Annotated in this window: 39 protein-coding genes and 2 riboswitches (2 of these 41 cut by a window edge); of the genes, 16 read left to right on the top strand and 23 right to left on the bottom strand. The window is 65.0% G+C overall.

What is annotated here, in order from left to right:
• The 3 genes from cobN to ACZ1II_RS05500 form a co-directional block, all read right to left on the bottom strand.
• A protein-coding gene (gene cobN, locus ACZ1II_RS05510) for a cobaltochelatase subunit CobN (protein ID WP_465143413.1) crosses the window boundary here: on the bottom strand, positions 1 to 1,799 show its beginning. It extends 1,996 nt beyond the left edge of the window; only the first 1,799 of its 3,795 coding nucleotides appear in the window; the start codon lies at positions 1,797 to 1,799; its stop codon lies off the left edge, out of view.
• Positions 1,799 to 2,848, bottom strand: coding sequence for a cobalamin biosynthesis protein CobW (gene cobW / locus ACZ1II_RS05505; protein ID WP_465143412.1), 1,050 nt, complete (start codon positions 2,846 to 2,848; stop codon positions 1,799 to 1,801). The genes cobN and cobW overlap by 1 nt, the downstream gene beginning before the upstream one ends.
• 189 nt (positions 2,849 to 3,037) lie before the next feature.
• Positions 3,038 to 3,279: riboswitch (cobalamin riboswitch) on the bottom strand.
• A gap of 31 nt (positions 3,280 to 3,310) precedes the next feature.
• Positions 3,311 to 3,892 carry a histidine phosphatase family protein gene (locus ACZ1II_RS05500; protein WP_465143411.1) on the bottom strand — a complete coding sequence of 194 codons (582 nt, stop codon included), beginning with the start codon at positions 3,890 to 3,892 and terminating at the stop codon, positions 3,311 to 3,313.
• Between the two features lie 196 nt (positions 3,893 to 4,088).
• On the opposite strand from ACZ1II_RS05500, the gene ACZ1II_RS05495 reads away from it, so the two are divergent.
• Positions 4,089 to 4,316: a CbtB domain-containing protein gene (locus ACZ1II_RS05495; RefSeq protein ID WP_465143410.1), complete on the top strand. Its 228-nt coding sequence runs from the start codon at positions 4,089 to 4,091 to the stop codon at positions 4,314 to 4,316.
• Between the two features lie 7 nt (positions 4,317 to 4,323).
• Positions 4,324 to 5,082 carry a CbtA family protein gene (locus tag ACZ1II_RS05490; protein WP_465143409.1) on the top strand — a complete coding sequence of 253 codons (759 nt, stop codon included), beginning with the start codon at positions 4,324 to 4,326 and terminating at the stop codon, positions 5,080 to 5,082.
• Between the two features lie 34 nt (positions 5,083 to 5,116).
• Here the strand turns inward: ACZ1II_RS05490 and ACZ1II_RS05485 are convergent, their stop codons facing one another.
• The 5 genes from ACZ1II_RS05485 to ACZ1II_RS05465 all read right to left on the bottom strand — a co-directional run bounded on the left by ACZ1II_RS05485 (position 5,117) and on the right by ACZ1II_RS05465 (position 11,349).
• Positions 5,117 to 5,593, bottom strand: a complete 477-nt coding sequence (locus ACZ1II_RS05485; RefSeq protein ID WP_465143408.1) for a MarR family winged helix-turn-helix transcriptional regulator — start codon at positions 5,591 to 5,593, stop codon at positions 5,117 to 5,119.
• A 42-nt stretch (positions 5,594 to 5,635) separates the two neighbouring features.
• The gene (locus ACZ1II_RS05480) at positions 5,636 to 7,576 is read right to left on the bottom strand and encodes an FAD-binding monooxygenase (protein ID WP_465143407.1); all 1,941 of its coding nucleotides are present in this window, start codon (positions 7,574 to 7,576) and stop codon (positions 5,636 to 5,638) included.
• A gap of 144 nt (positions 7,577 to 7,720) precedes the next feature.
• A complete protein-coding gene (locus ACZ1II_RS05475; protein ID WP_465143406.1) occupies positions 7,721 to 8,089 on the bottom strand; it encodes a hypothetical protein in 369 nt (122 codons plus the stop codon).
• A 91-nt stretch (positions 8,090 to 8,180) separates the two neighbouring features.
• Positions 8,181 to 9,347, bottom strand: coding sequence for a winged helix-turn-helix domain-containing protein (locus tag ACZ1II_RS05470; protein WP_465143405.1), 1,167 nt, complete (start codon positions 9,345 to 9,347; stop codon positions 8,181 to 8,183).
• Between the two features lie 46 nt (positions 9,348 to 9,393).
• A complete protein-coding gene (locus tag ACZ1II_RS05465) occupies positions 9,394 to 11,349 on the bottom strand; it encodes a beta-N-acetylhexosaminidase family protein (protein ID WP_465143404.1) in 1,956 nt (651 codons plus the stop codon).
• A gap of 249 nt (positions 11,350 to 11,598) precedes the next feature.
• Between ACZ1II_RS05465 and ACZ1II_RS05460 the strand changes: the two genes are divergently transcribed.
• Positions 11,599 to 12,135, top strand: coding sequence for a DUF6438 domain-containing protein (locus ACZ1II_RS05460; RefSeq protein ID WP_465143403.1), 537 nt, complete (start codon positions 11,599 to 11,601; stop codon positions 12,133 to 12,135).
• A 56-nt stretch (positions 12,136 to 12,191) separates the two neighbouring features.
• Here the strand turns inward: ACZ1II_RS05460 and ACZ1II_RS05455 are convergent, their stop codons facing one another.
• The 7 genes from ACZ1II_RS05455 to ACZ1II_RS05425 form a co-directional block, all read right to left on the bottom strand.
• Positions 12,192 to 12,716 carry a hypothetical protein gene (locus ACZ1II_RS05455; RefSeq protein WP_465143402.1) on the bottom strand — a complete coding sequence of 175 codons (525 nt, stop codon included), beginning with the start codon at positions 12,714 to 12,716 and terminating at the stop codon, positions 12,192 to 12,194.
• Positions 12,717 to 12,761: 45 nt separating this feature from the next.
• Positions 12,762 to 13,379 (bottom strand): hypothetical protein, encoded by a 618-nt coding sequence (locus tag ACZ1II_RS05450; protein WP_465143401.1) that lies wholly within the window; start codon positions 13,377 to 13,379, stop codon positions 12,762 to 12,764.
• A gap of 146 nt (positions 13,380 to 13,525) precedes the next feature.
• Entirely contained in the window at positions 13,526 to 13,678 is a 153-nt protein-coding gene (locus tag ACZ1II_RS05445; protein WP_465143400.1) for a YezD family protein, read from the bottom strand.
• Complete coding sequence (locus ACZ1II_RS05440; RefSeq protein ID WP_465143399.1) at positions 13,678 to 14,643, bottom strand: sulfate/molybdate ABC transporter ATP-binding protein; 966 nt, start codon at positions 14,641 to 14,643, stop codon at positions 13,678 to 13,680. The genes ACZ1II_RS05445 and ACZ1II_RS05440 overlap by 1 nt, the downstream gene beginning before the upstream one ends.
• Complete coding sequence (gene cysW / locus ACZ1II_RS05435; protein WP_465143398.1) at positions 14,640 to 15,491, bottom strand: sulfate ABC transporter permease subunit CysW; 852 nt, start codon at positions 15,489 to 15,491, stop codon at positions 14,640 to 14,642. Before cysW ends, ACZ1II_RS05440 begins: the two co-directional genes overlap by 4 nt.
• Positions 15,488 to 16,330: a sulfate ABC transporter permease subunit CysT gene (gene cysT / locus ACZ1II_RS05430; protein ID WP_465143397.1), complete on the bottom strand. Its 843-nt coding sequence runs from the start codon at positions 16,328 to 16,330 to the stop codon at positions 15,488 to 15,490. The genes cysW and cysT overlap by 4 nt, the downstream gene beginning before the upstream one ends.
• Positions 16,331 to 16,376: 46 nt before the next feature.
• A complete protein-coding gene (locus ACZ1II_RS05425; RefSeq protein ID WP_465143396.1) occupies positions 16,377 to 17,411 on the bottom strand; it encodes a sulfate ABC transporter substrate-binding protein in 1,035 nt (344 codons plus the stop codon).
• Positions 17,412 to 17,843: 432 nt separating this feature from the next.
• On the opposite strand from ACZ1II_RS05425, the gene ACZ1II_RS05420 reads away from it, so the two are divergent.
• Complete coding sequence (locus ACZ1II_RS05420; RefSeq protein ID WP_465143395.1) at positions 17,844 to 18,464, top strand: YceI family protein; 621 nt, start codon at positions 17,844 to 17,846, stop codon at positions 18,462 to 18,464.
• A 45-nt stretch (positions 18,465 to 18,509) separates the two neighbouring features.
• Here the strand turns inward: ACZ1II_RS05420 and ACZ1II_RS05415 are convergent, their stop codons facing one another.
• Together ACZ1II_RS05415 and ybaK are read right to left on the bottom strand one after the other, a co-directional pair.
• A complete protein-coding gene (locus ACZ1II_RS05415; protein ID WP_465143394.1) occupies positions 18,510 to 19,361 on the bottom strand; it encodes a TauD/TfdA dioxygenase family protein in 852 nt (283 codons plus the stop codon).
• Positions 19,362 to 19,576: 215 nt separating this feature from the next.
• Entirely contained in the window at positions 19,577 to 20,050 is a 474-nt protein-coding gene (gene ybaK / locus ACZ1II_RS05410; protein ID WP_465143393.1) for a Cys-tRNA(Pro) deacylase, read from the bottom strand.
• A 171-nt stretch (positions 20,051 to 20,221) separates the two neighbouring features.
• Between ybaK and ACZ1II_RS05405 the strand changes: the two genes are divergently transcribed.
• Positions 20,222 to 20,743: a Dps family protein gene (locus ACZ1II_RS05405; RefSeq protein WP_465143392.1), complete on the top strand. Its 522-nt coding sequence runs from the start codon at positions 20,222 to 20,224 to the stop codon at positions 20,741 to 20,743.
• A 58-nt stretch (positions 20,744 to 20,801) separates the two neighbouring features.
• Here the strand turns inward: ACZ1II_RS05405 and ACZ1II_RS05400 are convergent, their stop codons facing one another.
• Positions 20,802 to 21,491 (bottom strand): response regulator transcription factor, encoded by a 690-nt coding sequence (locus ACZ1II_RS05400; protein ID WP_465143391.1) that lies wholly within the window; start codon positions 21,489 to 21,491, stop codon positions 20,802 to 20,804.
• A gap of 241 nt (positions 21,492 to 21,732) precedes the next feature.
• Between ACZ1II_RS05400 and ACZ1II_RS05395 the strand changes: the two genes are divergently transcribed.
• Complete coding sequence (locus ACZ1II_RS05395) at positions 21,733 to 24,123, top strand: TonB-dependent receptor (protein ID WP_465143390.1); 2,391 nt, start codon at positions 21,733 to 21,735, stop codon at positions 24,121 to 24,123.
• Between the two features lie 111 nt (positions 24,124 to 24,234).
• Here ACZ1II_RS05395 and ACZ1II_RS05390 read toward each other — a convergent pair whose 3' ends face one another.
• Entirely contained in the window at positions 24,235 to 24,624 is a 390-nt protein-coding gene (locus ACZ1II_RS05390; protein WP_465143389.1) for a glycine zipper 2TM domain-containing protein, read from the bottom strand.
• 239 nt (positions 24,625 to 24,863) lie between these two features.
• On the opposite strand from ACZ1II_RS05390, the gene ACZ1II_RS05385 reads away from it, so the two are divergent.
• The 5 genes from ACZ1II_RS05385 (at position 24,864) to ACZ1II_RS05365 (ending at position 45,445) form a co-directional block, all read left to right on the top strand.
• Complete coding sequence (locus tag ACZ1II_RS05385; RefSeq protein ID WP_465143388.1) at positions 24,864 to 26,831, top strand: OPT family oligopeptide transporter; 1,968 nt, start codon at positions 24,864 to 24,866, stop codon at positions 26,829 to 26,831.
• Positions 26,832 to 27,555: 724 nt separating this feature from the next.
• Entirely contained in the window at positions 27,556 to 40,575 is a 13,020-nt protein-coding gene (locus tag ACZ1II_RS05380; protein ID WP_465143387.1) for an Ig-like domain-containing protein, read from the top strand.
• Positions 40,576 to 40,795: 220 nt separating this feature from the next.
• Positions 40,796 to 42,094: a TolC family protein gene (locus ACZ1II_RS05375; protein WP_465143386.1), complete on the top strand. Its 1,299-nt coding sequence runs from the start codon at positions 40,796 to 40,798 to the stop codon at positions 42,092 to 42,094.
• Positions 42,087 to 44,231, top strand: coding sequence for a type I secretion system permease/ATPase (locus tag ACZ1II_RS05370; RefSeq protein ID WP_465143385.1), 2,145 nt, complete (start codon positions 42,087 to 42,089; stop codon positions 44,229 to 44,231). The genes ACZ1II_RS05375 and ACZ1II_RS05370 overlap by 8 nt, the downstream gene beginning before the upstream one ends.
• Complete coding sequence (locus tag ACZ1II_RS05365) at positions 44,228 to 45,445, top strand: HlyD family type I secretion periplasmic adaptor subunit (RefSeq protein ID WP_465143384.1); 1,218 nt, start codon at positions 44,228 to 44,230, stop codon at positions 45,443 to 45,445. Before ACZ1II_RS05370 ends, ACZ1II_RS05365 begins: the two co-directional genes overlap by 4 nt.
• Before the next feature lie 4 nt (positions 45,446 to 45,449).
• Here the strand turns inward: ACZ1II_RS05365 and ACZ1II_RS05360 are convergent, their stop codons facing one another.
• The 3 genes from ACZ1II_RS05360 to ACZ1II_RS05350 all read right to left on the bottom strand — a co-directional run bounded on the left by ACZ1II_RS05360 (position 45,450) and on the right by ACZ1II_RS05350 (position 50,657).
• Positions 45,450 to 45,863, bottom strand: coding sequence for a hypothetical protein (locus tag ACZ1II_RS05360; RefSeq protein ID WP_465143383.1), 414 nt, complete (start codon positions 45,861 to 45,863; stop codon positions 45,450 to 45,452).
• 327 nt (positions 45,864 to 46,190) lie between these two features.
• Positions 46,191 to 47,852 carry a cation:proton antiporter domain-containing protein gene (locus ACZ1II_RS05355; protein ID WP_465143382.1) on the bottom strand — a complete coding sequence of 554 codons (1,662 nt, stop codon included), beginning with the start codon at positions 47,850 to 47,852 and terminating at the stop codon, positions 46,191 to 46,193.
• Between the two features lie 276 nt (positions 47,853 to 48,128).
• The gene (locus tag ACZ1II_RS05350; RefSeq protein WP_465143381.1) at positions 48,129 to 50,657 is read right to left on the bottom strand and encodes a PepSY domain-containing protein; all 2,529 of its coding nucleotides are present in this window, start codon (positions 50,655 to 50,657) and stop codon (positions 48,129 to 48,131) included.
• A 329-nt stretch (positions 50,658 to 50,986) separates the two neighbouring features.
• Between ACZ1II_RS05350 and ACZ1II_RS05345 the strand changes: the two genes are divergently transcribed.
• Positions 50,987 to 52,357: an IS1380 family transposase gene (locus ACZ1II_RS05345; protein ID WP_465143380.1), complete on the top strand. Its 1,371-nt coding sequence runs from the start codon at positions 50,987 to 50,989 to the stop codon at positions 52,355 to 52,357.
• 196 nt (positions 52,358 to 52,553) lie between these two features.
• Here the strand turns inward: ACZ1II_RS05345 and ACZ1II_RS05340 are convergent, their stop codons facing one another.
• Positions 52,554 to 53,621 (bottom strand): threonine aldolase family protein, encoded by a 1,068-nt coding sequence (locus tag ACZ1II_RS05340; RefSeq protein WP_465143379.1) that lies wholly within the window; start codon positions 53,619 to 53,621, stop codon positions 52,554 to 52,556.
• Positions 53,622 to 53,675: 54 nt separating this feature from the next.
• A riboswitch (SAM-I-IV-variant riboswitch) is annotated at positions 53,676 to 53,788 on the bottom strand.
• A 164-nt stretch (positions 53,789 to 53,952) separates the two neighbouring features.
• Between ACZ1II_RS05340 and ACZ1II_RS05335 the strand changes: the two genes are divergently transcribed.
• The 4 genes from ACZ1II_RS05335 to ACZ1II_RS05320 form a co-directional block, all read left to right on the top strand.
• Positions 53,953 to 55,608: a sensor histidine kinase gene (locus ACZ1II_RS05335; RefSeq protein ID WP_465143378.1), complete on the top strand. Its 1,656-nt coding sequence runs from the start codon at positions 53,953 to 53,955 to the stop codon at positions 55,606 to 55,608.
• Positions 55,605 to 56,267 carry a response regulator gene (locus ACZ1II_RS05330; RefSeq protein WP_465143377.1) on the top strand — a complete coding sequence of 221 codons (663 nt, stop codon included), beginning with the start codon at positions 55,605 to 55,607 and terminating at the stop codon, positions 56,265 to 56,267. Before ACZ1II_RS05335 ends, ACZ1II_RS05330 begins: the two co-directional genes overlap by 4 nt.
• Position 56,268: 1 nt before the next feature.
• Positions 56,269 to 57,273: a lysylphosphatidylglycerol synthase transmembrane domain-containing protein gene (locus ACZ1II_RS05325; protein WP_465143376.1), complete on the top strand. Its 1,005-nt coding sequence runs from the start codon at positions 56,269 to 56,271 to the stop codon at positions 57,271 to 57,273.
• A 128-nt stretch (positions 57,274 to 57,401) separates the two neighbouring features.
• A protein-coding gene (locus tag ACZ1II_RS05320; RefSeq protein ID WP_465143375.1) for a hypothetical protein crosses the window boundary here: on the top strand, positions 57,402 to 57,671 show its 5' portion. Its footprint extends 234 nt past the window's final position; 270 of the gene's 504 nt are visible here — the first part of the coding sequence; it begins with the start codon at positions 57,402 to 57,404; its stop codon lies beyond the right edge, outside the window.

Below are 57,671 nucleotides of genomic sequence, written 5' to 3'. Positions count from 1 at the left end.
CGGCGCTTGGCCTGCGTGCCTTCGCCGGGGTCGTTGACGATGAAGGGGTAGAGTTGCGGCAGCGGCCCGGCGCAGATCTCCGGGAAGCACTCGCGTGAGAGCGAGATGGCCTTGCCGGGCAGCCATTCCAGATTGCCGTGCTTGCCGACATGGACCACCGCCTGCGCGCCGAAGTCCTGCGCCAGCCAGACGTGGAAGGCGAGGTAGGCGTGCGGCGGCGGCAGGGCCGGATCGTGATGGCTGGCCTTGGGGTCGATGTTGTAGCCGCGCGCGGGCTGCACGGCGACGGCGAGATTGCCGAAGCGGTGCACCGACAGGCGGAAGGCGCCGTCCCGCACGAAGGGATCAGCCGGGGGTTCGCCCCAGCGTTCGGACATGGCCTCCCGCGCGCTTTCGGGCACCATTGCGAAGGCGGCTTCGTAGGCCGAAAGCGGCAGCGCAACCTCGCCCGGTCGTTCGAGCGATGTCAGGTCGTTGGTCACGCCGCCGGTCATCACGCGCATCAGCGCGGCGCCGTCCTCTGGCGCATCGCCGGTGTCATAGCCTGCCTTGGTTAAAGCGGCGATGATCGCGGCAGTGCTCGCAGGGGTGTCGAGGCCGACGCCGTTGCCGATGCGCCCGTCGCGGTTGGGATAGTTCGCCAGTACCAGCGCCACGCGGCGCTCGGGCGGCGCAGTCCGGCGCAGGTTCGCCCAGTTCGCGGCAAGGTCTGCGACGAAGGTCACCCGGTCCGGCGCGACGCGCGGGACGACGATGCCGCACTGGGTCACTTCGTCGAAGCGCGCGGCGGCCTTGAAGGCGACGGCGCGCGTGAACAGGCGGCCGTCCACTTCGGGCAGTGCTACGTTCATGGCAAGATCGCGCGGACCAAGGCCGCGTGCGGCGTTCTGCCAATCGCTTTCCTCGACGCCCGCGAAAGCGACTTGCAGGATCGGGCAGTCCGCCTTTTCGAGAATGCCCGGCTTGCGGTCGTCGCCTGCGGAGGAGGAGGCGAAACTGGTGGCATTGACGATCACATCGGGCGCGATCTCTCCCAGCAGTCCGCCCAGCCAGTCCACGGCGAAAGGCTCCCGCAAGGCGCGAACGTGAACGGCGGCGACGTTGAAGCCGCGCTCCTGCAGCGCCGCGATCATGGCGTCCACGGCGTCCGTCGTGCCCGCGATCATCAGCGCGCGGTAGAACACCAGCAACGCGAGTGGGCGGCCTTGGGCCCAGCCTGCCTGCACTTCGGCAAGCCCGGCGCGCTCGGTGCCCGCAAGGTAAAGCCCGGCATCTGCCACCGGCACCGGATCGTCCGGCTCGCCCGCGTCATGGCCGATGGTCCGCGCAGCGGTGCGCAGGAACGACAGCGCATTGGCCACGCCGCCCTGCCGCAGATAGTCGCGCATCCGCTCGCGCAGATCAGCAGGCAGGGTGGAAGCGCGGTCGAGCGCCGGGTCGGCCTCTCGCCCGTCGGCAATGGCGGCGAAGGCAATGCCGTTCTCGCGCGCGACGCGGGCGATCTCGTCGATGCCGTAGCCCCAGTAGCTCTTGCCGCCGAGCAGGATCACGCAGACGAATTTGGCATGCGCGATCACCTTCTCGACATAGAGGTCGATCGAATAGGGGTGACGCAATTGCATAAGGTTCGCGAGGCGAATGCTGGGCGCGCCTTCAGGCATGCGCGCCGCCGCGCCCGCAAAGCAGGCGAGTTCGCTGTCCGCCACGGTGAGGATCACCATGTCGCCGGGAGACTGATCCAGGTCGATTGCCTCCTCGCCGTTGGAGATCGTCCCCGGCGTGGCGGACAGCAGGTGCATCAGGCGTCTACAGTACCGAGAACCTCGGCAAGCCCCGCCTCGATGGCAGCGCGGTCCAGTCCCTTCTGGCCGATGATGACGAGCTGGGTGCGGCGGCCTTCCTGCGGCAGCCAGGTGCGGTCGTAGAAGTGCTGGATGCGCGGGCCGACGGCCTGCACGACCAGGCGGCTGGGCTTGCCGCCAACGGCAACCATGCCCTTTACGCGCAGAATGTCGTGCTCTGCGATCAGGTCCTTAAAACGAGCGAGCAGGGCGTCGAGATCGGCCACATCGCTGCCGGAGACCACGAAACTGTCGAAGTCGTCATGGTCGTGATCCTCGTCCAGCCCGTCTATGTGCGAGGGGCGGGAATCGAGGTCGTCCTCGGCCGCGGCAGTGATGCCCAGCAGCGCGGCGATATCGACGGCGCCGTGATCGGCGCGCACGATCTTCACGCCGGGACGCGTTTCGGCCAGCACCAGCGTCTCGACATGGGCGAGCGCTTGCGGGTCGACGAGGTCGGTCTTGTTGAGCACGACCATGTCGGCGCAGCCCAGTTGTTCCTCGAACAGTTCTTCCAGCGGGCTTTCGTGGTCCAGCATCGGGTCTGCCGCGCGGGCAGCGGCCAGCGCCGCCTCGTCGGCGGCGAAACGGCCCGCCGCGACGGCATCGGCGTCGATCAGCGCGACCACACCGTCAACCGTGGCGCGGGTGCGGATGTCGGGCCATTGGAAGGCCTTCACCAGCGGCTTGGGCAGGGCAAGGCCGCTGGTTTCGATGATGATGTGATCGGGCTTGTTCTCGCGGTCGAGCAGCTTCTGCATGGTTGGCAGGAAGTCGTCGGCGACGGTGCAGCAGATGCAGCCGTTGGCCAGTTCGACGATGTCGTCCTCCGGGCAGGCTTCGTCGTTGCAGCCCTTCACCAGTTCGCCGTCCACGCCGACATCGCCGAATTCGTTGATGATGAGGGCAAGGCGGCGGCCCTTGGCGTTTTGCAGCAGGTGGCGGATCAGCGTGGTCTTGCCGGCGCCGAGGAAGCCGGTGATGACGGTGGTGGGAACTTTGCTCATATGTCGTCTCCCGCGCGCCAGCGACCTGAAACGGCGGGGCTTCCCGCCGCACAAGCGGCGATGGCGACGCGCCTTGTCGGACCGGCGCACGGGCGCCCGACACGGCATGCCGCTGCGGCCCCGGCCGCATGCATCACGTCGCTCAGACGGAAGAGTTACCGTGCCTTGGCCATCCCCTGGACCCGGGCAAGAGCGACATCGACGCAGGCAGGTTTCCTGGCTCGCGGGTCAGGGCGTGATGCACGGCCTTCCCAGGCCTCGCAGGATTTAGCGTCCGGCCCAGTGGCTGCGTCGGGAGCACTTGCCCCGCCGCGAATGTGCATCGCGCTCGCCGCTTACAGTTGCAGGGACAGCCCGGTCCGGATGGCGAACCATCCTTGCCGTGTTCCCGTATTAAGCCCCTTGCGGGGCACCGGCGCGATCTTTGCCGAGGCACAACCTGTCCCTCAAACCCGGAGGCGATTAGCCGGGCGCGTGCCCGCTCGCAAGCCCCAGCGACTGCAATCGCCACGAGCGGTTGAACGAGAGCATGGCGTGCGAGAGCGGCGCCACGTCGATGGCGAGCGTTGCCCGCAGCGGCAGGTCCAGCGCATGGGCAAGGGCGGCGCGGACGATCATCGGGTGAGTGATGGCGCAGACCGGCCGATCCTGAGCCACGATCCGGTCCATCCACGCGCCGACGCGGTTTCGCGCCTGCTCCATGGATTCACCATCCGCCGCGCCCTGTGTCGGGTCGGCGAGCCAGGAGCCGAGCGCGCCGGGTTCGCTGGCTCCAAGCTCGGCGAAAGAGCGGCCGGTCCAGCGCCCATGGTCGAGATCGGCAAGTGCGGCGTCCTCTCCTGCGGTCAGCGCCATTGCGGAAGCGGTTTCGGCGGCGGCGCGGGAAGGGCTGCGGTAGGCCGCCGCGCGGAAGCGATCCGGCAGCGCGGCGCGCGCGGCAGCGCGGGACCCGGCGGGATCGATCGGTTCAGCCGGGTCGGGAAAACGGCCCTCCCGGCTCGATGCCGTAGCGGTGATACAGATCAGCAGGAGGGAGGTCGCCAAGCGTAAATTCCGTGAAGTCGTTGACGCCGCTGCCCGCGCGGTCCTAAGGAAGCGGCGTCGAGTATCGAAGAAGCCGGTGAAAATCCGGCGCGGTCGCGCCACTGTAATCGCACGGGAGCCATCCCGTCGAGAGCCAGACCTTCCTTCTCGGCAGCAGGTTTTCCGGGGACGCGCAATCCCGCCAAGGAGCATGACAATGGCTGTTTCCGCCGCAGTATTCGATGACGCCTTCATTCCGGTCGAGGGCGGCAATGCCATTCCGATCGAGGATATCGCTCCCTGGGCCGTGCTCGGCACGCTGCTGGCGGTGATCTTCATCTACTTCGTGAGCACCGAACAGGGTGCCTTCTCGCTGTTCCAGGGCATGTACGTGCATGAATTCGTGCACGACGGACGCCACCTGCTCGGCTTCCCCTGCCACTGATCCGGCGATGACAAGAGACCTGCTCTGGCGCGGGATGCTTGCCGGCATCCTGGGCGCGCTGCTTGCCACGCTTTTCGCACGCGGTTTCGCCGAACCGCAGATCGACCTCGCGATCGGTTACGAGGAAAGCCACTCGGCCCATGCTGCGCCTGAACATGCTGTTCCCGAACACGCCAGAATGGCGCATACCGAGCCGCAGGAAGAGGAACTCGTCAGCCGCGATACCCAGAAAGGTGCGGGACTGGTGACGGCGCTGGCGCTCTATGGCGCGGCGGTCGGCGGGATATTCTCGCTCGTCTTCGCTTACGGCTATGGACGGATGGGGCACCTCGGCCCGCGCAGTTTCGCACTGCTGCTGGCGGCGCTGACTTTCGTGCTCGTGGTGGTGGTGCCTGCGATCAAATATCCGCAGACCCCACCCGCGGTAGGCAAGCATGAGACGGTGGCACTGCGCACCGCCGCTTACTTCGGGATGTTAGCGCTTTCGCTCGGCGCTGCGGTCATCGCGGCGCGCATCCGTGTCACCCTGGCGCGTCCGGGGCGCGGGTTCGACGCGACCTTGCTGGGTTTCGTCGTCTATCTCGGAATCGTGGGTCTCGGCCAGTTCCTGCTGCCGACGATCGACGAAGTGCCCGGCGATTTGCCCGCGGTGCTGCTGTGGAATTTCCGCGTGGCCTCGATCGGCACCCAACTGGTCCTCTGGGCGACGATCGGACTCGCCTTCGGGCTATGGGCGGAGCGCGTTCTCAAGCGCACGAAAGCCTGATTACCAAGAAGTTGAAGTGCAAAGCTCCGAATGTTCAGGAGCCTTGCACCTTCGCTGCCCGCCGGAGCGGGGCGCGGCTCATCTCATTGCCCGCCTGGGTGGTTTTCTGAAGGAGTTTCAGGAAAATATCGCTTTCTTCTGCCGTCAGATGCGAAACGAGGTCGGCCTGGACCTTGTCCACCCACGGCGTGGCGATATCCAGCGTTTCCTGCCCCTGACCGTTCAACATGAGCACGCGGGCACGCCTGTCAGTCGGGCTGATTTCGCGGTCGACGAGCCCCTTTTGCACCAGCCTGTCGATCACGCCGCCGATCGTTACGCGGTCGTAGGCGATCAGGCCGGCAAGGGTTTGCTGGTCCAGCCCCGGATGATCGCGGAGCGTCAGGAGAGCTGCATATTGGACCGAGGTGAGGTCAAGACCCGCCTCGGCCATGCGCACCGCGAAACGGGCAACGGAAATCTGTTGCAGGCGGCGGATCAGGTGTCCGGGTATGGTCTCTAGGTCGCTCATGGCGCCACCTAGCGTGAGAACCGCCGTCTGCTCAAGATGATGTTACGCGGGAACGGCTTCCAGCTGTTCTTTTGTAACGATTTTAACAGTCTGATCGTTCAAAATTGCTGCAAAGAAGGTGCAGAGACGGTCGTTGCCATCGAGCGGAAGAACCTCGGCGATATACTGGTCGGGGCGGACGAACACCATGCAGCCCCGGTCCCGGTCGATTCCGCGCATGGCGAAGATGTCTCCGGCGGAGGGATCGGCGCAGAAGGCCTTCTCGTAATCGCGCAGACCGAGCGCGCCCTTGCGCGGCCATAGCAGATCGGGAAGCGCGCCCATCGACAGCGAGCGGTGCGACTGCTGGAACACCGCGCGAAGGTCGAACACGGTATCGCTGTCGGCGCCGGGCGGGGTATGGCGGCGCAGCGGCGAGGCGGGGTCGCTTTCGAGGAAGCGGCAGAGCGAGCTGACAGCGCCATCCGCAGCGAGGGCGTCCTTGCCTGCGAACAGGTAAATCCGCCAGCGCCCGTCCGCTTCGGCGACATGCCCGAGGTGCATCGGCTTGGCATCGGCGAGACGAACGACGGGCGCGGAATGGAAGCGCATGCCGATCCGGAAGCCTTCTGCCAGATGCTGGTGCTCGCCATCGCCGGTGAGCGACGAGGGGCGATACCGGGTGGCGGTCCCGGCGGTGAAGCGGCCCTGCTTGATGAAATAGCGCTGGAATTCGGCAGGATCGACGCCGTTTTCGTCTTCGGCGGTCTTCGGCTTGGCGCTGAACATGGCTGCGAATTCGCGGTCGAAGTCGATCAGTTCCTTGGCGATCGCCTGGCGCTCGGCCGAATAGCTGTGCAGCAGATCGGCTGCGGCCTGTCCCTGAAGCACGGCAGCGAGTTTCCAGCCGAGATTGAAGGTATCCTGCATCGACACGTTCATGCCCTGGCCCGCCTTGGGGCTGTGGGTGTGGCAGGCGTCTCCGGCGATGAAGACGCGGGGCGCGCGAAGCGTTTCCTCGCCCGCAGGCACATCATCGAACTTGTCGCAGAGGCGCTGGCCGATCTCGTAGACCGACCACCAGGCCACTTCCTTCACGTCGAGCACGTAAGGATGAAGGATGCGCTGGGCAGCGGCGATCAGCTGGTCCTGGGTGATGTTCTTCGCGGCGACGCGCTCGTCCTGCCCGAGCTTGTCGAGTTCGATGTAGAGCCGGACCAGATAGCCGCCCTCGCGCGGGATGATGAGGATATTGCCCTCGTTCGCCGAGTGGATGGCGGTCTTGAGGCGGATATCAGGGAAGTCGCTATAGGCGAGCACGTCCATGACGCCCCAGGCCTGGTTGGCGGATTCGCCGCTGAGCTGGCGGCCCATGGCCTTGCGGACCTGGCTGCGCGCCCCGTCGCAGCCGATGACGTAGCGGGCGCGGACCTGCTCGATCCCGTCATCACCTTCCGCGCCGACCGGCTGGAGACGTACCAGCACCGGCGCCTCGGAATCTTCCGGAACAGTGAGGTCCACGAGCTGCAAGCCATAGTCGGGCACAAGGCGGCTCGGCGAATTGCGCATGGCTTCGAGGTAGAAGTCGTGGACGCGGGCTTGGTTGAGGATCACATGGGGGAATTCCGAAAGGCCTTCCTCGGTATCGGCGATGCGGCCGTGGCGGGCGATCCGGCGGGCTTCGCTGTCGTCGGGCTTCCAGAAGGTGGTCTCGTTGACCCAATACGCCTCCTTGGCGACGCGATCAGCAAAGCCGAAGGCATTGAACATTTCCATCGTGCGGCATGCGATGCCGTCGGCCTGACCGAGCGAGAGCGGGCCGTCCTTTCGCTCGACGATACGGGTGCGGATTGCAGGGAAGCGGGCCAATTGCGCCGCCAGCGTCAGACCGGCGGGGCCGCAGCCGACGATGAGCACGTCCACTTCGTCCGTCGGGCGGGTAGAGGGGGCGGGGTCGGAAATGGCCGGGTCGCCGGTGCGGAATCCGTTCAGGTGAAATTGCATCGTCTCGTCCTCTCCTCGACGCGTCGTGATATATATGTAGTATGCTACATAAAAAGAGGAGTCAAACCGGGGTGGATCGAGTAAGAAAAAAGGGGCGCCAAAACGCCCCTTCTCTACTTGTAGCAATGGGTTGCAAACTGCCGGTCAGCGTGGGCATTTCACCGGGTCGTTGCGCTTGCAATAGGGATTACTGGCTTCCCATTTCGCGTGAGCCGCTTCGTAGTCGCGCACGGCGGCCTCGTGGCTGCGTACGGCTTCGTTGTAGGCGGTTTCCTCGCGCTGGCGCCGTGCGGCTTCGGTGGCGATGGTCGCTTCGCGGGCCTGTTCGCGGGCGACATTGTCTTCGACTTGCGCCCGTGCGGCGCGGGCCTGTTCCTCGTTGAGCGTCTTGCGCTGCTGCTCCGGATTTCCGGCTTCTGGCCGGTTCGCTTGCGCGGCATCTTGCGCGACGGCAGGCAGGGGGCTCAGCGCCAGGGCGGCGGTGACGAGCGAAAGTGTGTGCAGGCGTTTCATGGGGCGGTTCCTTGCGGGTTCGATGGCGTGAAAGGGCCGGGATAGCAGCAAGAACTATCGAAAACGGTTTCGGCTCCGTCCATGATCGAGATCACATTTGCACGAAGTGAACGCCGTCGAGTTCGAGCCAGCGCGCCATTTCATCCAGTTCCGCGTTCAGGGCTTCGCGGGTATGCGAAGGGGCCTCGGCTTCCAGATGTATGGACTGGACGATCAGTCGGGATGCCGCCCGGTCCGCCTTGAGATCGACCCGCGCCGCCAGCCGGTCCCCGAGCAGGAAGGGCAGGACGTAATAACCGTGCCTGCGCCTTTCGGCAGGAACGTAGATTTCGATCCGGTAATGGAAGCCAAAGAGACGCTCGGTGCGGTCCCGCTCCCAGATCAGCGGATCGAACGGGGCGAGCAGGGCGCGGGCCTCGATGCGGCGAGGACGGCGAGCCTCGCGGTGAAGCCAGGCGTGGCGCTTTCCCTCGATGGAGACCGGCACCAGCACGCCTTCCTCGGCGAGCGCGGCGATGGCCGGGCGGGCATGTTCGGGCGACTGGCGGAAGTAGTCGCGCAGTTCCTTGTCGGTGGCGATGCCGTGGGCACGGGCGGCGCGCTCGATCAGGGCGCGGTGGGCATCGGCTTCGGAAGGTGTCGGAACCGCCAGCACGGCGCCGGGAAGAACCCGTTCGGTGAGATCGTAGACCCGCTCGAAGCCGCGCCTGCGGGTGGCCGTGGTGATATGGCCCGCCCAGAACAGCCATTCGAGCGCGCGCTTGGTGTCGCTCCATTCCCACCAGCCGGTTTGCCCCTTGTGCGCCTCGAAATCGGAGGCCGCGAGCGGGCCTTCCTGCCGGATGCGCTCCAACAGCGCCATGGCTTCCGCGCGGCGATCGGTGGCATAGAGGCGCATCCGGCCCCAGCCGGTCTCGCCGCGATCGGCGCTCGCCATGCGCCAGCGCAGCAGCGGGTGGATGTCGAAAGGCAGCAGCGAGGCTTCGTGCGCCCAGTATTCGAACAATTTGCGCTGGCGCTTCGGCCCCCAGGACAGAGTGTCGAGGTCGGTCCTGTCGTAGCTGCCGAGCCGCGAAAAGGCAGGCAGGTAATGCGCGCGGGAAAGGACATTGACGCTGTCGATCTGATGCAGGTGCACCCGCTCGACCGTGCGTCGCAGATGGCTGATATCCGGCATTTCCGGCCTGCTGCGGCCAAACCCCTGCGCGGCGAGGGCGATCCGCCGCGCCAGGGATAGTCCAATCCGTTCGATCTCCATCGCGCGGAGACTAGGCGATGCCCTGGTCTCCGCAAGCGATAACGCGTTAGTTAGCAGAGCCGATCAGCGTGGGTGCGTCGGCCACGAAGCGGTCCAGCACGCCGTCGGCGATTTTGATCGGGCCGTCGAAGCGGGTCGCACCGGGAATCGACTGCACCGCCGAGGCATCCGCCGCGAGCTTCTTTGCCTCAGCGAAGTAGCGCGCAGCAGCAGCATTGCCACTGTCCGCAGCGTCGAGGCCTGCCGCCGTCAACTGGAGCGCGCGGCCCCAGAGCTGCAAGGCATCGAGCCAGGGCCGTGCCTGCTCCGCAAAGGCCGGATCGACGGTGCCGGAACGGATCACGTCAGGCGCGCCCGCCAGTTCATCGGCGCGGTGCCCGAGATCGGTGAGGGCAGCCTTGCGCGCGGCACCATCGCCGTCTGCAAGGGCTTCGCGGACCCGGTCGAGCGCGGCCTTCAGCTTCGGTGCCTGTTCCTGCCAGGGCTGGCTGCCGAACGTGGGCGCCATGTGTTGGGTGTCGAAGAAGGTCAGCAGCGCTTGAGTTGCCCTTTCGTCGCCGCCTGCAAGGTCGTGGGCGGCGGCGCGCCAGGTCAGGTCGGCGTCGTAGCCCTTGTCGTTCCAGGCGAAAGCGGCAAGGCCGGTCACGGCGACGCGGCTCGGCGCTTCCTGGTTCATCGGGTTGGAGAGGATGCCGCTCAGTTCCGAGGAAAGCCCGGCCTCGCGGCGCGCATAAGGCGCCATCAGCAGGCGGCCGGTGGTCTGGGCATAGTCATTGACCGGATAATTGTCCCAGAGCAGGGTCTTGCGCCCGAAAGCCTTGGTAGCCTGCTTGCCGTCGGGGATCGAGATGGCGGGCGGCACCACGTCGGTGCCGGTCCACTGCACGACGACGCGCGGATCGAGGTGTTCGCGCAGGGCCGCCTTGTAGGGGGTTTCCTTGGCGTCGTAATATTCGGTCGGCACCATGATGAGCGGGCGCGACTTCGGGTCCTTGCGCAGCAGGTCGGCCTGCACCGCGTTCAGCAGCTTGGCCTGCGCGACACCGGCGGCTTCCGCGCCGGAGGGGCCGAAGGCGGCCTTGTCTCCCTCGCAGTTCCACTTGGTGTATTCGATGTCGTCGAGCGCGACGTAGAAGCTGTTGACGCCGATCGCGCGCACCGCATCGAGCTTGGCTTCCAGCGCCTTGCGGTCGGCGGGGTCGGAGAAGCAGATCGAGGGGCCGGGCGAGACGGCGTAGACGAAATCGACGTGGTTGCGCCGCGCCGTCTCCGCCAGCGTGCCGAGCTGCGAGAGCGTGGCGGCGGGGTAGGCCTCGCGCCAGCGGTCGCGCGCGTAGGGATCGTCCTTGGGGCTGTAGACGTAAGTGTTCGCCTTTACGGTGGCGAGAAAATCGAGGTGCTTCGTGCGGTCCGCCATCGTCCATGGGGCGCCGTAGAAGCCTTCGATCGTGCCCCGGATCGGCATGGCCGGGTGGTCCTGGATGACCAGAGCCGGGAATTGCGGGCGGCGCGCGAGCTGGCGGAAGGTCTGCGCGGCATGAAACAGGCCGTCGCCGTCCTGACCGGCCAGCGTGACGAGGGCGCCAGTATCCGTGGCCTTGGAGGCGATCGTATAGCCCTCGGCATGGGTGTCGAGCGTGGTTTTGCTACGCTTCAGCCCCTCGCGCACAACTGCTGAATTGCCGGTGCCGATCACGATGTAGGTCTGCCGCAGCGTGGCGGGCAGGCTGCGGGCGGTCTCGATAGTGTCGACCCCCGAGGACTTCAGGATGTCGCGGATCAGGGAAACGGTTTCAGGCTCGCTGCCCGGGGCGGCGACGAGCACGACCGAGGTTCCGAGCGCGATGGTGCCCCGGCCCAGTGCGATCGACGCGGGGGCGGGATAGATCGCGGGGAGGGTGGGCACTTGTGCCGCGGCGCTCCCGACCAGTGCGCAGGTCAGTCCGGCGCTCGCCAGCAGTATCGAAAGGAAGGTGCCGGATCGGCCCGTACGTCGCGTCATCCCAAATCCCCGGTATCATAGTGGTATTATCGATAGGGCGTAACGCCTTTGCAGGATTACCACAAGATAGCGATTATAACGGAACAGAATGTTTCGGATGATGGGTCCAAATTGTATCCAATTTGACGTTCTGTCAGGAAGGATGTCGGAGCTAGCGAAAAATTTCCGAGGTTCTCGGCGATCCGCTCCGTCTTGGGTTCAGCTTCGCGATGCTATTGGCGGAAGTCGGAACGAACGGGAGCCTTTCAGGTGCATAAATCGAATCTGTTTTCATCGAGCTTGCTGGCGGTTGCAGGCGTTTTCTCTCTCGCGGCCTGCTCCCAGCAATCTGCCGGGCCGGTATCCGCACCGCCGCCTGCTGCCGCGCCGGAAACCATTGCGATCGCGGTCGGGCCGTGTTTCGGTTTCTGCCCGGTTTACGATGTACGGGTGGCTCCTGCCGGTTCCGTGACGTTCGAAGGGCAGCGTCACACGGCGGTGCTGGGGGTGAAGGAGCGGGAGGCGGGAGAAAAGACTTACCGCGCTCTGGCCGAGGCGCTGGCCCCGTTCCGACCCGCTGACGGAACTACTGCCCGTGTCGAATGCGACGCGGCGATCAGCGATACGTCCTCCTACACCATTACCTGGACCGACGCGGCGGGACGCACGACCATCGCCACGCACCAGCGCGGCTGCTCCGGCGGCCCCGGTCAGGCGCTGGACGGTGTGCTGAAGAACCTTCCCGAGCGCCTCGGGATCGAAGGCTGGGCCGCGCAAGTCACGCGTCCGGGCACCTCGCGAGGCTGATTGAACAGGCCAGACCTGACCGGAAGGCCTGCAGGCCTTCCGGTCAGGGTTTCGCGTTACTGACCCGCGTTTTCGTAAGCTTCCAAGGCCTTGCGATCCTCGTCCGAGACGAATTCGCAGGCAAGCAGGGTCTTGCCTTCCATGGCCGGTCCTTCCCGGGCGACGATGGAAATGAGGCCGAGGTCTTTTAGCGCCTGCTGGTCGTCTGGCAGGACGCGCGCGAAGCCGAGGGTGGAGGCGCCGAGCAAGTGGCTCTCTTCCGGCGAAAGGCCATAGCGGCGGGCGAGTTCGGATGCGACGGGACCGTCGAGCAACACGCCGACCGACATGCCCGCGAAAACCACCTCTTGCGTGGTAAACCCGTCCCTCTCGATGGGCTGCGGCAGGCGATAGATCGCGGCGCCCAGCGTGGAGGTATCCGGCTCGGCGAGTTTTTCGGCGGCTTCGTAAAGCTCCGTCGCATTGGCGGTCGTGTAAGGCGGCTGGCACAAGGCCGCAGCGAAGAAGTCGGGAGCGGCGGCCATGGCCGGTGCGCTGCCGGATGCCATGGCGGCGGCGATGAGAGCAATCTTACGGATCATGGCCGGGGTATGCTGGAAAAATTCACGCTTATCAATCGATTGAGGTCAGCGTTTCGGAGCCTTGGGCTTCTGCGAGCGGACTTCTCCGAGCAGAATGCCGAGATGCTTTTCCGCTTCCGCCGCGTCTTTCTGCGGGAAGGCGGCGGTCATTCGGCCGCTCCAGTATCCGTAGTTCACGGTGGTCAGGCTGAACAGCCAGGGCTGGTTGTCGCGATAGCCGCTGAAGGTGCCGCGATAGGCTTCGAGGCGCCGGTTGGTCGGGATTTTCGCCGGGCCTTCCGACGCGATCGACGGGGCGGCGAAGTGCGACATCGCCGCCTGCCGCATGATCATATAGTGATCGCGTGCCGACATCTGGTCGATATGGACAATCGCCATGCGGACCACGAGGTGGTCTTGGCCGGAGGCTAGCGGGCGATCGTAGCCAATGGCGATATATTCGCCGCTTGGGTCGAAGGTCTTTTCGCTCAGGCGCTTGAACCCGTCGAACTCGGCGGGAAAGTGCAGCCCGCTGGCGGTGTGGATCAGCGTGGTGCCGTCCGGCGCGAGGGTGAAGCCTTCGGGGACCTCGCTCGATGCCGAGAGGGTGGCGGTTTCCGGAGCTTGTGCCGATGCGGGGGTGACGGAAAGCAAGGCCATTGCCGCGACTGGGCCGAAAATCATCGACGATTTCATGGTATGTCCCCCGTTATCGATCGTGATGCGCAACTTTGCGCAGTATCGATGCCAATTCTAGGACTAACGGGAGACCCGGATCAATAACTGAATTTGCTGGAAATTCGTCCGAAACGTTCCAGCGTACGACAGGACTAGAAGCGCTTCTTCTCCGTTACGTCGATCTGCACGACGCGGCCGTCGTGGACGGTCAGGGCAATCTGGCCGTAGCGCAGTTCCTGAAGCGCCTCGCGCACTCTGGCGAGGCTTTCCTCAAGATTGCGGAGCGCCTGGGTATCGTTGGACATCACTGAGTTCCTGCGATGGAGAAGGTTCTGGCCCGCTTTGCGGCAATTGCGACGGTCTCGCCGATAGCGGGCGGGGTATCGTGGGAGTCGACGTCGATTTCCACCACCGTCCCGCTTTCATGGAGGCGGCCTTCCACGCGCCACGAACCGCCCTTGCGGAACACGTTGTCGACGATCACCCGGTCGCGGCTTTCGGCGACGATCTCGATGTCGTGCGGGCGGATATGGCGGCCGTCGGGCAGGCGGTTGGTTTCCCCCACGAAGTGCGAGACGAAGGCCGTGGCCGGTTCCATGTAGACCTGCTCGGGCGTGCCGATCTGGTCGATGCGGCCGTGGTCCATCACCACCACCCGGTCGGCGAGTTCGAGCGCTTCTTCCTGGTCGTGGGTGACGAAGATCGAGGTCAGGCCCATCTGCTTGTGCAAGTCGCGCAGCCAGCGGCGTAGGTCCTTGCGGACTTTGGCGTCGAGTGCGCCGAAGGGTTCGTCGAGCAAGAGCAGGCTCGGTTCGATGGCGAGCGCGCGGGCGAGCGCGACGCGCTGGCGCTGGCCGCCCGAGAGCTGGCCGGGGTAGCGATCTCCCAGGCCTTCGAGCTGGACCACCCGCAGCAGTTCCTGCGCGCGCGCCTTGATCTCGGCCTTGGGCGGGCGGTTGCGGGCCTTGCGCACGGCGAGGCCGAAGGCGATGTTATCGGCCACGGTCATGTGGCGGAACAGCGCATATTGCTGGAACACGAAGCCGACGTTGCGCTTGCCGACCGGGATGTCGGACACGTCGTCGCCGTTGAAGTAGACCTGGCCCTCGTCCTGGAATTCGAGACCTGCGATGATACGCAGCAGCGTCGTCTTGCCCGAGCCGGAGGGGCCGAGCAGGGCGATGAATTCGCCGGGCTGGATTTCCAGGTCGATGCCGTGGAGTGCCGGGTAGTTGCCGAAGCGCTTGGTGATGTTTTCTACGCGGATCAATGTTTTGCTCCCGAGTGAAGGTCGAAGCGCCATTCGAGCACGGTCTTTAGGACGAGTGTGACAAGGGCGAGGGCGGCCAGCAGCGAGGCCACCGCGAAAGCGCCGACGAAATCGTATTCGTTGTAGAGAATCTCGACATGGAGCGGCATCGTGTTGGTTTCGCCGCGAATGTGGCCGGAGACGACCGAGACCGCGCCGAACTCGCCCATGGCGCGCGCATTGCAGAGCAGCACGCCGTAAAGCAGCCCCCAGCGGATGTTCGGCAGGGTGACGTGCCAGAAGGTCTGCCAGCCATTGGCGCCGAGCGATACCGCGGCTTCCTCGTCATCCTTGCCCTGCTCCATCATCAGCGGGATCAGCTCGCGCGCGACGAAGGGGAACGTGATGAAGACGGTGGCGAGGATGATGCCCGGCACCGCGAAGATGATCTTGAGGCCATGGGCGGAGAGCCACGGTCCCAGCAGGCCCTGCGCGCCGAACAGCAGCACGAAGATCAGGCCCGAGACAACCGGCGAGACCGAGAAGGGCAGGTCGATCAGCGTCAGCAGCAGGTTCTTGCCGGGGAAGCTGAACTTGGTGATCGCCCAGCTCGCGGCAAGGCCGAAGACCATGTTGAGCGGCACGCTGATCGCGGCGATGATGAGCGTCAGGCGGATCGCCGAGAAGGCGTCGGGGTTGGCAACGGCGTCGAGGAAGGGGCCGATGCCCTGCTTGAGGGCTTCGCTGAACACCGCGATCAGCGGCAGCATCAGGAAGAACGCCAGGAAGGCGAGCGCGAGGGTGATGAGCAGGACCTGAGCGGTCCGGCTTTCCGTACCCGGTGTGATCTTGCGGGTTTTCCGGGTCATGCGCCGAGCCTCTTGCGACGGATGGACTGGACGGCGTTCAGCGTGAACAGCACCGCGAAGGACACCAGCATCATCACCATCGCGATCGCGGTGGCGCCGTCGTAGTTGTACTGTTCGAGCTGGGTGACGATCAGCAGCGGCGCGATCTCGGTGCGGCCGGGCATGTTGCCCGAGATGAAGATCACCGAGCCATATTCTCCCACGCCGCGGGCGAAGGCCAGCGCGAAGCCGGTGAACAGGGCGGGCAGGATCGCCGGGAAGATCACCCGCGCGAAAGTCTGCGCGCGGCCCGCGCCGAGCGTCGCGGCGGCTTCCTCCACGTCCTTGCCGAGGTCGGCGAGCACCGGCTCCACCGAGCGCACCACGAAAGGGAGGCCGATGAAGACGAGCGCCACGGTGATGCCGATCGGGGTGAAGGCGACCTTGATGCCCAGCGGGTCGAGATATTGCCCCACCCAGCCGCTCGGCGCGTAAAGCGCGGTGAGCGCGATGCCGGCAACGGCGGTCGGCAGCGCGAAGGGCAGGTCCACCAGTGCCGAGATCACCCGCTTGCCGGGAAAAGCATAGCGCACCAGCACCCAGGCGACGAGCAGGCCGAACACCGCGTTCACGAAAGCTGCGGCCAGCGCCGTGCCGAAGCTCAGGCGATAGGCGGTGAGGGCGCGCTCCGAAAAGCCGACCTCCACGAAGGCCTGCCAGCCCATGCCTGCCGACTTGATGAACAGCATGGAGAGCGGGATCAGCACGATCAGGGAAAGCCAGGCCAGGCTGAACCCGAAGGTCAGCCCGAAGCCCGGCAGAACGGAGGGCGCACGCCATGTGGTCTTGCGCGTCGTCATGGATGGCATCTGCAGTGGCCTGCTCGATCTTGGCGCGGGGCGCGGTTTACTTCTTGGTGTGGATGCGGTCGAATACGCCGCCGTCGTCGAAGTAGGTCTTCTGCGCCTTGGTCCAGCCGCCGAAATCCTTGTCGATGGTGGTGAGGTTCAGCTTGGGGAACTGACCGGCGAACTGCTCGGCGATCTTGGGATCGCTCGGGCGGTAGAAGTTGCGGGCGATCGCGACCTGGGCTTCGGGAGTGTAGAGATATTCGAGGTAGGCCTTGGAGACCGCCTCGGTGCCGTGCTTCTTCGCATTGGCGGCAACCACCGCCACCGGCGGTTCGGCAAGGATCGAGATCGAGGGCACGACGATCTCGAACTTGCCCGCGCCCAGCTTCTTCTCGGCCAGCAGCGCCTCGTTTTCCCAGGCGAGCAGGACATCGCCGATGCCGCGTTCCACGAAAGTCGTGGTCGCGCCGCGCGCGCCGCTGTCGAGCACGGGAACCTGGCTGAAGAGCCGTTTCACGTAAGTCTCGGCTGCCGCATCCGACCCGCCCGCCTTGCGGCCATAGGCCCAGGCGGCGAGGAAGTTCCAGCGCGCGCCGCCGCTGGTCTTGGGGTTCGGAGTGATGACCTGCACGCCCGGCTTCACCAGATCGTTCCAGTCGTGAATGCCCTTGGGATTGCCCTTGCGGACGAGGAAAACGATCGTCGAGGTGTAGGGCGAGCTGTTGTCGGGCAGGGCCTTCTGCCAGTCGGCGGGGAGCAGCTTCGCCTTGCTGGAGATCACGTCGATATCGTAGGCCAGCGCCAGCGTGGCGACATCGGCTTCGAGGCCGTCGATGATGGCGCGGCTCTGCTTGCCCGAGCCGCCGTGGCTCATGCGGAAGGTCACGTCCTGCCCGGTCTTCTTCTTCCAGTAGGCAGCGAAAGCCGGGTTCACGGCCTGATAGAGTTCGCGCGTCGGATCGTAGGAGACATTGGTGATCTCGACCGAATTGCCGGACTTCCCGCCCGAGCATCCCGCAAGCGACACCGCCAGCGCGCTGGCGGCGGCCATCGATAGGAACAGGCGGCGATTGAGGATTCCGGCATTCATCGTGTCTTGTCTCCCGTCGGGTGGCTAGTGCCTAAACTCAATCGATTTTGTTGACATTAAATATGTAATTGCAGGGCGGCAAGCATACCTTTTGGCGAAAGGTCGATACCCCGGTTCGCCTCACCTTTGGAGCGCGCTGCAGCCGGTGATCCTGCATTATTCCGATGCTGAGAGCCGCATTTTCAAAAGGATAATGGGCCATTCGCGGTTGCGGTTCCATCCTCCAAAGGGGGCAGCAATCTATTGTCACGCAAAGCATGGCCGCTTTCAAGCGTGAGGCGGTCTTCTGGCAGAAAGTTCGAATTGCATGGCGACGTTCGATCCACTTTCAACTCAGGGTTGAAAGATATTCACCTCGATGATGGATTATCGAAAGATGGGGAGGAATGCATAAGCCGTTGGATTTCAGTCTGTTTTGCTCCGGAGCTTTCCATGAAGAAGACCGTTTCGATCGCCGCCATCGCCCTTGCCGCCGCCACGCTGGTCGGCGTTCCCTCGCTCGTCGTCGCGCAGGCTTCGGTCGCACCCGAAGCGGTCCAGGCCGGAACCTATAAGGTCGAGAGCAACCACACGCTTGCGCAGTTCGGCGTCAACCACTTCGGTTTCAACGATTTCTTCGGCACGATCCCCGGCGCCACCGGCTCGCTGGTGCTGAACCCGAAGGCTCTGGGCAAGTCCAGCCTCGACGTTTCGCTGCCGGTTTCGCGCATTTCCACCACCAATGCGACGCTCGACAGCGAACTCGTCAGCGCGGACTGGTTCGACGCGGCGACGTATCCGACGATCCGCTTCGTTTCGCAGAAGGTGGAGCAGACCGGCCCGCGCACCGCGCGCATTTACGGCACGGTGACGATGCACGGCGTCAGCAAGCCGATGGTGCTCGACGCGACTTTCGGCGGCGCGGGCGTGAACCCGATGGACAAGGCTTATACCGTGGGATTCAGCGCGACCGGTTCGCTCAAGCGCTCGGAATTCGGCGTTTCCAAGTACGTCCCGGCGGTCAGCGACGAAGTGCAGATACGCATCACCGCTGCCTTCGAAAAGGTGAACTGAGCACTTGGAAATCCGACGCGGGAGATCTTTCGAAGGTCTCCCGTTTCAGGTGAGCGCAACGCCTTCGATGGTGATGCGGTGCATTTCGCGGCGGTGGCCGTGATAGTCGTTATAGGCATAGTGCCAGGTGGCGCGATTGTCCCAGAACGCGATCGAGCCGTCCCGCCAGTGGAAGTCTTCCTGGAACTCCGGCGCGCGGCAATGGGCGTAGAGTTCCTGGAGCAGGTCCTGCGAATGGGCTTCGGGCAGACCCTGGATATGCAGGGTGAAACTGGGATTGACGTAGATCGCCCGCTTGCCGCTGAGCGGGTGGGTGATGACCACCGGATGGACCGGATCGTCTAGCAGGTCCGCCGCGCCCGAATTGCCGATGCGTCCATCGCTACGGGTGTCCTGCAGGGCTTCGTAGGCCACCGCCTTGCTGCCGAAGATATGGCGGGCCGAGTGCACTGCCTTGCGGCCTTCCACTTGCGCTTTCAGCCTTTCCGGCAAGGCGTCGTAGGCAGCGTACATCGAGGCGAAAGCGGTCGCGCCGCCCTCCGGCGGAAGCTCGCGGGCGACGAGGATCGAGCCCAGCGCCGGTTCGAAGTCGTAGGAATGGTCGGTGTGCCAGCCGCCGCCGATATTGTGCTGCTGATCGGCCTCCTTCACCACGAGCGCGATTTCCGGATAGGCGGGATGGGCCGCGAAGAAGCGATTGATGTTGATCCGGCCCCATTGGCGCGCGAAGGCAATGTGCTGCGCTTCGGTGATCGACTGGTCGCGGAAGAAGATCACGCCGTGCTCCGCGAAAGCGGCGCGGGTCTTCGCAAGATCGTCGGCAGAGAGGGGCTGGGAGAGGTCGATCCCGAGGATTTCGGCGCCGACACGGCCGTGCTTGCGGATATCAATCGTCATGCGGGACCTCCTTTTGGAAACTCAACTTATTTACTTGAGTTTGTGCGGTCAAGGCAGGCGAGGATCATGAACCGCGTGCCGATCGCAAGCAAATCTATGTCGGCGCAAACGACTGCTAGAGCAGTTGATCCGATTGCATCGGATCAACTGCTCTAAGTTTTTGGATTGCCGCATTTTCCGAGTCATCAGGTGATTCCACCTGATTAGAAAATGCTCTAGGTGGCGATATCGGCGAATTTGGCATCCAACGCCTGCCGGGCATCCTCCCCGGCCAGCCTGACCTGCAAGCCGCGCTGCCCACCGTTGATGTAGATCGCATCCCAGAGGATCGCGGTCTCGTCGATCACCGCCGGAACCTTGCGCATCTGGCCAAAGGGGCTGATACCGCCGATCTTGTAGCCGGTCAGCCGCTCGGCATCGGCGGGCTTCATCATTGCCGCGCTCTTGGCTCCGAGGGCCGCTGCGGCTTTCTTCATCGAGACTTCGCCGCTGCTCGGCGCGATCACGCAGGCAGGCTTGCCATCGGCGAGCACCATCAGCGTCTTGAACACCTGCCCCGGATCGGCTCCGATCGCTGCTGCTGCGGCAAGTCCGATGCTTTCGGCGGAAGGGTCGTAGTCATAAGCGTGAAGGCCGAAGGCCACGCCGGACAGTTCGAGCATTTTCGTCGCGCGGGTCGATAGCGCCATTCCGGTTCTCCTGCGGCGTGCCTAGCCCAAGGCCGGTCCTCGGCCAAGGTCCTTGCCTGTCGATCCCGCCCTAAGACTTATACTTATGTCTAGATGGGTTCACCGCCGGGCGAGCACTACCTGAGGGAACACGGCACCATCACGTCGCCGCATTCCTGCCAGGAGCAGTCCATGTCCGACCATTCGATCATCTCGCCCGCCCAGCGCCAGCTCGGCACGCCCACCGACCTCGGCGCCGATGCCACCCGCGACATCTCCGGCGGCCTCAAGGCCCTGCTGGCCGATGTCTTCTCGCTCTACCTGAAGACCAAGAACTTCCACTGGCACATGAGCGGCCCGAATTTCCGCGATTATCATCTGCTGCTCGACGAGCAGGGCGACCAGATCTTCGCGATGACCGACCCCATCGCCGAGCGCGCGCGCAAGCTGGGCGGGACCACGATCCGTTCGATCTCGGACATTTCGAGCCATCAGCGCCTGCTCGACAACAATGCCGATTATGTCGATCCGCAGGGCATGCTGGCTGAACTGCACGGCGACAACAAGCAGCTGGTGGCAGAAATGCGCGCCGTTCATGCGCTCTGCGACGAATATGGCGATATCGCCACGGCCAGCCTGATCGAAGTCTGGATCGACGAGACTGAGCGCCGCGCCTGGTTCCTCTACGAAAGCTGCCGCACCGGCCGTATGTGACGGAGGCGCCGCGAAGGCGGGGGAAGCGGCAGCATCTGCCGCTTCCCCCGCCTTCGCTTTATCCGGCCTCCGCGTGGTCGAAGACGTAGCCGAACGAGCGCACCGTGCGGGGCAGGTGGGGGACCTGCATCGAGCGCAGCTTGCGGCGCAGGCGGCTGACCCAGGAATCCACGGTCCGCTCGTCGCAGACGTCGACGCTCTTGCCGAGCACCCCGATCAGCTCCCCGCGCGTGAACACGCGATTGGGATTGCGGGCGAAGTGGTTGAGCAGCCGCTGTTCGTTCGATTGCAGCGGCACCACCAGCCCCTTGTACCGCGTCAGATGCGAGTCGGGCTGGATCGTGAGTTCGCCGATCTGGATTGCCGGCGCTTCCTTTCGTGCGGCGGCGGTCGGCTGGTAGATTCGCAGCCGCTGGACCAGCGCGGTCGGGGTGAGGAGGCCGACAAGGTAATCGTTCGCCCCGGCGTCGAGGGCGCGGGCCTGCGATCTCGGGTCGGCCTCGGGCAGCACCATCGTGACGTGCAGGGGGTGGTCGTTGATGCGATCCTGCAGCAGGCCGCAGAGCTGAAGTCCCGACATTTCTGGCAGAATCCAGTCCACGAAGACCCAGGTCGGCGCTTTGGCGGCGCGCATGCAGAGATCGGTCGCATTCATCACTTCCACCTCGAAGGAGAGGAAGGCGTCGCGAACGGCGCTGATATGGGCAAGCTCGCCCGACGTCAGCACGATGTCTCCGGATTTGATCATTGTCTCCACCATTTCGGCACGAACGATCAGGTCACATAGTACCCCATTCGCTGCCATGCACATGTCAAATTTGTCATGTTTGCTCTGTGCCCGCCCTTGCCACAATTGCGTCAAGAAAATTACAAAAAAGCAACACGGATGTGACGCGGGCCACGCCTAGTGAGCCTCCCTGTCGCCCCGACGGGCGATCCTCTTGCTGCGACTGCAAGGAGGAAAGTGTAGTTTTCCAGGGAGTTTTCGCATGATTCGCCACGCCATCCGTCTGGCGGCCACTTGCAGCATCGTTGCGTTGAGCCAGGCCCCGGTTGCCGCCTTCGCTGACGAAGCAGCAACAAATGCAGCAGCTGCCGACAGCGGGGAATCCGCGCCGATCGTCGTCACCGCTACCAAGCGCGAGACCGATCTTCAGAAGACCCCGATCGCGATTGCCGTCATCGGCAGCGCCGATATCGAAAAGCAGCATGTCCAGAGCCTGATCGACCTCGCCAGCGGCAGCGTTCCTTCGCTGCGCGTGGCGACGTTCGAGGCACGCCAGTCGGCCCTCACGGTAGGCATTCGCGGCATCGTTCCCTTCGACGCCAACCAGACCGCGCGCGACCAGGGCGTCGGCGTCTATCTCGACGGCGTCTATCTCGGCCGCCAACAGGGCCTGAACGCCGCGCTGTTCGACGTGCAGCGCATCGAAGTGCTGCGCGGTCCGCAGGGCACGCTGTTCGGCCGCAATACCGAAGGCGGCGCGCTTTCGATCGTTACCAAGGCACCGACCGGCCAATTCGGTGGCCGCGTGGAAACGGGCATTGGCAACTACGGCCAGCGCACCGGCGAAGCCCACATCGACCTGCCCGAGTTCCACAACATCTCGTTCAAGGTCGACGGCGTCTACCAGCATCAGGACGCCACCACCAAGAACCCGCTCGCGGGCCAGACCGGCTTCAACTATTACGACCGCGTCGGCGGCCGCATCCAGGCCCAGTGGAAGCCGGTCGAAGGCTTCACGGCGAATATCTCGTTCGACAAGTCGCGCGACGACAATACGCCGATGTACAGCCAGCTCATCAATTACAACCCCAAGGGCCTGCCGGTCGCGACCCTGGCGCAGATCGCCGCGAACGGCGGCAAGCTGCCGAGCGGCATGATCGCCCCGCTTTCCCCGCTGGTCCAGGTCAGCGGCGACAAGCGCATGAAGACCGCCGACATCGGCGTGCCGCAGCAGCCGAGCGTGGATCGCACGCAGGGTATCATGGGCAACCTGAGCTATGACCTCAGCCCCGACCTGACGGTCCGCTCGATCACTGCCTGGCGTCAGGTCGATACCGACCAGTACGACAACTCGGGCGGCGCACACCGCACCGTGTTCCTGCCGAACACCAAGTTCAGCCGCTACTCGCTGTCGTTCCTCGACCAGCACCAGTTCAGCCAGGAACTCCAGCTCGTCGGCAGCCTGCCGCATCTCGATTTCGTGGCGGGCGCCTACTACTATAACGAGCACGCCAGCGAGAATGCCGCGACGCCCAGTTCCAACCTCTGGAATGCGGACGGCAGTGGCTACACCACGCTTAGCCCCAACGTGACCGGCGCGGTGACGTCCGGCAACCAGGGCTGGGCCGACGATTCGCTGTTCCTTCAGCGCGACAGCCACGCCAAGGCGCAGAGCATCGCCGCCTTCGCCCAGGCCACTTATACTCCGGCGGGTCTCGACCAGGTGCACCTGACCGCAGGCGGTCGCTATACGCACGACAAGCGCGACGGCGTGCTGGACATGGTCAATGGCGCGACGGTGAATTACGGCTTCCGCTATCGCAAGGACCGGTTCGACCCGATGGTCACACTGGCCTGGGACGCGACAGACGACGTGAACCTTTACGCCAAGTATGCGACCGGATACCGCGCCGGCGGCGCCAACGACCGTTCGCAGACCTTCGACGCCTTCGGTCCGGAAACCGTCAAGTCCTACGAAGTCGGTGCGAAGATGATGTTCCTCGACCGCAAGGTTCGCCTGAACCTGGCGGGCTACATCATGGATCGTGACGGCACGCAGGTCGATTTCGACAACGTCAACACCGACCCGAGCAGCCCCTACTTCAACCTGCACACGCAGGAGACGTTGAACGCGCCCGGCACGACCAAGATCCGCGGTATCGAAGCGGAACTGAACGTCCACCCGACCGACAACCTGAGCTTCGGCGCCTCTTACGCCTATACCTACACCCACGTTCCCAAGACGCTGAACCCGTTCCTCAGCACCGCCGCCAACCCGGTCTATCAGAACGTCTTCATCGTCTACACGCCGCCCCATGCGGCCTCGGCCTTCATCGACTACTCGGTGCCGGTGGGCAGCGGCGACGAGAGCGTGCAGTTCCACCTCGATGCGGCCTATTCGGACCGCCAGTACAGCTTCGTGGATGAGAACGTGAAGGCGCAGAGCAGCTTTATCGTCAATGGCCGCATCGCGCTGGCCGATATCCCGATGAGCGATGCCGGAACCTCACTGACGGTTTCGGTCTGGAGCCGCAATCTGCTCAACGAGACGCATATCTATCGTCTCTCGTATGCCAATGCGAGCACGCTGGGTGCCTATGGCAACTTCAACCCGCCGCGTACTTTCGGCGTGGAAGGCGTGGTTCACTTCTGATCGCGATTTCCGGTGGCGCCTCTCCTGCGAGGGGCCGCCGGCAGGTTCCTGCCTGAACACTGCACGCGGCGAGACTTCGGTCCCGCCGCGTATTTTTTCATCTTACCGGGATCAACGGCACTTCACGCCGCCGCGATCGATCTGGCGGCCCAGCAGGGCACCGCCCGCACCGCCGGCCAGGGTGCCGAGCGTGTTGCCGCCGACCAGCTTGGCGAGCAGCGCACCGCCCACCGCACCGACCACGAGGCCGGTGGTGCCGTCCGAACGGCGGCAATAGGCGCGGCCGTCCTTGCCGCGATAGATGCGGTCGTTGCGGCTCAGGCGGCGATCCTTGTAATTGCCCTTGTGATAGCTGCGCGAGGGTTCCCAGTTACGATCGTCGCCGTGCCAGGCATGGGCCGATCGGTCGTCGCGGTCGCCCGGACGCGCTTCGGCGGGGAGAGTGACGGTTGCCGAAGCGACGGCGATAAGGGCGCCGAGGCCGATTGCACGTTTGAACATCTTGATGGACCTTCCGACAAGGTTGAGGATGGGAGCGAGCGGATCTCCGCTAACGGGCCTTTTCAACGGTTTGCAGGCTTAACGGTTCCTGAAATTCCCTAGCGGGCAATCGAGGATGCACTTGTCCGGTAGACGGCAGACGGCCGATATGGCAGCGAGCCTCCACCATCGATGCGATTTGACCGCAGCCGTCTCGGCAAGCGGAATAATGCATCGGCAAAGTTTATGATCGAGGTTTCATGGCAAAGGATAATGGCAGTGCGCGCGCGGGCTCTCCGCTCGAACTGACCTTGCGCGGGGTGCTGCTGGGCGGTGTGATCACGCTGTTGTTCACGGCGGCCAACGTCTATCTCGGCCTCAAGGTCGGTCTGACCTTTGCAACCTCGATTCCGGCAGCCGTGATCTCGATGGCGATCCTGCGCGGGTTCAAGGACTCGACGATCTTCGAGAACAATATCGTCCAGACCGTGGCCAGCGCGGCGGGGACCCTGGCGGCGATCATCTTCGTGCTGCCGGGTCTCGTCATGATCGGCTGGTGGCAGGGCTTCCCCTACTGGACCACGGCGGCGATCACCGGCACCGGCGGCATTCTCGGCGTGCTGTTTTCCGTGCCGCTGCGCCGCGCGCTCGTGATCGACACCCCGCTGCCTTATCCCGAGGGCCATGCCGCCGCCGAAGTCCTGCGCGTCGGCTCGGAATCGCGCGAGGGCGGGGCGGAGAGCGCCAAGGGCCTGTCGGTGCTTTTGTGGAACGCGCTGGCCTCGGCCGGGTTCGCCATTCTCACGCAGACGCGGCTCGCCGTGGCGGAAGCCTCGGTCTGGTTCCGTGCGGGACCAGGCGCGACTGGCATTTCCGGCGGCCTGTCCTTCGCACTGATGGGCGTCGGCCATCTCGTCGGCATTTCCGTGGGCATGGCGATGTTCCTCGGTCTCGTCGTCGGCTGGTGGGTGCTCCTGCCGATCCTGACCGCGCAGAACCCGCTGCCGGGCGGCGCGGAGGTTTGGGCGACGACCGTGTTCGCAGATAATGTCCGCTTCTTCGGCGCGGGCGTGATTGGCGTGGCGGCAGTCTGGACCCTGCTGCGCATTGCCGGACCGGTGATCGGCGGCGTTCGCTCCGCTATGGCCGCGAGCCGCGCGCGCCAGTCCGGCGCGACCCTTGCGGTCGAGGAGCAGGACCTGCCGATCTCGATCGTCTTCATCGGCACTCTGGCCATGCTGGTGCCGATCGCGATCCTGCTCTGGAGCGTCGTCGGTAGCGGTCCGCTGGCCGGATCGGAAATGCTGCTGATCTCCGGCGCGCTGCTGTTCATCCTCGTGATCGGGCTGCTGATCGCCGCCGTCTGCGGCTATATGGCGGGCCTGATCGGCGCCTCCAATTCCCCGGTTTCGGGCATCGGCATCCTATCCGTGGTCGCCGCTTCGCTTATGCTGGTCGGCCTGTTCGGCCGCGACCAGCCGCCGGGTACGACCGACGCGCTGGTCGCCTATGCCCTGATCGTTACCGGCATCGTCTTCGGCGTGGCGACGATCTCCAACGACAACCTCCAGGACCTCAAGACCGGCCAGCTCATCGGCGCGACGCCGTGGAAGCAGCAGGTGGCGCTGGTGATCGGCGTGGTCTTCGGATCGCTGGTAATTCCGCCGGTGCTCGATCTGCTGAACACCGCCTTCGGCTTCGCCGGCGCAGCCAATGCCGGACCCAATGCGCTTCCCGCACCGCAGGCTGCGCTGATCTCGACACTGGCCAAGGGCGTGCTGGGCGGCAATCTCAACTGGACGATGATCGGCTGGGGCGCCGCGGCCGGGGTGGTTTTCATCGTGCTCGACGAAGTGTTGGGGCTGATGGGCCGCCTTCGCCTGCCGCCGCTCGGCATCGGGATCGGCATCTACCTACCGATGAGCGTGATCCTGCCGACCGTGATCGGCGCGGTACTCGGCTTCTTTTACGACCGCTGGGCCTCGAAGCAGCGCGATCCGGAATTCGCCGAGCGCATGGGCGTGCTCACCGCGACCGGCCTGATCGTGGGCGAAAGTCTCTGGGGCGTCACCTTTGCCGGCATCGTCGCGGCATCGGGCAGCGATGCGCCGCTGGCTCTGGTCGGTGACGGTTTTGCCGGTCCGGCACTGGCGGGCGGAACGGCGCTGTTCTTCGTGCTGGTCCACATTCTTTATCGCCGCACCCGCCAGTTGGTCGTTATGGACTAACGGCGGCTACCCGGCATTCCGGTCATACGAAGATAATAAGTCCGGGCCGGTCCCGGAACGATCATCATTCTGTAATCAAACGAGATAGCGAATCCGCACCGCAGGTTTTGCGGCCATTTGCGCGGCGGTGCACACCGCAATCCGGTTGCATTCGATTTCTATTGGTCCAGGCGGTACGTAACGCGCGAAATTGAATGCAGAATTTCCAAAAACTGCATCCGCTTTGATGGTTTATTTTTGAACCGGAATGAACCTATGGCAAGTCCCGTCAGGACCTGGCAAGACGCCTGTTCGTACTCGCTTAGTGCATGATATAAAAAGATAAAATTTCCACCATCAAGAGGTCTGGCGGGCTTTCATGAAGCCTGCCGGGAAGGGCGTTCGATAAGCTGCGCCGCGCATATTTGGGTCAGGCGAGCCTTATCTGCGACCAATCGTGACAATCCTTCCGGAAACTCGGGTCCGACAATCTCGTTCCAGCAATCGTCTGGGTGGAAATACCCAAGTTATCTGACCTATAAACTTCGCGAAGTCGACGTATTGGTGAACTTCCGGGGCATTGATGTTCGATTGCGGATATCCCTTTTCTCTGATCGATCATGGCGATTGGCTGTCAGCTTTATAAGATAACCAAATTGTCATAGCCCTTGGTGCGCAGTTCATTTCGATAGGCCGACAAACGAATGCGTCGCTTCAGGGCGACGTTCATGTTGGGAGTTACGAGATGGACAAGCGGGTCGAGATCGTGAATCGGGAAACTAAGGCCGCCAAGGCATCGGTCGCTGGAAATGGGGAAACCCGGATACAGGTCCCGATCGACTCGAATGTCCGGATCGACGCCCCTCCGAATTCGGTCGCATCGATGGTCCGCGAAGGCGACGACCTGATCCTGAAATTCGCGGACGGTTCCAGCATTCGTCTTGAAGGCTATTTCGCCTGCCAGCCCGAAGATCTCGGTCAGCTTTCGCTGGACGATCCGTCGAGCGGCGCGCAGTGGCTCGTCACTCTGAGCGATACGGCCTGTGTCGCGCCCGGTGACCTGACGAGCGAGGCGCTGAGTTACGATCTTGCTCCGCTCGATGCGGCGACGGCATGGACGGCAGCAGGAGCAGGGGCGGCAGCCGCAGGTGGCGGCGGTATCAGCAGCGGTTTGCTCATCGGTCTCGGCGCTCTGGGCCTCGGCGGTGCCGTGGCGGCGGCCGCGGGCGGCGGAGGTGGCGGCGGCGGACGTGGAACGCCCGGTACACCGCCGGATACGACGCCCCCTGCGGCTCCTGTCCTGACAGGCGCAACCGATGACGCGGCACCGGTAACGGGAGCAATCGTCGCAGGCGCTTCAACCAACGATGCGACCCCGACTTTCAGCGGCACCGCCGAGGCAGGCGCGGTGGTGGCGGTTTTCGACAACGGCACGCAGATTGGCTCCGTGACGGTCGGCGCTGGCGGCAACTGGACTTTCACCCCGACGACGCCTCTGGGCGACGGTCCGCACAGCATTACATTCCAGGCGACGGATGCCGCCGGAAACAAGGGCGCGGCATCGGCGCCCTTCGCCTTCACGGTAGATACCGCACCTCCCGCCGCGCCGGTCTTGGCAAGTGCGCAGGACGACGTTGACCCGATCGTCGGCGCAATCGCTTCCGGTGGTGCGACGAACGACACCACGCCGACCTTCAGCGGAACCACCGAACCGGGTTCGGTGGTCGCCGTGTTTGACAACGGCGTGCAGATCGGCACCGCCACGGTTGCGGCTAACGGTAACTGGACCTTCACACCAACGACGCCCTTGGGTGACGGCCCGCACAGCCTGACATTCCAGGCAACGGATGCCGCAGGCAATCAGGGCGCTGCATCGGCGCCGTTCACTTTCACCGTCGACACAACGCTGCCGCCGGTTCCCGTCGTGACCGGGGATATCGCTGCGGGCAGTGATACGAACGATTCCACGCCGACGTTCAGCGGGTCCACCGAGCCGGGGTCGGTCGTGGCTGTCTTCGACAACGGGACTCAGATCGGAACCGCAACCGCCGGAGCCGATGGCAACTGGACGTTCACGCCCTCGTCGCCGCTCGGAGACGGTTCGCACAGTTTGACATTCCAGGTCACGGACCCGGCCGGTAATACGGGCGCGCCGTCCGAGCCCTTCTCGTTCACGGTCGACACGACGGTTCCGGCGCCGCCGGTGGTTACCGGTGCGCAGGACGATGCCGAGCCGGTCGTCGGTGCGATTACGTCAGGCGGCGCTACGAACGACACCACGCCGACCTTCAGCGGAACCACCGAACCGGGTTCGGTGGTCGTCGTGTTTGACAACGGCGTTCAGATCGGCACCGCCACGGTAGCGGCCAACGGCAGCTGGACCTTCACGCCTTCGGTGCCGCTGGGAGACGGCCCGCACAGCCTGACGTTCCAGGCGACTGATGTTGCGGGCAACCAGAGCGCTGCCACCGAGCCTTTCGTATTCACGGTCGATACCGGCGCGCCTGCCGCACCGACGCTCAATTCGACTGATGGCACGACGATCTCCGGCACGGCGGAACCGGGCGCGACGATCGGTATCGACACCGATGGTGATGGCGTTCCTGACGTCACGGTCATTGCCGGAGAGAATGGATCGTGGAGCGCAACGCTCCCCGCGCCACTGGCCGACGGCACGATCGTCAGCGCCACTGCAACGGATGCGGCGGGCAATGTTTCCGCTTCGGGCAGCACAGTCGTCGACAGCAGCATCGATACCACGCCGCCTGCCGCTCCGGTGGTGACGGGGGCAACCGACGATGCCGAGCCGGTCATCGGTGCGATCACGGCCGGCGGTTCGACGAACGACACCACGCCGACCTTCAGCGGTACGACCGAGCCGGGTTCGGTGGTCGCCGTGTTTGACAACGGCGTGCAGATCGGCACCGCCACGGTAGCGGCCAATGGTAGCTGGACCTTCACACCTTCGGTGCCGCTGGGAGACGGCCCGCACAGCCTGACGTTCCGGGCGACTGATGTTGCGGGCAACCAGAGCGCTGCCACCGAGCCTTTCGTATTCACGGTCGATACCGGCGCGCCTGCCGCACCGACGCTCAACCCGACTGATGGCACGACGATCTCCGGCACGGCGGAACCGGGCGCGACGATCGGTATCGACACCGATGGTGACGGCGTTCCTGACGTCACGGTCATTGCCGGCGAGAATGGATCGTGGAGCGCAACGCTCCCCGCGCCACTGGCCGACGGCACGATCGTCAGCGCCACTGCAACGGATGCGGCGGGCAATGTTTCCGCTTCGGGCAGCACAGTCGTCGACAGCAGCATCGATACCACGCCGCCTGCCGCTCCGGTGGTGACGGGGGCAACCGACGATGCCGAGCCGGTCGTCGGTCCGATCACGGCCGGCGGTTCGACGAATGACACCACGCCAACGATCAGCGGAACGACCGAGCCGGGTTCGGTAGTGACGGTTTTCGACAACGGCGTTCAGATCGGCACCGCCACGGTAGCGGCCAACGGCAGCTGGACCTTCACGCCTTCGGTGCCGCTGGGAGACGGCCCGCACAGCCTGACGTTCCAGGCGACTGATGTTGCGGGCAACCAGAGCGCTGCCACCGAGCCTTTCGTATTCACGGTCGATACCGGCGCGCCTGCCGCACCGACGCTCAACCCGACTGATGGCACGACGATCTCCGGCACGGCGGAACCGGGCGCGACGATCGGTATCGACACCGATGGTGACGGCGTTCCTGACGTCACGGTCATTGCCGGCGAGAATGGATCGTGGAGCGCAACGCTCCCCGCGCCACTGGCCGACGGCACGATCGTCAGCGCCACTGCAACGGATGCGGCGGGCAATGTTTCCGCTTCGGGCAGCACAGTCGTCGACAGCAGCATCGATACCACGCCGCCTGCCGCTCCGGTGGTGACGGGGGCAACCGACGATGCCGAGCCGGTCGTCGGTGCGATCACGGCCGGCGGTTCGACGAACGACACCACGCCGACCTTCAGCGGAACCACCGAACCGGGTTCGGTGGTCGCCGTGTTTGACAACGGCGTGCAGATCGGCACCGCCACGGTAGCGGCCAATGGTAGCTGGACCTTCACACCGACGACGCCCTTGGGAGACGGCCCGCACAGCCTGACGTTCCAGGCGACTGATGTTGCGGGCAACCAGAGCGCTGCCACCGAGCCTTTCGTATTCACGGTCGATACCGGCGCGCCTGCCGCACCGACGCTCAACCCGACTGATGGCACGACGATCTCCGGCACGGCGGAACCGGGCGCGACGATCGGTATCGACACCGATGGTGACGGCGTTCCTGACGTCACGGTCATTGCCGGCGAGAATGGATCGTGGAGCGCAACGCTCCCCGCGCCACTGGCCGACGGCACGATCGTCAGCGCCACTGCAACGGATGCGGCGGGCAATGTTTCCGCTTCGGGCAGCACAGTCGTCGACAGCAGCATCGATACCACGCCGCCTGCCGCTCCGGTGGTGACGGGGGCAACCGACGATGCCGAGCCGGTCGTCGGTCCGATCACGTCCGGCGGTTCGACGAATGACACCACGCCAACGATCAGCGGAACGACCGAGCCGGGTTCGGTAGTGACGGTTTTCGACAACGGCGTGCAGATCGGCACCGCCACGGTAGCGGCCAACGGCAGCTGGACCTTCACGCCTTCGGTGCCGCTGGGCGAAGGACCGCATAGCCTGACCTTCACGGCGACGGACGCTTCCGGAAATCAGGGCACGCCCTCGGCGCCCCTTGCTTTCACCGTGGATACCAGCCCGCCGGAAGCGCCGACGCTCAACCCGACCGACGGCACGGTGATCTCCGGTATGGCCGAAGCGGGCGCGACGATCGGTATCGATCTTGACGGTAACGGCGAACCCGACGCCTTCGCGCAGGCCGACGGTACAGGGTACTGGATCTATATTCCGGGCAGTCCGCTTGCCGATGGCACGACGATTTCCGTCACCGCTACCGATGCGGCGGGCAACAGCACCCAGCCCGTTTCCATCGTCGTCGATGCCACGGTTCCGGTCGCGCCGGGCATCGTCGAAGTGGTGGACGATGTGGAGGGCATTACCGGCGTGGTCGTACGCGGCGGCGTCAGCAATGACCCGGCGCTGACTATCAACGGCACTGCGGAAGCGGGCTCGATCATCCGGGTCTATGACGGCGAAACGCTGGTCGGTACGACGACCGCAAGCGGCACCGGCTCCTGGAGCGTGACTACATCCGCCCTTGCTGAAGGCGTTCACGGCTTTTCGGTTACCGCGACGAATGCGGTCGGCCATGTCAGCGGGCCATCGACGACTTATGTCGTGACGCTCGATTTCTCGCCCCCGGCGCTGACCGTCAACCCGACCGACGGCGAAACGCTGTCCGGGACGACGGAACCCGGCGCTTCAGTGCTGGTCGATATCGACGGTGACGGGAATGCGGACCTGACGGCGACAGTGGCGCCGAACGGTGCCTGGGTGGTGAACTTCCCATCACCGCTGCCGGACGGCGCGGTAGTGAACGTCGTGGCGGTCGATCCGGCGGGCAATGCCACGGCGCCTTCTCCGGTTACGGTTGACACATCGATCGACGCTTCCGTGCCTACCGAGCCGGTCGTCGGTTCGGTCACCGACGGTATCGACCCGGTGCAGGGGCCTCTGAGCAATGGCGCTGCCAGCAACGATCCCCAGCCTCTGCTGAGCGGAACTGCCGATCCGGGATCAGTGGTGACGATCTACGACAACGGCCTTCGGATCGGCACCGCAAGCGTCAGCGGAGCCGGGACTTGGAGCTTCCGTATCCCCGCGCCACTGGCCGATGGCCCGCACAGCCTGACCACGACCACAACGGGTGCGAACGGCAATGAAAGTCTGCCGTCCCCTGCATTCACGCTCACGATCGACACTCTCCCGCCCGATGCCCCCCTGGTGAACCCGTCCAACGGCGAAACGATTTCGGGCACCGCCGAGCCGGGGACGACGGTCAGCGTCACAATCGGCGGCGTCGTCGAAACGGTGCAGGTGGGCGAGAGTGGGGCCTGGAGCATCACGCCGGCCTCACCGCTCGGCAGTGGCCCGATCCAGGTGACGGCTATTGACGCCGCCGGGAACGTTTCCGCCCCGACCAACGCTGCGATCGATGCGGATGCTCCCGCTGCGCCCTCGATTGGGCCGGTGCTCGACGATGTGGGGACGAAGCAGGTGCCGATTGTCAGCGGCACGCCGACCGACGATGCGCGCCCGGTCTTCACGGGCACTTCGGAAGCGAACGCGGTCATTCGGATTTACGAGGGCACGACGCTGCTCGGCACTGCGGTTGCGGATGGTGACGGCAACTGGTCCATCACGCCCGAGGCACCGCTGCCTCAGGGCAACCACAACCTGACGATCACTGCGACCGACGCCGTCGGCAACGAGAGCGATCCCGCATCCTTCCTGCTGGTCGTCGATACGACGGCGCCCGATGCTCCCGCAATCACGCAAATCGCGGACAATGCAGGGCCGCAGAGTGGGAATGTCGGCCCCGGCGGCTTGACCGACGATCCCCGGCCGGTTCTGACCGGGACGGCAGAGCCGGACTCCACCGTTTCGATCTACAGCAACGGCATTTTGCTCGGAACCGCGGGGACCAATGGTCTCGGCGTCTGGACTTTCACCCCCGGCGCGGACCTCCCGCAAGGCAGCAACAGCTTCCTGGCCGTCGCATCGGATGCGGCGGGTAATACCAGCGCATCGTCCGCACCCTATCAGGTCACGGTCGATACCGATGGACCGACCCAGCCGGTCATCGTCTCGGGCTTCGACGATGTCGGCCTGGTCCAGGGTACGTTCCTGAGCGGGGCGTCGAGCGACGATACCTTGCCGGTGCTGACCGGCACGGCCGATCCGAATGCCGTCGTCACGATTTCACAGGGCGGGGTACCGGTTACGACGGTCACGACGGACCCCTTCGGGAACTGGACATTCACGCCGGACCAGGCCCTGACGCAAGGCACTTATCTGTTCACCGCCAGCGTCACCAATGCTGCCGGGGTGACAGTATCGTCCGCACCGTTCCAGGTGACGGTGACGACACAGGGTCCCGCCGCGCCGTCCATCGATGCGGCCGAGGACGGCACGGGCCGCTACACCGGCACGCTGGGCAGCGAGGACTATACGGATGACGTCCTGCCCGAGCTTTCGGGAACGGCGGCCATCGGCAGCACCGTGACCATCCTCGACAACGGGGTGCCCATCGGTACGGCGGTCATGGACGGCAGCGGCGGGTGGACCTTCACGCCTCCTGGCGGTCTTTCCGAAGGGCGGCACGATTTTACCGCTACCGCCACCGATGTGATTGGCAACACCAGCCAGATTTCGGGCGTGTTCACGCTGTTCGTAGACACCGGCGCGCCCGATGCGCCGATCGTGGAGCCGAGCGCAGGCACGGTCCTGAACGGGACTGCCGAGGCCAATGCCCGGATCGAATTCGACTTTACCGGAGACGGTATAGCCGACGATTTCACCACGGCGGATGGCAACGGGGTCTGGACCTATATCGCCAATCCGCCGCTGGCGAACGGTGTGACGGTCTCGGTCGTTGCGATCGATGAGGCGGGGAATGTTTCGGGTACCGACAGTATCGTCATCGACCTGACGCCGCCCGCCGCCCCGGTCATCACCGGCGTGATCGATGCGGTGGGCGACCAGATCGGTAACGTTCGCAATGGCGGAGGCACCGACGATCCGCTTCCGGTCATAACCGGCACCGCCGAACCGGGCGCCACGGTAACGATCTACGATAACGGCGTGCCGCTTGGCACGGCCGAGGCCTCCGCCACCGGCGCATGGCAATTCGAGATCACCGTGCCGCTTTTCGATACCGTCCATATCTTCACCGCCAGTGCCGAAGATGCTCTCGGCAATGTCGGGGGCCTTTCCGAAGCTTACGGTTTCACGGTCGATACGGGCACGCCCGGCACGCCCGTCATTACCGGGGTGGAGGATCATGCGGGCCTCATTCTCGGCAATGTCGGACCCGGCGGTACTACCGACGATGCCTTGCCGACGATCAGCGGCACCGCCGATGCCAATGCCACGATCACGATCTACGACGGTACGACCGAACTGGGCACGACCGTTGCCGATGGTAGCGGTTTCTGGAGCTTCACGCCGACCGGTCCCTTGCCGGATAAGGCCTATGACCTCAACGCCACGGCAACGAACGTGGCCGGCAATACCGGGGCCACCTCGAACGTATACGAGGTGACGGTGGACACGGTTCCGCCCGCAATACCGACTGTCGATATCGTAAGCGGCAACGAGCCGGGCAATGTAGGCGCCATTGTCGAGGGCGGCCTTTCCAACGATACCACGCCGTTCCTCAGCGGCACGGCCGGTGCGGACGAGACCATTTCGATCTTCAACAACGGCGTGCTGGTGGACACCGTCACTGCCAGCCCCACCGGCGCGTGGAGCACCACGCTCAATCTCGGCGAAGGGCCGCAGAGCATCACGGTGAGCGCGTCCAATGCGGCGGGTAACAGCAGCCCGGCCACAGCACCGTTCACGTTCACGATCGATGCCACCGATCCCGATGCGCCAACAGTCAATCCGACCAACGGCACCGGCACCCTGACCGGAACCGCAGAGCCGGATTCGACGGTCTCGATCTCGATCGGTGGGGCTGCGGCGGTCACTGCGCCGGTCGATCAGGACGGCAACTGGAGCTATCCGCTTTCGGGCAACCCGCCCGACGGCACGCCGATCGTCGTCATTGCCATCGATCCGGCTGGCAACAGTTCGCTGCCCACCACTGTCGCGGTAGATCTCGACCCACCGGCACCGCCGCAACTCCTGACGGCGACCGATGATCAAGGCGCCGTCCTCGGTCCGATCGGCTCGGGCGATACCACCGACGACAGTCTGCCGGTTCTGACCGGCAGCAGCGAGGCGAACGCGACGATCGTCGTCTACGACAACGGTGGCGAGATCGGCAGGGTCCAGGCAAATGCCAGCGGCGCCTGGACTTTCACGCCCTCCGCGCCGCTTTCAGACAGCTTCCACAGCCTCACGTTCGCGGCCATCGACACCGCGGGCAATCTGGGGCTGCCCAGTGCGGCCTTCGAGTTCACCGTGCTCACAGCCTTGCCGTCGGTGCCCAGCATCGCGACTATCACCAATGACGACGGGGCTCCGCTCATCATCGCCAGCGGCAGCAGCACTAACGACGATACACCTCTGCTGAGCGGCACCGCCGATCCGGGCGCTATCATCACGCTCTTCATTGATGGAACGGAAGTGGTTCCCCTCACACCGATCGTCGCCAATGCGACGACGGGCGCCTGGTCCTATTCGCCGACGCTTTTGGAAGGCCCGCACAGCTTCACCGTCACCGCGACCAATGCCGCGGGCAATGAAAGCACGCAGTCTCCGGCCTACACGGTCATCATCGACCTGACCGATCCCAACCCGCCCGTCATCAATCTCAGCGACGGCAATACCGTAACCGGAACCGGCGAAGCCGGGGCGACGATCACCCTGTTCGTGGCAGGCGATGCCACGTCTTATGACACGGTGGTCAACAGCCGCGGCGAATGGATCATCACTTTGCCCGGCCGGGCCCCAGACGGCGCCGGGCTGACCGCCATCGCCACCGATCCGGCAGGCAACGGCTCGCTGCCCGGTTCCGGCCTGGTAGACTGGGACAACGGGATTCCGCAGCCGGAAATCCCGGTGCTGCTTTCGATCACCGATGCAGTCGGCGATATCCAGGGGCCGATCGCCGACAACGGCGTGACCAACGACAGGTTCCCGGCGATCACCGGCACGTCCAGCGCAAATGCGCTCATCACGATCTATGACGGCGCCGCTGTCATAGGCACGACGATCAGCAGTCCCGGTGGCAGCTGGAGCTTCACGCCGACCGTGCCTCTGGGCGAAACCGGGCACAGTATCAGTGCCACCGCGACGGTCGGCGGGATTGAAAGCATCAGCGGCAACACGATCGTGTTTACGGTCGACGTCACCCCTCCGCCCCAGCCGATCGTTGCCGCCAGCAACGGCGCAGCGCTGAGCGGCACGGCTGAGGCCAACGCCTCCGTCAGCATCGATTTCGGTGCGGTTTCGGGTCCGGTCACCGTTCAGGCGGACGGAACAGGCGTCTGGAGCTATACGCCGGTTCCGCCGCTGGCCGATGGAACCCTCGTCAATGTCGTGGTGATCGATGCGGCGGGCAACCAGTCCGTCGGGGCCACGATTGCGGTTGATGCGGCGCCTCCGGCGACACCTTCCATCACTGGTGCCGCCGATGATGTCGGACTAGTGCTGGGACCGATCGTCAACGGCGGCGGCACTGACGACACGACGCCGACGTTGTCCGGTACGGCCGAAGTGGGATCGACGATATCGATCTACGATGGCGTCACGCTGCTGGGAACGACGACGGCGACCGACGGCACATGGACCTTCACGCCTGCGGCACTGCCGGAAGGGCCGCACAGCTTCACCGTCACGGCCGCCGATGCGCTCGGCAATGTCAGCGGCAGTTCGGCTGCCTTCTCGCTGACGATCGTGACGGGCACGCCTGTCGCGCCCGTCATCACCGGAGCCTTCGATGACGCGACGCCGGGTGTCGGCGTGATCGCCAACGGCGGGGCGACCAACGACAGCCAGCCCACGCTCAGCGGCACCGGCTCGGTCGGGGATACCATCTCGATCTACAACGGCAGCACTTTCGTCGGTTCGACGGTCGTTGTGGCCGGCGGGACCTGGAGCGTCACGCCAAATACGGCGCTCCTCGACGGCACCTACACGCTAACGGCGGTGGCAACCAATATCGCCGGTACGCAAGGCCCGGCTTCCTCGACGTTCACCTTTACCATCGACACCACGCCGCCGGGTACGCCGGTCCTGCTAGGTGTCACCGATGACGTCGGGGCGGTCCTGGGCGTGCTCACCAGCGGCGCAGCGACTGACGATACCCTGCCGACCCTGACGGGAACGGCCGAGGGCAATGCGCTCATCTCGGTCTATGACGGCCAGACCCTGCTGGGCACCACGCTGGCCAGTGCCTCGGGCGCCTGGACCTTCATACCGTCCACACCGCTGGGAGCCGGCGATCATGCCCTGACCGTGACGGCAACCGATGCCCTGGGCAACCAGAGCGGGGCGACGGCGGCCTTCAACCTGACCGTCGACCTTACCCCGCCGGACGTTCCGGTCATCACCGGGGCGCTGGACGATGTCGGCGGATCGCAAGGGCCGATCGCCACCGGCGGTCTCAGCGACGATGCCCTGCCGCAGCTGTCCGGCACGGCAGAGGCGAATTCCACCGTCTTCATCTACAACAACGGTGCGCTTCTCGGCTCGGCCCTCGTCAGCGGATCTGGAACCTGGACCTTTACGCCGCTCTCGCCGCTTGCGGACGGTGCGCACAGCTTCACGGCAACCGCACGCGATCCGGCAGGGAACCTGAGCGGCACCTCGGCGGCTTTCGTCGTCAATATCGACACGACGCCCCCGGTCGCTCCAGTCATCACCGCGATTACCGACGATCTCCTGCCGCAACTCGGCACTGTGCCGAGCGGCGGCATGACCAACGATACCCAGCCGACGATTTCCGGAACGGCGGAAGCCAATGCCTCGGTTTCCATCTATGACAACGGCAATCTGATCGGCACCGTCAACGCCGGGGCGACGGGAAGCTGGACCTTCACGCCGGGCACGCTGCTGCCGGAGGGCAACCACAGCTTCACCGCACGCGCAACGGATGCCACAGGCAACCAGGGCGCGGCATCCTCGGCTTATTCCGTGCGCATCGACACAACCTCGCCAGCGGCTCCGGTCATCTCCGGCGCAACCGACGATGCGGGAACGGTGCAAGGCCTCGTCCTGACCGGCGGTGTCACCGATGACACCTTGCCGCTGCTGCGCGGGACGGCGGAAGCAGGGTCGACGGTAACGATCCTGTCGGGCGGGGTGGCAATCGGCACGACCCAGGCCAATGCCGCCGGTAACTGGACCTTCACACCGCCCACGGCACTGACCGAGGGAACCTATACCTTCACGGCAGTGGCAAGCGATGCAGCGGGCAATACCGGCAGCGCGTCTTCGTCCTTCGTGATAACGGTGGATCTCACCGCGCCGCCGCCCCCTGTGATCACCGGCATCACCGACGATGCCGCACCGAATCTGGGTGCCGTCGCCAATGGCGGGACTTCCAACGATACGACCCCGACGCTGTCGGGCACGGCCGCCGCCAATACCGTCGTTCTGGTCTTCGACGGCTCGTTGCTGCTGGGCAGTACGACCTCGAATGCATTCGGCATCTGGACCTTCACGCCGACGACCGCCATTGCCAACGGCGCGCACAGCTTCACCGCGGTCACCACCGACACGGCGGGCAATGTCAGCGGCGCGTCCAACGCTTACGGCATGACGGTGGATACGGTGGCGCCGGTTCAGACCGTCACCTTCGCTACTCTGACCACGGATACCGGCACTCAGGGCGACTGGAGCACGCAGGACACCTCGCCGACTATCGGGGGAACGCTCAGTGCCGCACTTGGCGTGGGTGAGCGGGTACAGGTCCAGGTCGACGGTGGAACATGGGTCAATGCCACCGCTTCAGGCACGACATGGTTCTACGGCGCGGGAAGCCTTGCGGTGGGATCGCATACCGTGCTTGCCCGCGTGATCGACGCGGCGGGCAATATCGGTCCCAGCACCTCGCAGGCCGTGGCGATTACCGCTATCCCGCAGCAGGCGCCCGTGGTGCAATCCTCGGGCACTTCGCTGCTCGGCCTGGTGGGCGTCGAAGCGCTCAGCCTTATTGATCTCAGGACCCAGTCGCTGACGGCCTACGATCCGAACAACAACCTCAAGAGCGTGCAGGTGCGCTATGCCCCGCTGCTGGCCCTCAGCCTTGGTGCCTATACCCTGACCGCATCCTCGGCGCTGGCTGCCGAACTGGGTCTACAGATCAGCATTACCAACACGGCGGGTCTGCTCGGCATCGTCGCGCCGACTTCCACACTGACGATCACCGCGATCGGCGGCGGCACGATCGACAATCTGGCGATCAACGAACTGCTCAATACGGTCCACTTCCAGCAGAACGTCTCGCTGCTGGGCGTCGATCTGCTGAACTCGGTATCCATCACCGCGACCGACACCACCAACCTTTCGTCTACGTCCTCGACGGGAACGTTGCTCGATCTCAGCCTGCTGAACGCGAGTGGTTCGCCGAACGTGATCGAAGGGGACGGCCTTGCCAATGTGCTCAACGGCACGGCCGGAAACGACCGCCTCTATGGCCATGGCGGAAACGACGTGTTGAACGGCGGCGATGGCAACGACTTCCTGCGTGGCGGTGCCGGGGCCGATACCCTGAACGGCGGGGCGGGGAATGACACGCTCGTCTATGACGCTGCCGACATCCTGATCGATGGTGGAACCGGAACGGATACACTTCTGATCGACAGCGGTACCGGCCTGGTGCTGGATTTGGGCACGGCCACGAACATCCGTAATATCGAGATTATCGATCTCGGCACGGGCGATAGTGGAAGGCAGATAAACCTGACGGAGGCAGGCGTTATACGTGCTACGGAAAGTGCTCATCAACTGACGATCAATGGCGATTCGAAAGATACCGTTTCCATGACGGGCGCGGTATTCCAGGGTCAGACGCTCATAAATGGAGAGGCGTACAATCACTACTCGTTAGGTTCCACGGATATATATGTGGATCACCCGGTTATGGTGGTTGTATAAGCCGGACTCCCTTGCATGATACTTTCATAAAAGGGGAAGCATGGCGTTTTCGGAGTGGAGGTTGGCCGGGGCGGTGGGTATCGCCGCCCTGGGTATCATGGGAAGCCGGGGTCATGCAGAGGAACGGAATGAAAGGCAGCCAGTAACCGCTTCCGGAGAATTACCTCCGATCCGGCAGCAATTTGCAGTGCAGCCATCCGAACCGCCAGCCCGGTCGGTCATGGAGGCGCCGACAGTGGAAGGGGCGCCTTCGGAACGCGAAGGGCAGGCGGATGCACCTTCGGTTCCGCCGCAACTCGATCTTTCCGATGCGGTTGTGCTTACACTGTTGCGCCACCCGGAAGTGGCGCGGGCCAATGCGGCCCTGGCGCGGGGCCGCGCCGACCTGGGCGCGGCCAAGTCGGTCTGGACGCCGCAAGTGGGCTATCAGGCCAATATCGGGCCGAACATGCTGTCCGGCCGTAACACATCCGGCCTCAACGAGAATATGGCCGGTCCCAGCATCTATCTCCAGCAGCAGGTCTGGGATTTCGGTCGCTCGAAGGGAGAGATCGGCGCGGCCCGCTCGACCATGCGGCAGCGGCGCTACGAACTGGAATCGGTGGCCGATCAACTGGCAGAGCAGGGCGCCGTCGCCTTCCTCCAGGTCAAGCGCTACGAATTGCTGTCGGTCGAGGCGAAGAAACAGGTCGAGGAACTGGAGCGTCTGCGCCACCTGATCGGCCTCCGCGTCAATGCCGGGGTTTCCGACAAGTCCGATCTCATGCTCGCCGACGTTCGCGTGGAAAGCGCAAGGGGTGAGGCGATCCAGGCGGAAACCGCGTTCGCAGTGGCCCAGTCCACGTTGCTCAACCTGATCGGCGATCTGCCGCTGGCTTACACCGATCCCAGCGCCCAGATATCGCGTTTCGAAACCGGCGACGACGAACCCGATTACGAGAAACTGCCCGCTGTCGTCGCTTCCGAAGAAGCCGAGCATGCGGCGGCGGCGAAGATCGGCCAGGCCAAGGGAGAGCGCTATCCCCGCCTCGGCCTGCAGCTTGGCTATACGCGCAATAACTATACCTACAACACGCGCGACAATTCGTTCTCCGGCATGGTGACGGTGACGGGCAATCTCTACCGCCGCAGCGATCACTATGTGATCGAAGCGGCCGAGGAAGATCGCCGCGCGGCCGAGGCAGTCAAGGATTCGACCGTTTTGGAGGCACGCGGCAAGGCGCTCACTGCACGACAGGAAGTTCGCGCCGGGCGGGCGCGGATCACGGCCTACACGCTTCAGGAACGGCAGGCCGTGACCGCCAGCCGCATCTTCTTCGAGGAATACAAGCTCGGCAAGCGCACCCTGACCGAGCTGCTCAACACCCAGCTGGAAATCTACCGCGCGGCGAGCGCCCGTATCGTCGCGGAATACGACATCATGGAAGCGCGCGTCCGCTTCGAGAACGTGAGCGGAACCTTGCGGCCTTCGCTCGGCCTGCCCGCCCGCCTGCGTGAGGAGGAAGACTTCGATGGCTGATATTGGCGAAGCGCTTCATGCCCCCTGGACGGCAGCGGTGGCCGCGCTGGGTACCCTCAAGGGGGTGCCGGTGGGGGCACAGGAACTGACGAACCGGCTCTACTGGTCGGAAGGGCAGGACGCCGAAAAGACGCTGATCCACGCGGCGCGGTTGTCCGGTCTTGAATTCCAGATCGTGGCCATGCGCCTCGACGAAGTGCCGCAGATTCTGCTGCCCGCCATCGTCGAACTGAACGACGACGGTGCCGCGATCCTCCACGCCCGCGATGCCCGCAGCGTGCGCGTTTCGATGCCGGGCATGCGGCAGGATGCTCCGGTCGAAATCCCGATCGACGTGTTCCGGGAGCGGACCACGGGCCGGGTCGGCTTCGTCGAACCGCTGTCCACGCGTTCGCGCGATGCCCGGCTCGACGAATTCCTGCGGGCACCGTCGCGTTCCTGGCTGTGGGACATCATCATGGCCGATCGACGGGGCTATGGCGAAGTCATGCTCGGCTCGGTCTTCGGCAACCTGTTGACGTTCGCCACCTCGCTTTTCGCCATGCAGGTCTGGGATCGGGTGATCCCCGCGCAGTCGATTCCGACGCTCTGGGTCCTCGCGCTTGGCACCGGCATGGCGCTGACGTTGGAACTCCTGCTGAGGACCGCGCGCGTGCAGCTGGTCGATCGCATCGGTCGCCGTGCGGACATGGCGATCTCGTCGCGCATCTTCGCTCGCGCGCTGGATATCCGCAACGATGCCCGGCCGCGCTCGACCGGCGCGCTGATCGCCCAGCTTCGCGACGTCGAGCAGATCCGCGAGATGCTGACCTCCACCACCGTCTCGGCGCTGATCGACCTGCCGTTCATCGGCCTGTTCCTGGTGCTCTTCGCATTCCTCGCCGGGCAGCTGACCTTCGTGCTGATCGCCGCGGCGGCGCTGATTGTGCTGCCGGGCCTGCTGCTCCAGCGCCCGCTTGCCCGGCTGGCGACCGAGGGCATGCGCGAGGGCGCCTTGCGCAATGCGATTCTCGTGGAATCCATCGAACGAATCGACGAGATCAAGTCGGCTCAGGCCGAGGCCCGCTTCCAGTCGCTCTGGGAGCGCCTGACCCTCGCCGGAACCCGCGTCGGCGCCGAGCAGCGCTTCCTCGCGGCGCTCTTCGTCAACTGGACCCAGACGCTCCAGCAACTCGCCTATACGGCGGTGGTGGTGGCCGGCGCCTTCAAGGTCATGGAAGGCGACATGACGATGGGCGCGCTGATCGCCTGTTCGATCCTGACCAGTCGCGCGCTCGTGCTCTTCGTGCCGTTCGGCCAGATCTTCACCCGCTGGCAGAACGCCAAAGTCGCGATGACCGGGCTGGAGGACCTCTTCGCCAAACCGGTCGACCACGACCCCGAGCGGGGGCTGCTGCGCCGCGCCGCGCTTAACGGCTACTACGAGATCAAGGACCTGACTTACGCCTACGATCCGGAGGGACCGCTGGCGCTGAAGGTCGACCGCCTGTCGATCCATGCGGGCGAGCGGGTGGCGCTGCTCGGGCGGATCGGGGCGGGCAAGTCCACGCTGCTGCGATTGCTATCGGGGCTGGCCTGGCCCACCACCGGCGAAGTGCTGCTGGACGGCACCAACCTGACACTCATCAACCCGGTCGATCTGCGGCGGGACACTGCTTATCTGGGACAGGGGGCGCAGCTTTTCCTCGGCACGATCCGCGAGAACCTGATGATCGGGGCGCCCGGCGTGAGCGACGAGCAGATCATCCATGCCCTGGCGGTGACGGGCGGGCTGCCGCTCGTACAGAACCAGCCGCAGGGCCTCGACCTCTTGTTGCAGGAAGGCGGGGTAGGGCTTTCGGGCGGCCAGCGGCAGACTTTGCTGCTGACCCGCGCCCTGCTGCGCAACAGCAATATCCTGCTGCTCGACGAACCGTCCGCGCCGCTCGACGATATCAGCGAGCGGGCGCTGGTCGCCAACCTCGGGAAATGGCTGCGCGGGCGGACATTGGTGGTCACGACCAACCGGCCGGGGCTGTTGGACCTTGTCGACCGCGTGGTCGTGATCGATTCCGGCCGCATCGCGATCGATGGGCCGAAGGAGAAGGTTCTTGCCGCCCTTGCCGGACCTGCCGGTCTCCGGGAGAAGCGCGCATGAGCGGCGGGGCAGGGGCGACCGTGGCGCCGGGCAGCAGCTTGCTGGAAGGCATCGGCGGCGAGGAGGACAGCCGCTGGCTGCGCACCGTCGGCCGGCTGCGGATCATTCCGGTGCTGTCGGTCGGCATACTCGCGTTTCTGGTCTGGAGCTATTTCGGCGTCCTGGACGAAGTCGCGGTGGGTACCGGCAAAGTCACACCGCCCTCGCGCTCGCAGGTGATCCAGAGCCTTGAAGGCGGCATCGTCAACGGCATCTTCGTGCACGAGGGCGACATCGTCAAACCGCACGAGAGGCTGGCGACACTCGACCGTGCCCGCTTCAGCTCGATGCTCGGCGAGGCTGAAGCCAAGGCGCGGGCGCTGGAAGCCACGGCCGCCCGTCTGGAAGCGGAAATCAATGGCGGCAGTCCGAATTTCCCGCAGGCGGTACGGGAGACACCGGGCTTGATGGCCCGCGAGATGGAACTGATGCACTCGCGCAGGCAGAACCTCGATGTCGCCACCGCCAGCTTGCGCCAATCACTGGCCCTGACCCGGCGACAACTCGCGATGACAGAGCCACTGGTCGAACTGGGCGCGGCGAATCAGGTCGAGATCATCCAACTGCGCCGCCAGGAGAACGAAATCCAGGCCAAGCTCGATTCCCTGCGCAACCAGTATGTGATCGATGCTAGTGCCGACTATGCCAAGGCGCGTGCCGAACTAGACCAGACCGTTCAGGTCATCGGCGGCCGCCGCGACCAGCTCGACCGGACGGTGCTCTATTCCCCGGTGCGCGGGATCGTGAAGAATCTGGAAGTGACGACGATCGGAGGGGTCATCCAGCCGGGCGGCTCGCTGATGGAGATCGTGCCGCTGGAGGACCAGCTCCTGATCGAGGCACGGCTCTCGCCCCGCGACATCGCCTTCATCCGGCCGGGCCAGCCCGCCACGGTGAAGATCACCGCCTACGATCCCTCGATCTACGGGACGCTCGCGGGGACGGTAGATCGCATCTCGCCCGATACCTTGCAGGACGAAGTGCATCGCGATCAGGTCTATTACCGCGTCTACGTACGCACCCAGCGCTCCACATTGCGAACCAAGAACGGGCATGAATATGCGATCATGCCGGGCATGGTCTCGACCGTGGAGATCAGGACCGGTCGCAAGACGATCCTGCAATACCTGATGAAGCCCATCAACAAGGCCAGGGAGGCCATGCGCGAGCGGTAAAGGCTCAGACGCGCTGGCAGGTCGAAGTCGGGGTCTTGCCGCTGCCCTTGCCGAGCTTGGCATGGATGCGGGCGAGGAAGGAGCGGGTGCGGGCCTTGGGTTCCGGGTCGTTGCAGCAGGTGATCTTCCAGGTGCGGGCGCGAACGTCCGCCGGTTCTCCGGCCAGCAGGCGATTGCGGTCGCCCACGGGTTCGACCGAGGCCTCGCCGGTGTTGCAGATGTCGTCCGCTCTCGCCACGGCGCTGCCGCCGCCCGAAGAGCCGCCACCCCCACGTCCGCCGCCTCCGGCTCCACCGCCACCTCCTCCTCCGGAACCGCCCCCGGAACCGCTGCCGCCTCCTCCACCTCCATTGCCGCCGCCCCCGCCGGACTTGGCGATAGCGGGCGAGGCCAGCGAGGTGGACAGGAGCATCGTCATGGTCGGTGGCACCAGCAGGGAGTATTTCCCGCATGCCGCGAGAAAGGACCGTCGGTCGCTTTCCCCTTGCGAGCCGGTGAAGACTTCGGGCTTTTCCATGACTTGCCTCCGCATCCTGCCCCTGTCTTGAAAGTACAGGAACGCCGTGCTGAGGTAACGCGCTCTTGAGAGTGGCCGGAGCCTCTACGGAAGTTCGGTGCGCTACATCGGATGGTTCCGGCAGCTAACACGCTTGTACAAAAGGGCTTTCGGATAGCTTAGGGAGGATCCACCAATGGTGCTGCCCCTCATCCGCCTATCGAGCAATCCTGGGCAAATTGGGGAATATCAGGTAGTTTGGGCCCGGTTTCGAAGTCCTGTCGAGCGGAGCAGTTCCAGCAGGCGCCGTGCGATTTCGCGTTCCCCCATCACGACATGGTCGGCGCCGATCTTGGTAAGGTGCTCGACTTCCTCGTCCGAGTGCGCGCGTGCCAGGATCTGGATGGCGGGGTTGAGCTGACGGGCGCGCTGAGCGATCACCCCGGCTTCGAAACCTTCTGGAATGGCGATCATCAGCCGGGTCGCTTCCCTTACTCCGGCTTCATCCAGCACGTCGTCGCCGGAGGCATTGCCGGCAATGACGGTGTGGCCGGTCTCGCGCGCCCGTTTGACGAGATCGGGTCGTTCTTCGACCACGATGAGGTTGCGCAGGTCGTCGGTCAAGCCTTCCGTCACCAGTCTGCCGACGCGGCCATAGCCGATCAGAACGACCCGCTCGCCGGCTCGGGTGGGCTCGCGGCGTTCGCGTTCGGCGGCGGCCACCGATTTGACGAGGCTGTGCCGTCCGGCGAGCCAACGGAAGATGAGCGGGTTGAGGAAAATCGAGAAGATCGCTCCAGCCAGGATCAGGTCACGGCCCTCCTCCGGCAGGACCTTGAGTTGGACGCCGAGTGCCGCGAGCATGAACGAGAACTCGCCGATCTGGGCAAGGCTGGCGGCGACGGCCAGCGCGGTCTGCGTGGGATGACCGAAGAACCGCACGATCGCGACGGCGGCCAGCGACTTGCCGAGGATCACGATAAGCACGGTGGCCAGAACCGCGCCGGGATTTTCGATTACCACCGAGGGATCGAACAGCATGCCCACGGACACGAAGAACAGTACCGCGAAAGCGTCCCGAAGCGGCAGGGTTTCCTCGGCGGCGCGGCGGCTGAGTTGCTTTTCGCCCATGACCATGCCTGCAAAGAAGGCGCCGAGCGCGAAGGACACGTCGAAGAAATAGGCGGCGCCGAAGGCCACGCCCAAGGCTATCGCCAGCACGGCCAGACGGAACAGTTCGCGCGAGCCGGTATGCGCGGCCCAGTGCAGCGCCGCGGGGATCACGCGCTTGCCGACGATCAGCATAAGCGCGATGAAGCCGCCGACTTTGGCGAGTGTCAGCCCGATGGTCCAGGCGAGGTCCATGCCCGACTGGGCGCGCCCGTTCGCCAGACCGGCCAGCGCGGGTAGGAGCACGAGCACGAGAACCATGGCAAGGTCCTCGACGATCAGCCAGCCGACCGCGATCCGTCCGCGCTCGGTGTCCATTAGGTTGCCGACCTGAAGCGCTCGCAGCAGGACTACGGTGCTCGCCACCGAAAGGGCAAGGCCGAAGATCAGTCCTCCCGCCAGGTCCCAGCCGAGCCAGGCTGCAAGGCCTGCGCCCATGGCCGTGGCGATCGCAATCTGGAGCACGGCGCCGGGCACGGCGATATTCTTGACCGAAAGCAGGTCCTTGACCGAGAAATGCAGGCCGACCCCGAACATCAACAGGATCACGCCGAGTTCCGCCAGTTCGTTGGCGAGGGCGCTGTCGGCGACGATGCCGGGCGTGAAAGGACCAACCAGAACGCCTGCGAAAAGATAGCCCGCCACCGGCGAAATCCTCAGCCGATGGGCTAGCGCGCCCATAGCAAAGGCCACGACCAATCCGGCAACGACCGTTCCGACGAGAGGCGTGGTATGCGGCAATCAACACTCCCTGCCCAAAACTTGCGGTGCCCAAAACTTACGAGGCCTGCAGGCACCGACGGCTCGTTCACTCCAGGGATGAAACGAAAAATACCGCAAGCCCCGCCGTCGCCATCGAGACGACCAGCAGGAGCGGCAGCATCCACCCCGGAGCTATAGTACGCTTACGGACCATCGCCGGTTTTCTCCGCCTGCGTCGATGGTCCATCATGCTCCGGTAATGCGGTCTGCTTCGTGACCCATTCGCTTCAGAATGTTTCCAGGCGCAGACTCCGTTCAGTAGATGTCGCGCCGATAGAGACCGGCTTCGGCCATGTCCTCCAATCGCTCGTCGCCGAGCGCCGCGCGCAGGGCCGCATCGACGGCGGGCGCCATGCCCTGGAGACTGCCGCAGACCAGGATCGCGGCGCCATGATCCACCCAATCGAGGAGGTCTGCCTCGGCTTCGGCCAGCAGATGCTGGACATACCGGCCGCAATCGGCATCGCGCGACCATGCCCGGTCGAGGCGGGCGAGGGTGCTGCTTGCCAGCCATCCCTCGATCTCTTCGGCCAGCAGTGTGTCGTGGGCGCGGCTGCGTTCACCGAATAACAGCCAGTGGCCTCCGCGTCCGGCCTGCTCGGCCGCACGCAAGTGACCGCGCAGGCCTGCGAGGCCGGTGCCGTTGCCGATCAGGATGAGGCGCTTGGCCTCGGCGGGGGCATGGAAGCCCTCGTTCGGGTGCAGGCGTAGCGAGACTTCGCTGCCGAGCGGCGCGAAATCCGTCAGCCAGCCTGAGCCGAGGCCGAGGGTGCCGTCGGTCCGCGAGACCTGTCGGATCAGCAGGTCGAGGCGGCCATCGGCGGGGATCGAGGCGATCGAATATTCGCGGTGGGGCAGCGGGCGCAGCGCCGCGAGCAGTTCTTCAGCGCTCGCGACCGGACGATCCGGGACGAGCGACAGCGCGAGATGTTCGGCAAGCGGCCGTCCTTCGATGACGTCCGCGCCGTTCAGTCCGCTGTGCGCGAGATAGGCGGCGACACGTGCCGGATCGTTGGCGCCGGGCAGGACTTCGGCGATATCTCCCGCCTGCCAGTCGCGGGCGCTGTCTTCACAAGGCTCCAGGCTGATCAGGAAAGCAGGTCCCCCAGCGCTGCCCGGATTGAGCAGGCGGCGTTCGACCAAGCGCCAGCGCTCATAAGCGGCAGGCTCCCAGTCCGGCATGTCCGGTTCGGCGCCGAGGGCAGCAAGCTGCTGTTGCCATTGGCGCTGGGCATCGCCGTCGTCGCCATCGACCTCGATCATGTCGAACAGGCGGCGGGCACCACCTGCATGGAGCCAGTGATCGACCGAATGGCCAAAGGCGCAGAATTCGGGATATTCGCGGTCACCGAGCGCGAGTACCGCATATTCGAGGTGATCCGCGCCGGGCGGCGTCGCCATGACCTGCCGCGCGAAACGGCGGGCCGGGTCAGGCGGTTCGCCTTCGCCGTAAGTGCTGACGACGAAGAGCGCGCGGTCGACTTCGGACAGCACGCCATCGTCCACGGCCGAGAGCGGCATGACCCGCGCACCGCCGAGTGCGGCGGCGGTCTGGCGGGCGAGGCGTTCGGCGCCGCCGGTCTGGCTGGCGAAGGCCACGAGCAGGTCGCCGGTCGCCGTGTTCTCCGCTGCCGTGACGGCCTCCGCTTCGACCGCGGCGAGAGCGCGCTTGCGCTTGCGACGAGCGAGATAGAGCAGCAGGCCGGTGACGGTGAAGAGCGGCATCGTCAGGCTGGACAGCAGCAGCAGGATGCGCCCGCCGATGCCGAAGAAGGCACCGCGATGCAGTTCGTACATGCTGGTGGTGATGACTTTGCCGATCTTGCGGTCGGCATAACGGTCGGCCTTGAGCAGTTTGCCGCTGGCAAGATCGACCTTGATGTCGTCTACCATGCGATCGTGGCGGGCGTCTGCCAGTATGACGCGGAAGCTGGCGGGTTCATGGCCCTCGGGCAGGGTGAGGGAAATCGACTTGTAGTTGTCGTCCATGGCGGCGATCACGGTCGGCCAGGCGCGCGCGAGGCTGGGCGCTCCGGCAGCTTGGCCTCCATGTTCGCCCTTCTTGCCGCCGCCATGGCCGCTTTCCTCGCGGCTGGTCTTGCCGGTGAGCGTGTAGAGCACGCCCTGTCGATACCAGTCGTAGGACCACCAGAGACCGGTCAGCGCGCTTAGCAGATAGACCAGCGCCACCCAGCCGCCGATCACCACATGAAGTGCACGGTAAAGGTTCCGCCCGCTCATGCGCAGATCGAGTACGAGCCAGGAGCGCCAGTCGAACGTCCGGCGCGGCCAGCGCAGATAGAGACCCGAAATCGCGAAGAACACCAGCGCGATCGCGGAGAAGGCGGTGATCTGGCGGCCCACGCCGTTGGGTCCGCCTGGCAGTGCAAGCCAACGGTGCAAGTCCTCGATGGTCCGGAAGAATCCGGTGCCGGTCGCTTGGCCCAGCAGCATCCCGCTGCGGGGGTCAACATAGCTGCGTTCGCCGCGCCGTTCTCCCTCGCGGGCCGCGAAAGAAACGCTCCAGGCCGCCTGCGGATCATGTTCGACGCTCAGACGCTCGACAGCGATACCGGGGCGCTGGGCGGAAGCCCGTGCGATCACTTCATCGGGCGACAGCGGCGCGCCACTTCCCGGCGCAAGCGTGACGACCCCCGGACTGAGCGCGCGCATGATCTCGTTCTCGAAACTCAGCGCCGCGCCGGTCACCCCCATGACGGCGAGGACAAATCCTGCCGTGATGCCGAGGAACCAGTGGATCTGAAATAGGACTTGCCGCGTCACCTGTCGCTTCCCGAATTCCGATGGCACGGATCGTCAGACGACGGCCATCGACAGCACGCTTTTGCGCACCCCCTGATGAATGGCTCGGCTAATGAGATCAAGTTGCAATAGCAACAGAAAACCGCTGATCTATCGGTTTGAAAAGAGCGTCCGGGGCTCCTTTTGCCTCGCTGGAAGCGATTGCCCCGCCTGAACTCTCCACGGGCAGGGCAATCTCCTAACCCGGCTTATTCATCGGGCTTGGTCAGAAGGGTTGGCGGGAGTGGTGTAAGCGATTGCTTTGGTGTAGGAAAATGGGTGTCTAGACCAGTCCTGCAGCGAGGCAATTTATGCCACGGGCCACACCCGCCGGGAGCGATGATAGCGCGCCGGGATTTTCGTTTCCAGCGATCGGGCGCAAGAAAATCACAGCCGCGTTCGACGGAGGTCGGCTCACCTCGGATGGCGGTGTTCTGCTGCTGGCACAGGCCGAGCGCGCGATGGGGCTTTGCCGGCGGCTTGCGGCTTGCATTGCCGATCCGCGGGACCCTGTGCGGGTGATCCATCGCCTTGATGACATTCTGCGTGCCCGCGTGTTCGCGATCGCGTGCGGCTACGAGGACGCCGATGATCTCGACGCTCTGCGTGACGATCCGGGCTTCCGCCTGGCGCTGGACAAGCTGCCGGGATCGGGCGCGGGGCTGGCCAGCCAACCGACGATGAGCCGGTGGGAAAATGCGCCGACCACACGCGAGCTGGCCAGGATGATGGCCGCGATGATCGACATCTACTGCATCAGCTACCCCGCCGCGCCGGCGGCGGTGACGCTGGATATCGATGACACCTGTGACGTTGTTCATGGCTATCAGCAGCTCTCCTTCTGGAACGGGCATCATGGCGAGCGCTGCTTCCTGCCGATCCATGTCTACGACACTGCCACCGGCCGACCGGTGGCGATGCTACTGCGCACCGGCAAGACACCGTCGGGCGCCGAAGCTGCCGGCCACATCCGGCGCCTGGTGCGCCATCTGCGCCGGCACTGGCCCGAAACGCACATCACCATCCGCGGCGACGGGCACTATGGCCGGCCCGAGGTCATGGCCTTCTGCGAGGCGGCCGGCGTCGATTACGTGTTCGGCCTGCCAACCAACGCCGCGCTGCGTGCTGATCCCGAAATCGTCGCTGCCGCCGATGCCTGCGCGGTTAAGCGGGCTCAGCGCCAATATCCGGTCCTGCGCAACTATGCCGAGACCCGCTACGGCGCGAAGAGCTGGAAGTGCCAGCGCCGCGTCGTCGCCCGGATCGAGGCCAGCACGCTGGGCATGGACATCCGCTATGTCGTCACCTCGCTGGCCGAAGGTTCGGCTGAGCATATCTACGACACCCTCTACTGCGCTCGCGGCAACGCCGAGAACCTGATCAAGCGCCACAAGACCCAGCTTGCCAGCGATCGTACCTCGTGCCGATCTGCCAACGCCAACCAGATGCGCATCATCCTGCACACCGCCGCCTACTGGCTCGTGTGGCGCATCCAGCAGGAAATCCCGAAGGCTGCCCCGCTCGCCACCGCCGAGTTCGCAACGCTGCGCCTGCGGTTGCTCAAGGTCGCCGCCCGCGTCATCGAAACCGCTACGCGCATCCGCGTCGCCTTCGCGTCAGCCTGCCCCGATGCCAGCCTGTTCAGAACCATTGCCACCGGCCTCCGGCCGGCACCCACATAACCAGCGCGGCAGTGCCGCCGAAAGCCCGAGCCCTCGTCCTTCAACCTCGAAAAGCCCATCGATCCTGACGCGGTGAAAAAACCCGCCGGAGGAGCTTGCTCTGATCACCCGGCGACCGACAAACCATGCTCGGACCAACCCGGAGCGGAGGCCTCATGAATAGTGCGGGCTAAGTCATGAAGTTAGTGCCGACTTCTCAGGCGGTAGTCAGTTGGGGGATACGCGCGCCGGCAAGCTCGACGATATCGGCGGCAAGACGATCGACCTGCTCTACATCGGCATCCCAGGCAAACATGAAGCGGGCTCCGCCGCCGATGAAAGTGTAGAACCGCCAACCACGCGCGCGCAGCCCGTCCAGGACCGGCTCCGGCGCGGCGAGAAACACCGCGTTTGCTTCTACCGGGAAGATCAGATTCAGCCCGTCGATGCCCGATACCGCATCGGCAAGGCGCCGGGCGCAGCCATTGGCATGGCGTGCATTGTTCAACCAGGCGCCGCTTTCAAGCACGCCGATCCACGGGGCCGAAAGGAAGCGCATCTTCGAGGCGAGCTGGCCGGCCTGCTTGCAACGATAGGAAAAGTCCTCCGACAGGGCGCGGTCGAAGAAGATCACCGCCTCACCCACGGCCATGCCGTTCTTGGTGCCGCCGAAGCAGAGCACGTCCACCCCTGCCTGCCAGGTGATCTCGGCCGGCGTGCAATCGAGCGCAGCGCAGGCATGGGCGAAGCGGGCGCCGTCCATGTGCAGCTTCAGGCCGAGTTCGCGGCAGGTCGCCGAAATCGCCTCGATCTCGGCCACGCTATAGACTTGTCCGGTTTCGGTGGGCTGGGTGATCGTTACAACGCGGGGCTTGGGAAAGTGGATGTCCGAACGGCCGACCGCCAGTGTGCGGATGGCTTCGGGCGTCAGCTTGCCGTCGGCGCTCTGGGCGACGAGAAGCTTGGAGCCGTTCGAGAAAAACTCCGGCGCGCCGCACTCGTCAGTCTCGACATGGGCTGAGGAAGAGCATATAACAGAATGATATGATTGACAAAGTGCTGCCAATGCCAGCGAGTTCGCCGCCGTGCCGTTGAACGCGAAGTAGACGTCGCAATCGGTGGCGAACAGCGCGCGAAAGGCGTCGGCAGCGCGCAGTGTCCATTCATCCTCGCCATAGGCCGTCGCCGAACCCTGGTTGGCAAGCTCCATCGCAGCCCAGGCTTCCGGGCAGATTCCGGCATAGTTGTCGCTGGCGAATTGTTGGGCTGGCAGGGCGTGAGGCATGCGGTATTTCCTTCGAGACTCGATGAGCCGGAAGCGTGCGACGGCGATGTAGCTGGAAAACCCGATTGTTGCCGGTCCGGCCACATCCCTTCGCATGTCTGCGAAGGTACCACCTTGCTCGGGGAGCAGGTTGGTGCCGGGCGCGATCCCGACTCTTGATGCTGGACCGGCTCTTAGGCGATCCCCCCGAATTCGTCAATCGGTGGCAGCAGCATATCCTTTTGCTCCGCACGATCAGCAGGAAGGCTGACTCGACGGAATCGCGGCTGCTTCGTAGGTTTTTCCGAGGCTTCCGGTCGTCATGCCGGGCGGCACGAGGACGCAAAGAGCAATGGGGCGGACTTTCGATGCGACGGCATCCGGCCTGAGCCGGGCACGCAACGTATTGCTGATTACCGATCCCAACCGGCTGATCAGCTACGGACGGTTGGTCACGGCGATCTTTGCGGTTGTGGCCATCTACCTCGACCCGACCCAGCCGGCGCGCTATCGGACCGAAGCGCAGGACGTGCTGGCGGTTTACCTCGTCATGGCGATCCTGCTGGTGGCCCTGCCGATCCGGCGGCCGGTGGACAGTCTCGTCCATTTCGCCGTTCATGTGCTCGATACCGCGATCCTCGGCTGGCTGGCCTTCCTGACCAACGAACTGACCAGCCCGTTCTTCTCGTTCCTGCCGTTCACCTTGCTGGCGATGACCGTGCGCTGGGGCTTCACGGGCGCCATGGTCGGGGCGGTCATGCTGGAAGTCGTGCTGTTCGCGATCGGCATTCCCGACATTCTCGACGGCGAATCCGAACTGAATGTGCTCATCATCCGCACCGTCTACTTCATCGTCTGCGCGGTCATGCTCGGCTACTTCGGCGCCTATCGCGAGAGCAGCCGCGAACGACTGACTCGGCTGGCAAGCTGGCCGATGGATGCGGGGGTCGGCGACCGGCGCGGATGGCTGGCTGAACTGTGCGGTCATTCCGGCGCGGTGACCGGCTGCGAGAGCCTGATCCTGATCTGGCGCGAGCAGGACGAGCCGACCGGTTTCATCGCCTATTGGCGCCGGGAAGGACTGCGGCTCCTACCGCTCGATCCGGTGACTTATCGCAGCGTCTTTGCCGAGGCGCGGCTCGACTTCATGGATCGTACGCGTGCCAGCCTGCTCGATTCCGAAGAGATGGCCGGGCTGAACCATGTGCTCGATGCCCTGGAACTGCCGCGCCCCCGCTCGCACGACTATGCCGTACGCTCGGGCTTTTCCGGACTGCGCTTTCGCGGCGCCATGATCGTGGTCGATCCGGACGGACGGCCCGAGGACGCGCTGGCGCTGACCGAGATCATCGCCGCCCGCACGGGTTCCGAACTGGAGCATGTCGAACTGGTCGCACGCAGGGCCGACAGCGCACGCGCGGAAGAACGCAGCCGTCTGGGGCAGGACCTTCACGACAGCGTCCTTCAGGACCTGACCGCGACGAGCCTGAAGCTGAGAGCGCTGGCTGCGCGCGAGCCGGAAATGGCGCAGGACCTCAAGGCCATCGAGGAACTCGTCACCGGGCAGCAGCGCCGCATTCGCCGCTTCGTGGAAAATCAGCGTGACGTCGATGCCGATCAGCCGACCGACATGGTGGCGGACCTGCAAAGGCAGGCCGACCTGCTTCAGAAGACCTGGGGCGTCACCGTCGCTTTCGACTGGCACGGACGTTCCACACAGTTGCCCCGCAATCTCGTGCAGGAAGTGATTGCGCTGTTTTCCGAGGCGACCGCCAATGCCGTGCGGCACGGCGCCGCCACCCGCGTCGCACTGGAAGCTCGCCGGGTCGGCAGTGCGCTCGAACTCGGGGTGGCGGACAATGGGCGCGGGCTGGGCGCGGCAGCGAACGGTAGGGGCTCGGTCTCGCTGCGCAGCCGCGCGATGCAACTGGGCGGTTCGATCGCGGTGGATGACAGCGCGGAAGGCCTGCGCGTCACCATGGTCATCCCGCTGGAGGTGGCTGCATGAGCCTAGTCGAAGCGCATCTCTGCCGCGTCCTTGTTGCCGACGATCATCCACTGCTGCTGCGCGGACTGGCCGACCTGCTCCAGGCGACGGGCGAGATCGATCTGGTGGAAGCCACCGGCAGCGGCACGCGCGCGCTGGCCGTCATCCGCGAAAGACAGCCGGATGTGGCCGTTCTCGATGTGTCGATGCCGGATCTCGGCGGGCTGGCGATCCTGCGGGCGATCCGCGAGAGGGGCTGGCCGGTGCGGGTGATCTTCCTCTCCGCGACGATGACCGGGCGGCAGATTGCCGAAGCCATCGGGCTGGGGGTCTGGGGACTGCTGCTCAAGGACTATGCGGCGGATTCGCTGCTCGATTGCCTGCGGCAGGTAGTGGCCGGTCGCAAGTGGTTGCCGGAGGACCTCGTGGCCAAGGCAAAGCGGGGCGGCGGCGTCGATATCGGCGGCGAGATCGCCAGCCTGACCCCGCGCGAGAAGGAGATCAGCGCCCTGGTTTGCCGGGGCTTCTCCAACAAGGCGATCGCCGGAATGGTGGGATCGACCGAGGGCACGGTAAGCATCCACCTCCACAACATCTACCGCAAGCTGGATATTTCGAGCCGCACCACCCTGGCGACGCTCTTCGTGAAGTACCAGTCCCAGATCAGCGACACGTTCTGAGATGGCGGCCGAACGCGCCTCTACCGGCGGTGGCAATCTGCGTTTCTGGCTGGGTGTGGTGGTGGGAACGGCTTTCCTCGCCTTGCTCTGGACTTCGGTGGACATGGCGGCGGTGGGTGCGCTGCTGATGCGGGCAAGCTGGCCGCCTCTGGTGCTGGCCCTTGCCGCTTATGCCCTGGACTTCCTGCTGCGCGCCTGGCGGTTTCGCCTGCTGCTCGATCCCGAGGGGCGTAAGGTGCCGTTCGGGCCGAGCGTCGCACCTTTCGTCGCCAGCTTCGGGATCAGCGATATCCTGCCCTTCCGGCTCGGGGACGTGTTCCGGGTCTACTGGTTCCATCGCCGCTTTTCGCTGCCGATGGGGCATGTGCTGGGGGCGATGGTGGTCGAGCGGGTGCTCGATCTCGTCTCGATCCTGATGGTGGCGGGGCTGGCGCTTCTGCTGGTCGATACCGCTCTGCCCGCCGAGATCGTGGCGCAGTTCCGGCTCTTGCTGGTCGTCGCGGTGGCCGCGAGCCTCATCGTCCTGTTCTCGCCCGGCCTTATCGAGGCGGTGGCGGGCTGGGGCGAGCGCAAGTTGCCGATCGTGCCGGTGACGAAGCTGTCCGGGACGGCGCGATCGGTGGCGGCGGCCGTGCGCGGCACCGGCGATCCGCGCCGCATTTTCGGCATGGTCCTGCTGTCCTTTGCGCTCTGGCTGCTGGAGAGTCTCGTTATGCTCGGCGCCTGGATTAGCCTCGGCGGGGGCCTGCCGGAATGGCTGAAGCCGCTGGTGGCCTTTGCCTTCTCGACTTTGGGGACGCTGGTTCCTGCCTTGCCGGGGCATTTCGGTTCCTACGAGTTCTTCGGCATGCTGTCCTACCGTGCGGTCGGGGTCGAGGCCGAACAGGGGGCGGCGACGATCCTGTTGACGCACCTGCTGCTCTGGCTGCCGACGGCGCTGTTCGCGCTGGGCTGGCTGGTCTCGATGCGGCGGCAATCGCCGCTCACGGTGCTGAAGGCGCACTAACCATCTGATTTCAAAAACGCATTATCGTGGGAGTTCGTTCGGGCGCTTGCTTGGGGCGGTTCGTCGATGCAGAGGCGCCGCCCCGTCCATCGCTGCCGATCAATATGCGCCATAATGAGGTTTTCACGATGCCGACCACCCGATCCTTCGCCCTCCACGTCCTTGCGGGAGCAGCTGTGCTGGCCGGTCTGACGGGGCAGGCGGATGCGGCGGCATCGGCGCTGGCCAAGCCCGATCCGGCTCAGGTCGAGGGCGTGGACAGGGCGCTGGCATCGGCTCCGCCTGCCTTGAAGTCCGACGTGACGGCGGCCCTGCCGACGCTTCGGCCCTATATGGTGACGCTCATGTGCGTGCAGGACGACCGCGCCACCCAGGGGTTGGTCGCGAAGTTCGTCGGC

This window comes from Novosphingobium sp. BL-S-20, from assembly GCF_055521635.1.
Note: the sequence above shows the minus strand (reverse complement) of the source record. Positions and strands in the feature narration are given on the sequence as shown.

Bases quoted from the DNA above. Each gene is read 5' to 3' on its own strand.
- cobW (WP_465143412.1), bottom strand. From the start codon at position 2,848: ATGAGCAAAGTTCCCACCACCGTCATCACCGGCTTCCTCGGCGCCGGC.
- ACZ1II_RS05495 (WP_465143410.1), top strand. From the start codon at position 4,089: ATGGCTGTTTCCGCCGCAGTATTCGATGACGCCTTCATTCCGGTCGAG.
- ACZ1II_RS05490 (WP_465143409.1), top strand. From the start codon at position 4,324: ATGACAAGAGACCTGCTCTGGCGCGGGATGCTTGCCGGCATCCTGGGC.
- ACZ1II_RS05485 (WP_465143408.1), bottom strand. From the start codon at position 5,593: ATGAGCGACCTAGAGACCATACCCGGACACCTGATCCGCCGCCTGCAA.
- ACZ1II_RS05480 (WP_465143407.1), bottom strand. From the start codon at position 7,576: ATGCAATTTCACCTGAACGGATTCCGCACCGGCGACCCGGCCATTTCC.
- ACZ1II_RS05475 (WP_465143406.1), bottom strand. From the start codon at position 8,089: ATGAAACGCCTGCACACACTTTCGCTCGTCACCGCCGCCCTGGCGCTG.
- ACZ1II_RS05470 (WP_465143405.1), bottom strand. From the start codon at position 9,347: ATGGAGATCGAACGGATTGGACTATCCCTGGCGCGGCGGATCGCCCTC.
- ACZ1II_RS05465 (WP_465143404.1), bottom strand. From the start codon at position 11,349: ATGACGCGACGTACGGGCCGATCCGGCACCTTCCTTTCGATACTGCTG.
- ACZ1II_RS05455 (WP_465143402.1), bottom strand. From the start codon at position 12,716: ATGATCCGTAAGATTGCTCTCATCGCCGCCGCCATGGCATCCGGCAGC.
- ACZ1II_RS05450 (WP_465143401.1), bottom strand. From the start codon at position 13,379: ATGATTTTCGGCCCAGTCGCGGCAATGGCCTTGCTTTCCGTCACCCCC.
- ACZ1II_RS05445 (WP_465143400.1), bottom strand. From the start codon at position 13,678: ATGTCCAACGATACCCAGGCGCTCCGCAATCTTGAGGAAAGCCTCGCC.
- cysW (WP_465143398.1), bottom strand. From the start codon at position 15,491: ATGACCCGGAAAACCCGCAAGATCACACCGGGTACGGAAAGCCGGACC.
- cysT (WP_465143397.1), bottom strand. From the start codon at position 16,330: ATGACGACGCGCAAGACCACATGGCGTGCGCCCTCCGTTCTGCCGGGC.
- ACZ1II_RS05425 (WP_465143396.1), bottom strand. From the start codon at position 17,411: ATGAATGCCGGAATCCTCAATCGCCGCCTGTTCCTATCGATGGCCGCC.
- ACZ1II_RS05420 (WP_465143395.1), top strand. From the start codon at position 17,844: ATGAAGAAGACCGTTTCGATCGCCGCCATCGCCCTTGCCGCCGCCACG.
- ACZ1II_RS05415 (WP_465143394.1), bottom strand. From the start codon at position 19,361: ATGACGATTGATATCCGCAAGCACGGCCGTGTCGGCGCCGAAATCCTC.
- ybaK (WP_465143393.1), bottom strand. From the start codon at position 20,050: ATGGCGCTATCGACCCGCGCGACGAAAATGCTCGAACTGTCCGGCGTG.
- ACZ1II_RS05405 (WP_465143392.1), top strand. From the start codon at position 20,222: ATGTCCGACCATTCGATCATCTCGCCCGCCCAGCGCCAGCTCGGCACG.
- ACZ1II_RS05400 (WP_465143391.1), bottom strand. From the start codon at position 21,491: ATGATCAAATCCGGAGACATCGTGCTGACGTCGGGCGAGCTTGCCCAT.
- ACZ1II_RS05395 (WP_465143390.1), top strand. From the start codon at position 21,733: ATGATTCGCCACGCCATCCGTCTGGCGGCCACTTGCAGCATCGTTGCG.
- ACZ1II_RS05390 (WP_465143389.1), bottom strand. From the start codon at position 24,624: ATGTTCAAACGTGCAATCGGCCTCGGCGCCCTTATCGCCGTCGCTTCG.
- ACZ1II_RS05385 (WP_465143388.1), top strand. From the start codon at position 24,864: ATGGCAAAGGATAATGGCAGTGCGCGCGCGGGCTCTCCGCTCGAACTG.
- ACZ1II_RS05380 (WP_465143387.1), top strand. From the start codon at position 27,556: ATGGACAAGCGGGTCGAGATCGTGAATCGGGAAACTAAGGCCGCCAAG.
- ACZ1II_RS05375 (WP_465143386.1), top strand. From the start codon at position 40,796: ATGGAGGCGCCGACAGTGGAAGGGGCGCCTTCGGAACGCGAAGGGCAG.
- ACZ1II_RS05370 (WP_465143385.1), top strand. From the start codon at position 42,087: ATGGCTGATATTGGCGAAGCGCTTCATGCCCCCTGGACGGCAGCGGTG.
- ACZ1II_RS05365 (WP_465143384.1), top strand. From the start codon at position 44,228: ATGAGCGGCGGGGCAGGGGCGACCGTGGCGCCGGGCAGCAGCTTGCTG.
- ACZ1II_RS05360 (WP_465143383.1), bottom strand. From the start codon at position 45,863: ATGACGATGCTCCTGTCCACCTCGCTGGCCTCGCCCGCTATCGCCAAG.
- ACZ1II_RS05345 (WP_465143380.1), top strand. From the start codon at position 50,987: ATGCCACGGGCCACACCCGCCGGGAGCGATGATAGCGCGCCGGGATTT.
- ACZ1II_RS05340 (WP_465143379.1), bottom strand. From the start codon at position 53,621: ATGCCTCACGCCCTGCCAGCCCAACAATTCGCCAGCGACAACTATGCC.
- ACZ1II_RS05335 (WP_465143378.1), top strand. From the start codon at position 53,953: ATGGGGCGGACTTTCGATGCGACGGCATCCGGCCTGAGCCGGGCACGC.
- ACZ1II_RS05330 (WP_465143377.1), top strand. From the start codon at position 55,605: ATGAGCCTAGTCGAAGCGCATCTCTGCCGCGTCCTTGTTGCCGACGAT.
- ACZ1II_RS05325 (WP_465143376.1), top strand. From the start codon at position 56,269: ATGGCGGCCGAACGCGCCTCTACCGGCGGTGGCAATCTGCGTTTCTGG.